This is a genomic window from Paenibacillus solani, assembly GCF_001277345.1.
Taxonomy (GTDB): domain Bacteria; phylum Bacillota; class Bacilli; order Paenibacillales; family Paenibacillaceae; genus Paenibacillus_AQ; species Paenibacillus_AQ solani.
This window is the reverse complement of sequence record NZ_LIUT01000001.1, coordinates 57,672-115,342: the sequence shown is the minus strand read 5'-3', so window position 1 is coordinate 115,342 and position 57,671 is coordinate 57,672. Positions and strand designations below refer to the sequence as shown.

Here is a 57,671-nt window from a genome sequence, read left to right as displayed (position 1 = left end):
CATCAAATCGTCGCCGTTCATATAAGCCCCAACAACGATCGGGTTGTTATCGTCCAGCACATGTGGATATTCAGGTACCTGTTCCCCTACAAACCCCTGAACGGTTTCCCGGTTCGTAAATATTTGCACCCGGCGTTTCTGGTGCGACGTGAAAAATCCGTCATAAGCTACAATGACCGGCAAGCGTACGTCTTCATGTTCAGCGATGCGCAGTGCCATGATATTCATGTCATAAACTGCCTGCGGTGAACGAGCGGTCAAAATCACCCAGCCGGTATTCAGACCGTAGTAAAGATCCGAATGGTCACCGCGAATATCCAGCGGTCCGCTGACTGCACGCGTCACCAGGTTCATGACCATCGGGAAACGTGTGCCCGCCTGCACAGGAAGCTGTTCGATCATATACAGGAAACCGTTCGCGCTGGTAGCGTTGAATACCCGTGCTCCGGCTGCGGCTGCACCGTAGCAGATCCCCGCCGATCCATGTTCGCCGTCAGCTGGAATCAGCTTGATGTCGTGTTCGCCGCGCGTACGCATCATGTCAAGATATTGGGCGATTTCCGTAGACGGTGTAATCGGAAAATAACCCATAATGTGATAGTTAATCTGGGTAGCTGCCATGGCAGCCATTTCGTTGCCCGATTCGAAGACTGCCGTTTGGGCGGCCGTCACCTTTTTCTCTGTTGTTTCTTGAATTTGCATACTCATGATCTGACTCCCTCCGCAGTTAAATAGGGAAATGGTTGTGGCACACGGTGCTGCTCCGCATAATGCGGCTCTTCTAACATGGCAGCCAAAGCGGTGGTCGGGCAAGCTTCGATACACTTCAGGCAGCCTTTGCAATACTGATAATCGATACCTTTCATAAACATCTGCATGTTGCCGCGCTTATCCGGTTTCTTCTCCCACACGATGCAGAAATCCGGGCATACCGTATCGCAGGCGGCACAGTTAATACAGTCCTCTATCTTGTACTCTGGCAAATATCCTTGACGGGAGCCGCTAAGATCCTTCAGGACACTGTTTGCCGTAACGTTCAGAATCCCGCCCAGCTCCTGCGTTTCATATCCAAGAATCGGCTGCGGTCTTGCGAAAGCAATCTTGTCTATAAGCTCTGAACCATTTCCTAAGGAAAGGAACTGAACTTCGTTATATCCTCTGTCAAAAGTCCGCAAATTCGCTTCCACGAGGTGGGGCAGCTTTTTCTCAAACGTTGTGCGAATTACCTGCCGCATGTCGTCCGGGTTTAGGAAGCTGCAAATCCGGAACAAAGCACCAAGCATCGCCGTATTCACTTTGGTTTTTTCCTCAACGGAAATTTTCAGCGCATCAACTACAGCCAGCGTTCCCTGTGTCATGCTCAGATCTGCTGCCACTTCTGAAAGGTCTCGCGCTGTATTAACAAGCGCCGTTCCATTAGGCTGTAATCCGCTTATGACATCTATTGTCTTGTACAATGCTTCATGAAATACGCCAACGACATGCGGCTGCTCAATGGGACTGTGATCGCGGATTTCCACCTCGGGATCGCAGAACCTTACGAAACTCTTCACCGGCGACCCTTTTTTCTCCGAACCATAACTGGAAAAATTCGAACCGTTAAGTCCCGAGCCGGTGACCCCGGCTTCGGCCAGCATTTTTCCGGCCAAATTGGCACCAAGCCCGCCGATGGATTCGAGACGGATCTCGAAAAATCCCAGTTCATTCTTTTGGGGTAAAATCGACATGTTCTCTCCTCATTTCTTCTTGGTTCAATAATCTCAGTTTAAAAGAAGAAACGAGACGGGTTTGTGATTAGTCTCACAGCTGTCAAAAATAGTGATTCCAATCACTATTCCGGCTGTAACACCGGAGTATACTGTCTTCAACAGTCCAATTGCGAGGCAATCTCATACAGACCTTACGACAAAAAATCACGAAATTGGAGGAGAAATAATGAATAACAACGCCCAAGAGACCTTAAAGCATCAGCCGTCCATGTTCTGTTTTCAATGCCAGGAAGCATCCAAAGGAACAGGTTGTACCATTGTCGGAGTATGCGGCAAACCGCATGACGTGGCAAACCTGCAGGATTTGCTGATTTATCTGCTGAAAGGTATCTCTTTTCTCAGTCTGGATGTCCAGCTGCCGGAGGTGCTTGAACAGCGCGTATCGCTGTTTATTATGGACTCCTTGTTTGCAACGATTACAAACGCCAACTTTGACCGCGAGGTTTTTGTGGGTAAAATCCGGGAAGCGATAGAGCTCCGCGACGAGGTGCGCGCCTATTATAACGAACAATATCCGGAGGGAACCGCCAATCTCCCTGATGCTGCCTTCTGGGAAGCGGATAACGAAGCTGCTTTTGATGAAAAAGCACGTACGGTTGGTGTCCTCTCGACCCGTAACGAAGATATTCGCTCGCTGCGCGAATTGATTACTTACGGCTTGAAGGGGATGGCTGCTTATACGTACCACGCGCTTCATCTGGAGAAGGATGATAATGAATTAAACCGTTTTATGCGCCGTGCACTTGCCGCCACATTTGATGACAGCCTTGAAGTGCAGGATCTGGTCGCTTTGACGATGGAAACCGGTAAATACGGCGTAAACGCCATGGCGATGCTTGATGAAGCGAACACCTCGGTTTACGGAAATCCGGAAATTACGAAGGTAAATATCGGGGTTAGAAACCGGCCCGGCATTCTTATCAGCGGCCATGATCTGAAGGATTTGGAGGAGCTGCTGAAGCAGACGGAAGGAACCGGCGTGGACGTGTACACGCACAGTGAAATGCTGCCTGCTCACTATTATCCGGCATTCAAGAAATATGAGCATTTTGTAGGCAATTACGGAAATGCCTGGTGGAAGCAGAATAGCGAATTTGCATCCTTTAACGGACCGATTCTGATGACGACCAATTGTATCGTTCCGCCGAAAGACAGTTATAAGGACCGTATTTATACAACAGGCAACACCGGCTTTCCGGGTGTCCGCCATATTCCAGAAGGAAAAGACGGTGCTCCCAAAGACTTCTCAGCACTGATCGAGCAAGCGAAAGAATGCCCAGCTCCAACGGAACTTGAAACGGGTGAGATCATTGGCGGCTTTGCTCATGCTGCTGTGATGAACGTGGCCGATCAAGTCGTCGATGCCGTGAAATCCGGCGCGATCCGCCGCTTCTTCGTCATGGCCGGCTGTGATGGACGGATGAAATCCCGCAACTACTACACCGATTTTGCGGCTGAACTTCCGAGGGATACGGTCATCCTGACTGCAGGCTGTGCCAAATACAAATACAATAAACTGGATCTAGGCGAAATCGGTGGTATTCCACGGGTTCTGGACGCTGGTCAATGCAATGATTCTTACTCCCTGGTCGTCATTGCATTGAAGCTGAAGGAAGTATTCGGCCTTAAGGATATTAATGATCTGCCGATTTCCTATAACATTGCCTGGTATGAGCAAAAAGCGGTGATCGTACTGCTTGCCCTACTCTATCTTGGCGTCAAAAATATTCATCTTGGCCCTACGCTCCCTGCATTCCTGTCGCCTAACGTTGCCAAAGTCCTCGTGGAAAACTTCGGGATCGGCGGCATTACCAATGTGGAAGATGACATGAAAATGTTCCTTGGTGCCTAAAAAAAAGAATGCCCCTCGCCGGGGCATTCTTTTTTTAAAAATCCAGTAATTTCATAGCATCCTGAGCCGTAGTTCATAAAAATACTGAACAATGGTATGCTATAACTTCATTTTCTCGCTCATATTTAAGATTCGCTTTTTGCCAACGCGTCTGTCCACCAAAGCACTTCATCCATAGGAAGGTCTCGCTTTTCCTTTAATAACTTCAACCTTTTTAGCCCCTGCGTCCTTCGCTATCTCTAACGTTGTTTTACCTTGAGCAGCAACTATCACGCCTGTAGCCAGCATAGAGACAACTAAAGCTGCGCTGAGGGCTGTGAAAATCTTCTTTCTGTAGCAATTGACCATGACCTTACCTCCAATATTTATTTTTGTGATAAGCGGTTGTTAATCAATTACTTAGATTTCACTAATTAATATGTTATATATCCCTCTAGTAGGCTTCTTTTAATTTTTTTTGTTGAGTAGTCTATTTGGTGATATTATAACGCACTGGCAATGATTGTAAAAGGTTTTTTTCCTTGAACGAGCGTTCCTCAATCATAAGACAATTAAAGCGATACGCACGCTACATCAGCGGTGTAGAGAGGGGAAATCAGACCAAACCAATAGCGCCACTCTCCCACATGTGTTGAGTCGAAAGTGACAATAAACACGCATGTTTTATTTTAGTCTATCATCGTACATCAATTGAATATGGATGCCGAACGGGTCTTCAATAATGCCGTATGCTTTGCTAAACACATTGCTGGATAATGGAACAATGATTCGCACTCTATCGTCTGTAGTCAAGCTCTTGTAAAAATGTTCAATTTCTTCTAAGTCTGCACTTTGAATACACAATGAGGTGTTGTTGCCGACTACATATTTTTCTGCGGCATCCATTGGATTTTCGGCCAGCATAACTTTTGTTTTTCCGATGGACAAGACGGAGTGAGTAATATATTGTTTGTTTTCATCCGTAAGCTGCACCGAGCTGTCGCGTTTTGCCATATCTTCATAGGTTACAAGCAATAATTCCTCTGCGTTAAAATGTTTTTTATAAAAATCGATCGCTTCCTTGGCTTTTCCGTTCATGGACAAGAAAATAGCTACTTCTAGCGTTGCACTCATAGCACCAGTCTCCTTTTGGATCATAACGTTAGGCAATTTGATGTATACCTTAAGCTTATTATAGAATATAAAGGTAGCAACTTTTGACACCATTATAAGGGGATTTACGGTGAAGAAATCAGAAAGATTAAATGACATGATCAGATATTTAAATGGCCGGGAGTTCTTTAATTTAAGTGACTTAATGAATCAATACCATATTTCAAAAAGCACAGCCTTGCGCGATATTAACTCATTAGAGCAATTGGGTATGCCCATTTTTTCGGAACAAGGCAGACATGGACGATATGGCATTTTAAAAAACAGATTATTATCTCCTATTATTTTTACGATGGATGAAGTATTCGCTCTGTATTTTGCCATGTTGACGTTAGAAGCTTATCAATCCACGCCATTTCATCTAAGTGTCAATCAACTAAATGAGAAATTTGAAAACTGTCTTTCTAAAGAACAAATCAAGCAAATTCACAACATGAGAAGAGTCCTGCAATTTGAAATGTATCAGCATCATCATGTGAGTCGTTTTTTAGATCAAATTCTAAAAAGCATTCTCAATGAGAGCACCTGTAGGATTCAATACGCAAAAAATAATCAGGAAAAAAGTTACCATGTTCAATTTTTCAAAATTTCCGCCAAGTTTGGTCAATGGTATGCAACTGGAATAGAGTTAAATTCCAATAAACATAGAGTTTTCAGATGCGACAGAATAATCTTTATGAAAGAAGAGAATATCGGTTCTCACTTTTCCTTAGATGAACTCGTGAGTCGCTCATTAGAAATGTACCGTTCTGAGATTAGTATTGACTTTGAAGTCGAGATTTTAGAACAGGCAAAGGATATTTTTTATAAAGAACATTATCCTTCGATGAGAATGGAAAGTGGCGATAAGACTGTTATTAAGGGGTTCTATAATCCAGGAGAAGCAGAATTTATAGCCGACTATTTTATGAGATATGGTCATTATGTTATGTCAGTGGAACCTGAATCATTAAAACAAATGATCCAAGATCGAATAGAGAATCTTTCAAATCACTATCGAAAGCTATAAAAACCGCCATGTTTGGGGTCTTATTGTGATGTGCAAGTTCACAAGATATGTGACTCAAAACGATAAGTGTATAATTTCCAAAACATCATTTCTTGGCGGGTTTGACTGTTTCCATAGTTTTGTGGTTACTATAATAAGGCTTTGTCCAATTTCTATTTTTGACAAATCTTCAATTCCATTACCCAGAACCAAAAGATCATTACTCTCCTGATCTTTTACTGTAAGAAGCAGGCTCTTCTTATTATTAAGTTCAGAACCCAAGACTACTACCCATTTACTTTCTATATCTTCTTTTTGGTAATTCGGATTTTCCTTAATGAAATTTTGAATCGAATTTCTTTTCAGATCTTCGATTTGGTCCTTACTATATATCTTTTTTACTTCCTCGTTGTCGCTTGCTTTACTAGTCTCTATCACTTCTTTGTTTATCTCAGAATCTTGCGATCCGCAGGCTGCAAATAATAGAACCATGAGTATAGAAATTAGGGTAATTGTTAATTTGTTCACCATTTAATCCCTCCTATTGTGTCTGACGAAGCTAGTATCAAGTTTGTTTCAGACTAGGGCTCTACTGTCTCCACCTTCACCCTCTTCTCCCTCTTCTCCCTCTTACGAGGCCTTTTTGACGACGCGGCAGGATTCACTTTATGTTAAGGCCTGGTATATGTCGCCCCCTGTCTCCGACAGATACTTCTGTCGATACGCTTTTATGCACAGAAACACCCCGAGCGATTTCGAATCGTTCGGGGTGAAGTGAATTTCAGCGAGCTTTCCTACGGTTATTAACGAAATCAAGAATCCACAAAATCACATAAATTAAAACACCAAGCATCAGGAAGGCAGAATATCCTACTTTCATTAGAACCTCTTTATCCAAATCGATCGGAGGCGATTGATAACTATCACTATACACCGGAATATCTTTAACAAATTGATTGCTCTCGGCATCTAAAAAAAACGTTTGATATTTCTTAGTACTGCATAAGTGATCTTCAAAATAGACTGAATCGGCAGTTATAATTCCTTCGACCACCTCGTCGATATCTCCCTTTATTCGGCCCTCCATTTTACCGTATCCAACATGAAATATCTACTCGGATACGACAGTTTACTGACTTCGACCGTTTTGTTGCAAGCAACTTGGATGTATTTCTCCAGTGAAGTTTGGATCTTTTTCGTCACATTACTCTTATAAGTATAGTAATCACAAGGAACCTTCAAGGTAACGATGAACAGGACAGAGAAAACAATTGCAAAAATAGTAGACCTTCTGAAGACCTTCATATCTGCCCCCCCTTAAGCTACTTACTTAAACCGAGAATGGCTTATATTATTTTATCGTCCATAAACCAGGACCCAAGAACTTACTATCGGGATACGGCATTGCTTCAACCTGGGCGAATGTACCTAGCTGCCTTGTACCCGAACCTTGTACTAATCCAAGCGACTCATCATTCGCTGTAGCGTTTATTGCAAAGTAGGCAGATGTAGCCCTCTTCACCAGACAATTCAACGCTTGCAGCAATCTCTTCACCTTCCATTGTAAGACGGTAAGCAGTATCTGATGCCGTCTCAGTTGTATCTATTAAATCGGACGGATTATACGCAGGCACAATGGCAAAAAAACTCTTGGCCGTTAACTATTGGTACATCGTAGTAGTGAATAAAGGCAGACCGTAAGTAGAACAATTGTTAAACGCTTCAACTTCTTAATCCTCCTTAACCTTACTATTTATTGATAACGCTATTAAACGATATCTTCATTTCATACATTTCGACGACACATCATTCGATAACATAAACGGTTTGACCGCTGATTATATCTGAGCTTTTCTTAATAGCAACAGACTCTTCCAGACAGAAAGCTGGGCGAACTCCAGTGTCGATATCCGCAGTCGCTGTTCCTAACGCCCTACCTATTGTGAACACAGTGTAAGTTTCCCAAGTACTAGGAGTGCGTGTCCAGTAGGGGCTTTCTTCCCCGTTAGGAAAATAAGCAATTCGGCGCTTATAATTGTCAGAAAAAAACTTTAGTGTATCCCCCTCAGGAACGCTTACATAAGATTTTGGACCATCCAACTCCTTCAATGACAACAAGAATACTTTACGTGAGATTTCTATTGTTTCTTCTCTAGCATCACCTAAACTATTTTTACTCGTAATTATAATTTTGCTGTTAACAATCGTATCTTGCACCGTCCGACTGAATCTGTTAATAAACTCGTCGTTCAAGTATTGATCTATGGAGCTATCTTCGTAATATCCTCCGTTTTCATAACTTGCCCACATATGTCTTTCGTTCTTCTTAAACGGCATCCTGTTTTCTAATAGTTCTTGCCTCAACAACAGTACTTTACCGCCATAATTGGAAGTAACAACGAGGTATGGCACATACATATTGTCTTCCTTGAGATACACCGTGTACCCTTTTTTAGGATTAACATCGTATGCCAAATCTCGCAGTTTCTCTTTCTTATCCGCTGAGAATAGAAATATGCCAGATTTCAAGACTGGAAAAGCGCCGAAAGCTCCAAAACCAATAATACAAAGGAAACAAAACGCTAAAATAAACCGAAAGTTCCTATTACATATCATGGTTAATACTCCTACTCCTATTTGAGAATCGCTTATAGCACCATATCAATAAAACGCCCCGAGCGATTTCAAATCGTTCGGGGTGAAGTAAATTTAGCGAGCATTCCTACGGTTATTAACGAAATTGGTCGGAGGCGATTGATATCTCCCTTTATTTCGTTTCTCCATTCCCCTTTGACCCACTTACTTAAACCGAGTACAGGCTATATTATTTTGTCGTCCACAAACTCGGCAATCTTTCGGGTTCCCATCCTGGCTGAGCAACATGGGGTTGGATGCAAACGTATTTAACCCCATTATAGAAAACAATATCATCCAACTTATAAGATATCCACGGTGTCCAAACCTTCGCTCCATCTGGCAAAGTTGGCGAGGATATTAATTGCCAGAGGGACCGAGTAAGCTCCGGATTCCAATCTTGTTGTGAAGTATGGGCTTGTATACACTGGTAATTCTGACCCATGTAGGATACTATATCTCCTTTTGAATATTTTATTTCTGACCAAAAGAAAAACCGCCCTATATTTAGGCGGTCAATTCTGAACTATCGTGTCCCGTCAGTTGAAGAAGAAAAGGGAAGCGTATTCCACAATCGCGCCCTTTTCTTGAAGATTAGTTTACTTTAGGATTCTAATAATTAGAGTATTATTGCCACTAAAGCAGAAAACACGACTACTGAAAACGGAATAATATATAAACATTGCTTTTTTCTTTTAGGAACAAGAAACAAAATAATAATTATCAATAAAGCATATAATATTTCAGTGCCAAGCATATAAAAATAGTTCCCCTTACTTATAAGAACATTTTCGTATTGCATGAATTTTTCATAATAGTTTACCGTAGAAAGATAGATTTTATATCCTTCAAATGCAATTACGGAAATTGGTAATGCTGTAATAATGCTGGAAATTAAGTGATTAGCATGAGAAAACCACATTATATAGGCTGGAATTGTTGATAGTAATGCAAGGATGCACCAAAAAATAATATATTTTATTGGTAAAAGTCCAAGAAAAAATATTGTGTATACGTAATACGAAAATAGCATTGAAATTAGGAAAATAAAAACACGTGTTGCGGCTAATTTAGGCGTGTATGAATATACAGCTATCAAAGTAGAAACGAAAATCCATATCCCCCAGTTACTTCCGATGACTCCCAAAATTGAAATTTCGTTAGGAATTATAGGTGAATCGAGTATCTTAGCAATCAAACCCAATGTAAATCCAAAAACGAATGAAAATAAAACCGAATATGCTATTTTCTTTTTTCCTACATTAATATTAGTACGTATTCTATTAGATTCTAAAAATACGCTCATAAATAACCATCCTCCTGGATTTAGAAACACATTCTTACATCTGACAAAGTTGATATTTCCACTTGATATTCTTCAACAATCCTTCGCCCGTTAGCTTAACGCGAATAATGAAAGGAATATTGTAACATATTTAATTGTATAATGAACGCAATTCTAAACGGGAGTAATTGTTGTTTCACTCAAACACAATCACTGAGCCGTATAATTAGCTAGTTGCTTAAGCAAAACAAAAAGAGGGGCAGGCGCCCCTCTTTTTAATTTCCGCCAATACATCTCCGATTTAATTGTCCTTCCGCACTAACAGGGAGCAACACTCCACATGTGTTGAGTGCTGACGGTAGAATAAATTAAGATGATGTGGCTGTATTCACCTAAGTACTTAACGAAACTTCATCTAAATTCTTTACATCACATAATTAAAATACCTATTACAAAGCATCATTCCAATCAAAGACATTCGGATGCTGCTTCTTCCCGCTTGGAATAACCTATTTAACCAGCTTAACCATATATAATGAATTGAGCTTATGTGGAATTGCCGAAGCTGCCGAAGTCCTCGGGTGGAACAAATCGACGTTGGTTCGTTTTCGAAAACCAGGAGGCTTACCAAAAACAATGCTTTCACTGCCTGAACCGATTCAAGAACTAAGTTGTGGACCGATTTGGCTTGAGAGCGACATTATCAACTATAAAAACTCTGTGGAGGCAATTTCGATGGAGAAATACCAACGGTGCGTTGATGCCGGTATTGAGGTCGATTACAAGATGGGATGGGACATGAACGGCTGTTTGGTCTGCTCACCATAAATTGCAAGTTAATGAATTGAAGGAACTGTTTCAAGCGAACGGTTGGGTCGATTATTACCGTGGTATTTGCCGCAATCCGATATTTTAATTTAATGCAGTATCAACTGGCGCCCCCATATATTGTGGGGGTTATCCCATTTTTACTAATTTTCAATTTAACTCTGCGCTTTACCACTATTTGTGATGCGGTTCCCCGTACATAACCTCGCGTCCTCAAACCATTGTCCATTTCGGAATATATAAAACGTCACTCACCATAACCATATACTAGCTCAGTTTTGTGCCGTTTGTGAGGAAAGCCAAATTTTCTTCTAATGCCTTTCAATCATATAGATATAGTAAATGGTAAATACAAAACCGAGCAAAAAGGGCTACCAAATGGCAGCCCCACTTATAATTCATCTCTTCTAATCCTAAACTCTACTAGCCATGTGATGAGTCCCGTCTCATTTGTCGTCATTGCCTCGAAGTGCTTGTTTACGAATTAGGTAACTCTTTTTCTTTCTCCCGTTACATTACCAGAGTCAATAATAAAAATAGTCCATTTGTTAAGCCATGTACCCATACTGCAGGCCAAACAGAATTTGTTCGTTCATACGCCCATGCAAATATGATCCCCCCAAGAAAATTCGCAGGCATCGCGTTATAGGTAGGAATATGGACTATCGTAAAGAGACTCGCACTCAAAAACATTGCCCAACCAATGCCTAATCGGGTTCGCAGCCAGCGATAGATAAAACCGCGATAGAATATCTCTTCGTATATAGGCGAGATGATCACTGCTGATGCAAACGCAATGAATACACTGAAGACCGTAACATTCTGCTGAATTGATTCCGTCTTAGAATTTTCAAATGTATTGCCGATATAGCTGGTAAGGATCATTACGATGGTGCTGCCTATAATCAGCAAGAACGTCCATAACAGAATTCGCCACCAATCCTTCGCAGGAAAGGATCTTAAACCCACTTCACTCCAAGAAAGCTTTTTAGGACGTAGCCCTATGAAATACACTCCCAGCATTAATACTATTGCTATTGTAAGCCCTGTCAATGTTCCTGAATACAGCTCATCTCCAAGCCATTGCGCATATACGGGTTTTACTACAAATTTAATAAATCCGATAACAAATACAAACTCTAGCAACAGCAAAGCTACAAACTCTTTCCATGTCCAATTATCCCTTTGTTTCCAATGCGTTAAGTGATCAGTCATTCCCTTACCCCTTTGTCTCTGTGATATAATTCAAATATAATGGGTGACGCTACGTCACCTGCAAGCATTTTTTTTGGAGGAATATCATGAGTCATTGGACAACAGGACAAGTATCCAAACAAAGCAATGTTTCTGTAAGAACACTTCGCTATTATGATCAAATTGGGCTCCTTACACCTAGCTTTAAGGACGAAAGCGGACGCCGTTGCTATTCCGAAGAAAACTTGTTTACTTTGGAAAAGATCACACTTCTAAAATCTCTCATGCTTCCACTCGAAGAGATTCAGAATTTATTGGATAAGCTATCCTACCGAGAAATACTAAAAGCTCACTATAATCATCTTCAAGAACAACTTTCTTCGCTCCAAACTAGCATCTCCAATACGACCTCGCTCATCAACATGTTTGATCTTGAGGGAGAATTATCGTGGAAACGAATTTCACATTTAGTACAGACAGCCAAACATAATTCGAAAAAATGGATTGAATATTTTGAAGATGACGAGAAGGATTTTTTAGAACAAGTGCTTCCTAGTCTTAGTAAAAGCGACCGAATCACCCAACAATATATTTCACTATTACGGAGAATTGAATGGTGTCAGCAGCATAGCATATTACCTGAATCTGAAGCTGGCTATCAGATTGGTTGTGAGTTGATTGCAGTTTCCAATGATACATTTGATGGAAATGAAGAGTTAATGAATAAGTTTTGGGAAGTAAGAAAAATGCCGTCAGAGACAACTGGACTGTATCCTGTAACAGATCAATCACTGGAATTTGCAGAACGTTGTATTATCTATGCAGAGCAATTGCTGAATAAAGAAAATGAATGATTGGTTTCTTAACACTATAGATCTGAGTGATTCCTTCATCCACCAATGATCATTGTTGCATATATCCTCAGCAAACTATGTGGATGTAACAGAAAATGCTGCCGATAATTGATATGCTCCCCTTACGGTAGACAGGTGGAATAATAAAAAATATGGTGCGTCAGAGAAACTCGTTATCTATGGTGAAGTCGAGAGTGGGAAAATTGGTGTTAAGACTGCAACCAAGAAATACGGTATCAGCAAACCGGCTTCTGCGAAATCCTGGAATGAAAAGAGCAAACAACAATGGCATTTCTAGTGCCTACAGTTTCAAGTATCTTCCATGAACTCGGGTACTTATAAAAAAAAGCCCAAGCAAGTGACTGCTTGAACTTTACAGAAAAACATTAGGTTAATGTGGCTCTAAATCACTATGTTCTCACGAGCGACACACAGCATTCAACATGCACCGTATGTGGAAACATATCCACCGGCGTTACTTCCACCGTGCGATACCCGCCATCCTCCAGCACCCGTAAATCTCTTGCCAGTGTTGACGGATTACAACTCACGTATACCACGCGCTCCGGCTTCATTTCAAGGATCGTTTCCAAGAGGCGCGGATCGCAGCCCTTGCGCGGCGGATCGACCACGATAACATCCGCCTCAATGCCCTGCTCTTTCCAGCGTGGAATAACATCTTCGGACGCGCCAACCTCGAACTCCACGTGGGTCATGCCATTCAGCTCTGCATTCGCGCGGGCATCTTCGATCGCTTCCTTCACGATCTCGACCCCATACACCTTCTTGGCATGTTGGGCCAAGAACAAGGATATCGTCCCGATGCCGCAATAGGCATCAATCACTGTCTCGTTACCAGTCAGTCCGGCATACTCCACCGTCTTCCCGTACAGCACTTCGGTCTGAGCTGGGTTGACTTGGTAGAAGGAACGAGCCGAAATTGCGAACTTCACTTCGCCGATATAGTCATGAATGACCTCACGCCCCCACAGGACGCGGGTTACATCCCCAAAGATCACATTGGTTTTACGTGTGTTCACGTTCTGACAGATGCTGACGACAGCCGGGAGTTCCTCACGGATAGCTGAGATCCATTCGTTCAGGCGTGGAATCCGTTCGCCGTTCGTTACGAGCACAATCATCATTTCCTTGGTCGCAAAACCAATCTTAACCACCACATGGCGGAGCAAGCCTTGACCTGTCTCTTCGTTGTAAGCGGTGATGCCCAGCTTACGTCCGATAGCTTTGACACGGCTGACAACTTCGTCATTCTGCTCGTGCTGAATGAGACAAGTCTCCATGTCCACGATCCGATGGCTGCCGCGGGCGTAGAAGCCGCCTACAAGGCCGCCTTCCGTCACGCCAATAGGCACCTGGGACTTGTTGCGGTAACGCCAAGGCTCGCTCATGCCGAGTGTTGGACGAACCAAAATTCCTTCTTTGTCTGAATGGCCAGCATCTTGTCCATCGCCCACACACGTCTCTCCAGCACTTGTATCCTCTCGCACCACCTGCAGCTTCCCGATTCGCTCCAGATTGTCCACGACCAGCTGGCGCTTCCACGCAAGCTGCCCGGCATAACTCATATGCTGCAGCTGGCAGCCGCCGCATTGATCATAGATTGGACAAGGCGCAGCCATCCGGTCTGAGCTGGCCTGAACAAGCTCCATCAGCTTGGCATAACCGTACTGCTTCTTGGTCTTAAGCACCCTCACCCGGACCTTCTCACCCGGCAGGGCTCCGGGAACGAACAAGGTGTAGCCTTCGGCCCGGCCTACTCCTTCCCCGTCATGGGTCATACCGATAATATCGATGACAACCTCGTCATTCTTCGCCACCGGCAGATCTAATAAGGCTGCCGAACTGGCCGGCTTGCTGCCGCGATGCGGGCCGCTTCCTTTGCGGTTCTTCTTCATGATGTGCTGTTCACTTCTTTCCGTTCAACTTGTCGCTTACTACTACTCTATATTCCCCATCGGAGCTCCATCCATAATCGAGCCGAATAGCGCTTCCGTTAGCTTTCTTCACTTGCCGCATTAATCTCAAACAACTTATAACCTAAACAACAAAAAGCTCCCTTCGGGGAGCTTATCGTACAAAGCTCACGTCCATCATTATACGGGAGCCCTGTATCTTATTCAATCCATCCAGCTTGTAAATCCATTCATTTCCTTACAATAGACAAGAGCCGAACCGGGGAATGTTGAATAATTCCACTTTTCTCCATAACTCATCACACGGTTCGCCTGCCTATCCGACCCATAGGGTCGGTCTGAGAAAGATATTTAGCACAAATCGACCGCCCACCACTGAATTTCGGGCACTGCCGCTGCTATCCATTACCCAAGGCCTTAACTCAGCCAAAAATCCGGATATGATGCGGAAGCACACTAAATGTACCCGGCAGGACGCCGCCGAACTCACCGTCCAGGTTCAGCTGAACCTGTCCCGGAGAGACAACCTCCATATAGTCGGTGCGGAAATGCACGATCTTCTTGTCATTGATATGCTCGCCTCGAAGAGCAAGCGTCGCAACGCGAACGAACTCCGCAAGATTGCATTTGCGCAAAGCAATGACATCGAACAAGCCGTCATCAATGCTCGCGCCCGGCGCGATTTTGTCGAAACCGCCGACCGAGTTGCTATTGGCAATGAGGAACACCATGAATTCATCATGAATTGCCTGATGACCGCTGGCGTTGATAATAAGCTCCTGCGGCGTGAGACTGACCATTTTCTCAATCCCCTTCAGGTAATACGCCAACTGCCCAATCATCGTCTTCAGCTTGCTGGGCACCTCATAAGTGAGCTCGGTCAGCGTGCCTCCGCCCGCAATATTAATGAAGTAACGGTCATTCGCTTTACCAACGTCAATCGGACGCGTCTCGCCTCGAATCACCTGATCGCAGTACTCCTCCCAATTTCTCGAGATGCCGAGTGCGCGCGCAAAATCATTCGTTGTTCCCAGCGGAAAAATACCCAGTGGCGGAAGATTATCCTTGCCAGCCATTCCGTTAATGACCTCATTGAGCGTACCGTCGCCACCGGCGGCGATGACAAGATCATACCCGCGTTCAACGGCATCTGCCGCTTCCCGGGTCGCATCCCCTTCTCCGGTTGTGGCATGACAGGAAGTCTCAATGCCAGCACTGTCCAGACGGTTCAATATATCAGCAAGCCGACGCTTCATTTCCTCCCGGCCGGAGGTCGGGTTATAGATTAACCTTGCATTTCTCATGAACGATACGCCACCTACTTATGTTTTCAAGGATTTAAGAAGAAGCTTCGCCTGTGACTCCATCCACTGCGGCAGCAGCGGATGTGGAAGCAGGGTTCGGCCTGAATAACGGCACTCCAGTCCCTCGAGTCGGTCAGGGATTACCTTCTCCGTAAAATATCCCTCACTCAAAAAAAGCGGAGCCACAATTACTTCGCAGCCGCGCTCCATCCATGCTGTTACTTTGTCCCGCACATCGCCGGGACTGAGTAAGGCATAATCCGCGCTTGTACCGCTTACCTCGCTAACTCTCCGTGCCAATGAGTTAATACCCTTTTCCCAGCGGCGGCGAAACAGATCATGTCTGCTGCCATGCCCAACGAGGAGAATAACTTCCTTCTCCGGGTTAACCGACAACTCTCTTACCTTATCCCACACCATACATGCAATCTCGGGGTCATCATCGATCGGTGTACCAAAATGAACCCGGGAACGGACCCTGAATGGTGCCAGGTCCGTATCCATGTCCGGCGCTGCCTTTGCTCCTATAGCATAAGCGATTTCATCGACATGCGTGCTGCCGGACGAAACAAATAACGGAATGACCACAATGTCGGTGACACCCTGGTCTTCCAAGGCCGATATGCCGTCCTGAATCAGACGGCCCTCTACCAATTCCAGGTATGAAGATACGACCGGTATATCTAAGTATGATGCCATCTGCTTTACAGCTTCGTCCACCAGCGATACCCATTTCCGTTCACGTGAACCATGGCTAATGACCAGCACACCTGGCTTCATCATAACCTAACGTCCCAGGCGCTCCAGCGTCATTTTATAACCGTCATTGCCGTAATTCAGGCAGCGCTTCACACGCGAGATGGTTGCCGTGCTTGCTCCCGTTTCGGCTTCAATCTGGTTGTATGTGCATCCCTTGCCAAGCATACGCGCTACTTCTAGCCGCTGCGACAAGGACTGGATTTCGTTCACGGTGCAGAGATCATCGAAGAATACATAGCATTCTTCCACGCTGCCCAGAGTAAGTATCGCTTCGAATAATTGATCGATGCTTTTATCATTTAGCTTCTTTAATTGCACTGGATGATCATCCCCTATTGTTACTGTGTATAACACTTGCACTCTCATTGTACCCGAGCGGATATAGTATTTTCAAGCATTAACGATTTCACGCGCTACAGGACGACCATTCCCCTAGGTCCTTCGTCACATTCCAGCTCATCTCGCACCGGCAAAAGACGCTTCAAGTCTTCTGGGCCATCGCCCGATTCCGCTCCTATCCCGAAAATCGGGGTATTCGCCTAAACCTATCGCCCGCCCGTATCATACAGTATAGTATCTTAACTCAAAAAGGAAAGTGATATTATGACTCGTCAATCGCACTACTATCATCGCCGACCCGTTTCCACTCGCTCACTTAGTGAATATGAATCACCGCCGCAGACGCCATCGCCATACCCTGGCATTGCTCCATACAGCGATTATCCCGAAGTTGGTGAAACCGCATTGTATCCTTATACCGACACTGCTCCCGAAATGGAGGCCTCGGCTTCAGCTCTAGCTCCATCCACAAATTCCGGCGGGGGCGGAGGCCTTGCAAGTCTCCTCGGAGGGGGCGGCGGCGGGGGCGGATTAAGCAAGCTTCTCGGCGGGCTTGGAGTCAGCAATATGAACGACATCAAGGGCCTCATCGACCGAATGGGAGGCATTGACGGTATCGTCAACAACATCGGCAAGGTGCAAAAAGTGGTGCAGGGCTTCCAGCAGCTTGCCCCCATGTTCTCCGTGCTGGCAGGTGCACTGGGCAAGAAGAAAGGCGGCAGCGGTTCCTCAGCCAACCATACTGACCTTGACGACGGCTACGAATATAAGCCGAGAAAGCGCCGCTCCTCTGGAAGCAGACGCCGGTCCGGCTCGCGCAGGACCTCTGGCTCCTCCAAGAATAGGCGCCGCCGCTAGACTATGATGAAATGCGCTCGAACTCACGAAAATTGCTGGCGACTCTGTCAGCCTGCCCTGATGCCTGAACGCAGCTGAGTTGATACACACCATATGCATTGGTGCAGGGCAACAACATACATCATGCAGCAGGCTCCAGTCTGTCTTTTTGGACTGGAGCCTGCTCTTCGTTCATATCAGATATCCATTCAACGTGTCCAGTCTCCCTCAGAATCGGTTTCAGCAGAATCGACATGCTTATGTGATTTGAACTGGAACCAATAAGAGCCACGCAAACCGGAACGCAGCAGCATTGTAATACTTCCCAACAAATACAGAACTGTCGGAATTCTCTTCATCTGGGGATAGAACATGAGAATGCTCCCAGCAATAAACAACAATCCCGTCAGGATCTCGCTGATGACCATGCCTACCTCGTAACGATTTGTCACAGCGAGTTTGCGGTTTTGATTTCGTTCTCTTATCCTTGCAAAGCGAAGCAGCCGGGAACGCAATGGCCCATCTGGTTGACGCGATGAACGCTTCTTGTGATGTGGTTTGAGCCCGAGTTTCATATGCTGTCCCTCCTCAGCAAGCCTTTACCCCTTAAGGAGGAACAAGAAACGATAGTTAATCGGCATGAAGCACAAGTCGAACGCTCATAGAGAGACAGGTTATGGGCAGTTTTCTTCTATACCATAAAGCTCAATTCTATACTCACCCATTTTCAGGATCCATATCAAAAATTACGTGTTACACTAATCCACTTGTTGAACATTCTTATTATATTCCACTTCCTTATAGGTTGGGGAAGAGGGGTTCATATCAATAATCACTGTCCTTAATTGCAATTTATATTTACCGTTCTTGAAATCAACATCATACGTTACAGGTGGGAGCTCACCAATTTCCGATTCTTCTACTTTCACAGAGACTTTAACACTTCTAGGATCAGTGTCATTCACTGAAATAATCTCAAAATCCTCTACATGATTGTGAGTGTTATTTAAGATTGTTCTTTCCAAAGTAGTTTTCTCATCTTTATACATGTGATTATCAGAGATACTTACTGCATCTTCAAAATTACCATTTTGTAAATCACTAAAATATCTTTCTACGACAGCAATTGCCTCGGTCCTTGGATCCTCGGGTAGTTTCGATGCATTATTTGCACTCGCATAACTTAAAGCAGATGCTATAATGCCTACAGCTATAAGACTAACTATAAATTTGGCCTTCATTTTTCCATCTCCTTAGCTTCTTCATGGTTCTCTTATAATTAACACCCATAAAGCGCTAGAAGTTGGTTATTTTAGTATTTACTCAACTGATCGGAACATCCGCATTCCCCTCTTATTTAAACCAGCCCCTGCGCACAAACCACACCACCATGCCCGCGCCAAGCACGAACATCAGGACCAGCACCAAATAATATCCATAATGCCAGTGCAGCTCCGGCATGTTCACAAAGTTCATCCCATAAATCCCGGCAATCAGAGTAAGCGGCATGAAGATGGTTGTGATGACCGTCAAGGTTTTCATGATCGTATTCATACGGTCAGAATTGACGGATATGTAACTGTCACGAAGATCGGCTGTCATCTCACGGTCGGCTTCAATCATATCCGACAGCTTCAGCAGATGATCATATATATCGGAAAAATAAGCATGGTGCTTATGATGCTCCAAATGCTGCGAATTCACGATCCGGTACATCAGATCCCGCATCGGCACAACCGTCCGCCGCAGGCGGAGCAGCCTTGCCCGCAAAGCAAACACCTGGTTCATCAGAATCTCTACCGAATCTTTCTCCCCTTGGCTTTCCAGATCCGCCAGCTCATCCTCGATAGCGAAGAGGCTTGGGAAATACTGATCAACCAGCTTATCCATAATGGTATACGCCGTGAAGCTCGGACCGTCCTTCGCCAGCGCCTTCTTGTTAGCAGCCGAAACGATACGCTCCCATGCCTCATCTATTTCGGTCAGCGGCTGCTGGTGAAAGGAGACTACAAACGCCTCGGACAGGAACAGATCCACCTCAACAGCCTGGAGCGTATCCGACTGAAGCGCATGAAGAACAAAAAACTGCATTCCTTCGTAATAATCCATCTTGGGCCGCTGCAGCGTATGCAGACAATCCTCCACCGCCAGCGGATGAAAGTGAAAATAACTCTCCAGCTTCTGTGCTTCTTCCGGAGTAGGATTGTTAAAATCTGCCCAGATCCAGGCATAATCGTCCATGCGGATATCCTCAAGCGATAGCCCGGTGACCACCTCATGGCTTGGTGTTATAGCCAGCGTCCGAATCATGATAGAATATCTCCTTTCTCATGAGCTATATCTTTTATTACACAAAAAAAGCCAATCGTTTCCTGATTGGCCCCACAACTATCCATTCTCTATGTGTAGTAATTCATGTTTAGAAGAATATTTTAAAGATGACTCCTGACAGTACAGCCGTAATTGGAATCGTAATAAACCAAGTCACAACAATGCGCCCTGCCAGAGACCATTTAACGGCGGAAAAGCGTTTAGCGGATCCTACGCCGAGAATCGCCGAAGTAATCGCATGTGTCGTACTGATCGGCAAATGCAGCAGCGTTGCCGAGAAGATAACAGAGGCAGCCGAGAAATCAGCGGCGAACCCGTTGATTGGCTCGATTTTAAAGATTTTGGTACCCATAGTCTTGATAATCTTCCAGCCGCCTACGGACGTTCCGAGGGCCATTGCGGTCGCTGCCGAAATTTTAACCCAGAGCGGTACTTCCATCTCGGTCAGTTGGCCAGAGGTTACCAGCGCGAACGTGATGATACCCATCGCCTTCTGTGCATCGTTGGTACCATGCGTGAAGGATTGCAGTGCTGCAGTGAAGATTTGCATGGTGCGGAAGCCTTTGTTCACCGTATGCGGACTCCGCTTGGCAAAAATAATCTTCAGCAGCTGCATCACCAGATAACCGATCACAAATGCAATAATCGGTGAAAGGACCAGCGCCAAGACGATATCCGTAAATCCGGCATAATTCAGCTTGTCACTTCCTGCTCCGACAAATACCGCCCCTGCCAAAGCCCCGATAAGAGCATGCGATGAGGAAGAGGGCAGTCCGAACCACCAGGTAACCAGGTTCCAAATGATGGCTGCAAGCAATGTTGCAATAACAATTTCGATCCCGTTATCCAGCTTGGTAGGGTCAGCAACGCTGCCTCCGATGGTCTTGGCAACTCCAGTGAACAGCATCGCACCGATAAAGTTCATGCTGGCTGCAAGAAGGATCGCTACTCGCGGTTTCAAAGCCCGGGTGGATACCGACGTCGCGATGGCATTCGCCGTGTCGTGAAACCCGTTAATGAAGTCAAATGCAAGCGCCAAAAAAACAACAATCACTAATACTAACATCGTTGTATCCATTGTTCAAAGACTCCCTTACGAGTTGCGCATAATGATGGATTCCAGCATATTTGCCACGTCTTCGCAGGTGTCCGTGGTCGTCTCAAGACGTTCGTAAATCTCTTTTTTCTTGATCAGCAGAATCGGGTCAGAGACGGTGGCGAACAGATCCTTGATGCAGATGCGCAGCAGCTCGTCGCCTTGGTTCTCCAGATCGTTCAAGCGGATCGTGTACTCACGAATAGCCAGAAGTTTCTTCTGCGAGAGCAGATGAATGGCCTTCTGAATTTCGTAAGCAGATTGACGCAGAATTTCGGCAAACTGTACCATGTACTCGTCAGGTTTCCCCAAATTGTACATATAGAAGCGAGATGCCGTTGCTTCCAATCCGTCCATCACATCGTCCATGCTGGTTGTCAGGTCCATGATATCGTCGCGTTCGATTGGCGTGATAAACGTTTTGTTGAGCTCAGTAATGATGGTATGCGTGTAGGTATCACACTGGGACTCGTATTTTTTCATTTCATTGGCAAATTCAAGCACATCTTGAAGATTGGAAACGTGCTGCGAAAAATAATCTGCGGCTTGTACCACCGTATCGGCCATATTCTCCAGCGTTTGGAAGAATATATCCTTTTTCTTCAACTTCATACTCTTAACCCCTTTTTTGGATAAATTGCCGCGAACGCTGTAATAAAGATAGACAACCTTGACTATCTTATCACATCACGGCAGGGTGTGTATAGAAAAGTAACATTCAAAAATGTAAGAAACTAACAAAAAAGAAGTTGCGTGGAAACCCTGACCATTCCTTGCCTATTAACATCTCCGGATGCGTACATATTATTCCAAAAAGTATCCAGATTTACCTTCCATTTATCAAGGATTCGAGATGGTCACATGACTATCAAACGAAGGATCATTAGGTACAATGTTAAAATATGTCGTTCCTGGAACCAGCGTGACTTCCTTACCGTCCTTCACGAAGCGGATCGCATCATCCGCCGCATGGACCCACTGTCCATGGATGACCTCTCCACGCTGAAACAGCATCGCTTCTCCGCCTGCTTCCACGTTCACGGCCAGCCGGCCTACATCATCAAGAACCTTATGATCCGCGCCGAGCACGATTACATTCGCTGCCTCAAGCTGTGTATTGTCATTCAGATCCACATGCGGCGATCCGTTGATCGACCGTTTGTACGTATTGGATGAGCCGTCATACTCATAACCCACGATATAATTGTTAAGTAAAAATTTGATTTCTACCTTATCTGCAGGCTCACCGGAAACAATCTCCACGGGTTCAGTGCCCTCTGCCCCATCGACGCTAGCCGCGCTTGTCTCCGAATAAAATGGATATTGCGGCACCTTTACATCGTTGCCATAATTGAGCTTCACCGCGCCTTCGCGGAGCTTCTCATCGCTCGAATACAAATTATGAGGTGCTTTGCGGTCCTTATCTCTCCAGAAATAGGCACCCGCGTTCCCAATCTCGTCCAGATCCTGCTTACCCTGCTTCTGAATGATGGAATATGCTTCAGGGCTGCCGCCTGCATGTACCAGCACACCGCCGTAGCTCTCGCCAAGACGAATCAAATACGGACGAATGCTGCGGATCGGTCCAATCTTCTCAATCCCGCTCTGACTCTGATAGATAGCTATCAGTCTCGTGATGCCTCCCTCCGCGAGAACTTCATACACCATATCGGCTTGTCCCAGACCCGACTGGGGCCTGGCGGCAGGTGCATTATTTATCATAACGGCCAGTGGCCTCTGTGACAGTGATTCTTCTAATGGCATGCCAGTTAAAGGTGCCTGATATAGAGAAGAAGTATTCTCTTCTGGCACTTCTACCGGCTCATCAATCGGTGCCTCCACCTCAGTTGGCGGAGCCGGCTCCACCTGCTGTTTCCCCCCGCCACATCCGGACAGCAGCAGAACCGTCGCTATGGACAACAAGCTTGTCCTCCATGCCATTTTCCTGAAAGACCCTTTGCTTTGCATCTGGTTTCCCCCTAATACTCTCAATACTTATTACCCTAATATTCCAGACCACTTACCCTATATTGCCAATCTTATTTCCAACTTTAAACTACATTTAATCACAAAATTCCTGCTTTGTCTTTACAAACAAAGGAGGCCACAGTGGAATGATTATCCTGCTTTTACTTGGTTTACGGCTCCGGATTCCTTGTCAGGCCAGGCGATTGCTTGCCAAACTCGAGGATAATGCTGGAATGTTCACAACTTTGTGATATTTTTCACGTGTAATGTGAAATTTTTCACTTATAATAAAGACATAGAGAAGGTGATCACTTCCCAAGACAACAAGAATCGACAACATCGACGGTTTTAAACAAGATTAGCAACATAGCTTTCAACCTATTCATCAAAATTACATCTATTAAGTCATCTAAGGAGTGGTTTATATGTTTAACAACTGGCTGAGAAATAACAAAATTGCAATGTGGCTTCTGACCTTCATCCGGGTTTATATCGGTTATGAATGGATGACAGCAGGCTGGGGTAAATTAACGGGTGGTGGCTTTGATGCTGGCGGCTTCCTGCAAGGCGCGATTGCCAATGCTGCAGGTGACCATCCCGCTGTACAAGGCTGGTGGGCAGCGTTCCTCGAACACGCAGCACTGCCCGGCGTGAAATTCTTCAACGTCCTCATCCCACTCGGTGAGTTTCTGGTAGGTGTCGGACTGATCCTGGGTACCTTCACTACCTTCGCTGCCCTTATGGGACTGGTCATGAACGCCGCGTTCCTCTTCTCGGGCACCGTGAGCACAAACGCTCAAATGCTGCTGCTTGAAGTACTGATCGTCGTCGCTGCTGCCAACGCTGGTAAAATCGGTCTGGACCACTGGGTACTCCCTTATCTTCGCTGTCTCTGGAACAAAATGACGCATAAAACCGATCATCGAGGTGGCACTACCCATACACCGCTTAAAAAGCGGATCGCGTAAGATACACCCCTGAATAAACTAATGGATGATGGAGAGCCTCCGGGTTTTCCATCATCTTTTTTTATGCCAGTAACCCATGCCACATTTCGAACATTGAGAATACTGTATGTAAATACAGATTTATGTAATTATGAATATTTTGTGAAGAAGCGACATCAAATAGATTGTTGCTATTTTTTTAAGCTTCATCGCTCTTGCAAATTTCAAATTTACAAAAATCTGAAAACAAAAAGAGAATGATTACTCATGGAGGAGTGGTGCGAGTGTTTATTCAATGGTTTCAGTCAAGCAGGATTGCCATGTGGCTCGTTACGGTCATTCGGGTGTATGTCGGGTATAAGTGGATGACCGCCGGCTGGGGCAAGTTAACGAAAGGTTTTGATGCAAGCGCATTTATGCAAGGTGCCATCTCCAAATCCACTGGAGATCACCCGGCCGTTCAAGGCTGGTGGGCCGCATTTCTGAAGCACGCCGCACTGCCGGCCGTCAAATGGTTCAACATCCTCATCCCGATAGGTGAGTTTCTCGTGGGACTTGGCCTTATCCTCGGCACATTCACCGTGTTCGCAGCGCTCATGGGGCTGGTCATGAATTCAGCCTTCCTCTTCTCCGGATCCATCAGCATCAACGGTCAGCTCCTGCTGCTGGAATTTCTGATCATTCTTGCAGCTGCCAACAGCGGCAGAATCGGATTTGACCGCTGGCTCATGCCTTACCTCCAGCACAAACTCACACGTAAAGCAAAAATCAGCAGTGAACCATCCTCTTTGCAGAATCAAGCCGTCTGAACAATGAACGGATGATCGAGACCTGCCATCCCGGTCATCCGAATTATTGTTTTTTATGACGTTATCCATAGGTATGTAAATTTTTTTATGAATTTAATCATAATTGTGATTTTAATCACATATATTGTGATTTATTTCACTTATAATAAAGACATAGAGAAGGTGATCACTTCCCCAGGCAACAAGAGTCGACAACATGAACATAAGAAACATCGTATTCGTAACTTCATTACAACATCTATTAAGTCATCTAAGGAGTGGTTTATATGTTTAACAACTGGCTGAGAAACAACAAAATTGCAATGTGGCTTCTGACCTTTATCCGGGTTTATCTCGGTTATGAATGGATGACGGCAGGCTGGGGTAAATTGACGGGTGGTGGCTTTGATGCCGGCGGCTTCCTGCAAGGCGCGATTGCCAATGCTACAGGTGACCATCCCGCTGTACAAGGCTGGTGGGCAGCGTTCCTCGAACATGCAGCACTGCCCGGCGTGAAATTCTTCAACGTCCTCATCCCGCTCGGTGAGTTCCTGGTCGGTGTCGGACTGATCCTGGGTACCTTCACTACCTTCGCTGCCCTCATGGGACTGGTCATGAACGCCGCGTTCCTCTTCTCGGGCACCGTGAGCACCAACGCTCAAATGCTGCTGCTTGAAGTGCTGATCGTCGTCGCTGCTGCCAATGCTGGTAAAATCGGGCTTGACCACTGGGTACTCCCTTATCTCCGCGGCCTCTGGAACAAAATGACGCATAAAACCGATCATAATGGCGGCACTACCCATACACCGCTTAAAAAGCAAACAGCTTGATCCGATAACGAACTGAGTTAGAATTCATACATTACACAACAAAAGCCGAGCTTGTAACACAAGCCCGGCTTCTTATTATTCGAATGACCAGCAATTCAAACTCAAACTGCCATATTGGTAAGATTGAAACAATCGCTTGGCCTTGCGGCCACGATCAGCAGCACCCATCGCATAGAACAAGGGAACAAAATGCTCCCGTCCGTAGGAAGGGACAGCATCACTGGCGTGTGGTGCTTTTTTGTCATACGCAAACAGTTGGTGAAGATTCCATTCCGACAGCTGCTCCGCGATCCATTCATCGAATGCAGCCGCCCACTCATCAGGCTCATCGCTCTTATGCACCATCCGCAGATTGTGCACCAAACCGCCGCTTCCAATGATCAGGATACCTTCTTGACGCAAATCGGACAGCATCGCACCGATGGAATATTGTTCGCTTGGCGAGCGCTTGGAGTCCACGGACAAGGCCACCACCGGTATATTCGCATCAGGGTACATTTTTCGCAGAATGACCCACACTCCATGGTCCAATCCGCGGCCAGTTACGGCTTTGGCATACAAATTTCCTGCCTCAAAGCGTTTACGAATCTGAGCTGCGAGCTCAGCGCTTCCAGGGGCCGGATACGTAATCTGGTACATTTCCTCCGGAAATCCGTAAAAATCATGCATCGTGCCATGCTTGGCGTCTTCGGTCAGCCGTTGATCCGGATCATCCCAATGGGCAGAAAATACCGCTATGCCTCTAGGTACAGGCAGCTCCCGTCCCAACTGCTCCAGGAAGCGGGTGTATTCGTTGTCCTCCAGGGCCATCATCGGCGAACCGTGGGCAATAAATAAAGCAGGTAACGTCATCGATGCCACCTCCAGCTTCAAAATCAAGGGACAACTCTATTGTACTGCTAAATCGCCCATTATGCCAAATCACTTGCTTAAATCATCCAGTGCTGCCACTCTTGTTGCTGGTTCTCCTGATCGTTCAGCCAATTCCGGGTCCGCTGAAGAAGCTGCTCGCGCTGCGGCCCCGCCGAATACGTGTGGTCAGCCTGAAATATGATCTCCTTATCGCAGCGCCCTTCCTGACGCATCCAGAACACCTTTTGGTACAAGAAAGCGTAGTCCACCGGAATGACTTCATCCGAGGTTCCATGGATCACAAGCACATCACCTGTAAACTTGATTGCTTCCTGAAAAGGCTGCCCTTGAGCCAACGAATCGAAGAAAACCGGCGTAAAACCGTATCCCAGATAATCGGCAGAACCCGCCTTCACCGAAGCATCGTATACATCGCGGCCTGTGATTTTGACGATATCATTGAACGGATAACCTACAGCCGACCACAGAATCAGATTCTTCACCCGCCGGTCACGGACCGCAGTCAGCAGAGCGACGGCGCCGCCCAGGCTATGTCCGATTAATGTAATGCGCGTAGGATCAACATCGGCGCAGCTAAGTCCATAATCGAGGACGGAACGGGTCTGGGCAATCATCGAATCCAGCCCCTCGCTTCCGTAATGGCCCGAGCTCTCTCCGCATCCGATATAATCAAAACGGATTACCATGTAGCCATCTCGGGCGAATTCACGCGCCGTTTTGACAAACAACCGATCCACGCCGATCCGGCTTCCGACGAACCCGTGGCAGATAATGACCAGGGGGACCCGATGGCATCGGTCACCTTGAGCCGTTTCTTGTAATGGGTAATGGATTGTCGCTGTAAGTTCCTCTTGATTATGTCGAATGGTGATTTGCCGTTCCATGCCAAATTCCTCCTTGCGATCATACGCCGCCATCATAATATATATAATTCCGATAAGTTTAATATGAATTAATTAAACTTATCTTAGCATCGCCATTATGGATTGTCAACGCAAATAGCAAGCAGGATGGCACTTAGAAACTTCCGATTTTACTCGTAGCTCTGTCGGAACATTGCGTGGGTCTCTTCACGCCCGCTCCAATCATTCATCCAGGTCTTTCCGACAGGATCGTTCTCCCATAACGATGATGCGGACAAATCGGATTCCTCACCTTCGGAGGTCAATCCTCCTTCAGACTGGGCAAATGCCCCGTTCTCTTCACGACTGCCAGTGACAACCTCTTGACCATTAGCTCGCGCAGTTTCTCCCCCATGCAATTCATCATCAAAATAATTAGCTTCCACCTGAGAAATCCTCCTTCTTTGCCCTGAATCATTCAAGGGGATCGTCTATCGACCCGGAATGCTTATTATTGTGAAATAGCAGACAAGAAATTATACCAGGTTCATAAATATGCCATAGACCTTTCAATCCAGCATGCTTTGCAAGGGTTCTCTGCCTATGATATATTGCATAACAAGATGGCAGACAGATGTCCCCCTTATTTCGATATAAGGGGGACATTCGCTTTCATCTCTTATGCATCACCTAATTAACCTTAAATACCTTGCTTAGTAGCTATAGCTTAGATATACAATTAACCCGCGGAGGACAGTCACAATGAATATCAGACAGATGATTAAGGAGAACAATCGGCTTCAGGATGCCATGACACCCGACAATCTTAGTTATTATCAGGACATGGTTGTCTATATACGCAGCAGCGCTGTACAGGAGCGGCAATGCGAGGAACTGCTGCTCGAAATGGCAAGGCGGCTGCTGGATGCTCAAGATAAGGGCAAGGACGCCAAGGATGTCTTCGGCAACGATCTCGAATCCTACTGCAAGGAGCAGATCGAACGGCTGCCGAAAAGAAAAGGCCTCAGTGCTCTGCAATACCATCTCATGATCCCCTGGATTGCCTTGACCTGGTTCTTCTTCGTACAGGCAATCGTTGGGTTCGTTACGATGTGGGCCGGCGGCCCGGTGGAACGAATGACGCAAGTTCGTATTTCTACACTAATCCTCATTGCCGGGGGCGCTTATGTGTTGATTCATGTCCTAATGAAATGGATGAAGAGTGACGCCTTTAAACCCGAAGCAGCCCAGCGCAAGATTAGTGCGCGCAACATCGGAGTTTATGTTGCAATTACAGTATTGATTCTCGTCGCGGGCGTATGGCTCGGACGCCATCTGCCCGTTCTGGTCATTGCACCATGGGTCAGTCTATTCATATTCCTAATTGGGCTTACTGGAACAAAACTGCTTTTTTCGACGAAATAATACAGTTTCGTCATGAAATTGTGATGAGTGGATAACAAAATCTTTAATATTTTTTAGTTGATTGTCATCTACAAATCTATCGAAAATGGTAGGATAAAGGTAATGTGTGGTAAGGGAGGAATATTAATGTCCAAATCCAGCAAAACTGCGATAACTGCTATCCTTGCGCTTGCTCTATCGGTCCAGACCGGCGTTATCGCCAGCGCTGCACCCGCTTCCGTTCCCCAAACGGGGACTGCCGCTCTTTCCAGCAAAGCTACGGCCTTCGGCAATGCCGTGTACGCCAAAGCAAATAAGCTGTTAAAAGAAGCAGACGTGGCGTATGCGAAGTCTTATATTACCAAACACATCCGCAGCGTCACCCCCTATCAGGCTACCATGCTGGTGCTCAGGCTGGAGAACGCAGCCAAAGATGCGCTGTCGGCAAAAACTGAGCATGTGTTTCAAATTGGCATTCAAGATAAACTGATGAAGCTGTACAAATATGGGGAGCCAATTCAGACCACCCTTAACAAAACCAAGGATGAAACGCTTCGAAAGGAGCTTATTAACCTGCGCGACAGCGGCTACAGACTCCATACGTCCGAGGGCGTAGTCTACCCGATTATCGACTATACGACCTTTAAATCCTACAAACCTTATATCCAGAAGGATGCTCAGGCTTATATCGATATCATGATCGTGGAATCCGAGAAGCCTGCGGTCAGTGATGCGGCCCTGGTAATCCCATGGTCCGAAGTCATTGAACGGGGAATTGCCCAAGAAGCCTTTATCAACACATATCCCAAATCAAACCGGGTGGCGGACGTGAAGCTGAAGCTGCATTTTACCGAGTCGAGCTTGTTTTACGGATACAACAATACGCCATTATTTAAATACGAAGACAATCTCCTGGATCCGGAAGCCCGCCAAGCCCTAGATCAAGCGCTTAAGAACAGTGAGGCCGTCTCTAACAGCTCGCTGCTGAAGAAGCTGAAATCCTGGTCCGATGTGCTTGAGAACAACAAGGACAAGCTGAACCAGGAAGTGGAGCAATATCGCGCCAAAGCGGTTCCACTCGATTAAAAAGAAGACAAGCATCCAGCCTCACTTTAACGACGGCATGATACTCCAGCTATGACACCCAAAGAAGAAGCCGGATTCCCATCGATGGGAATCCGGCTTCTTCTTACAGTCGTCCTGCTGCCTGAACTTAGATCAGCAGATTGAACAGGTTCATATTCTTGTTAAGCTCCGTATAATCCAATCCCTTGCGCTGCATCCGTTCAATCAATGGACCGTAATCCTCTGGCCGCAGCAGCTCAATACCTACAAGCGCAGGCCCGTCTTCCTTGTTGTGCTTCTTTGTGTATTCGAAGCGCGCGATATCGTCATCGGGACCCAGCACATCCTCCAGAAACTCGCGGAGTGCACCTGCGCGCTGCGGGAAGTTAATCATGAAGTAATGCTTCAGGCCTTCATAAATCAAGGAACGCTCCTTGATTTCCTGCATCCGGTCGATATCGTTATTGCCGCCGCTAATAATGCATACGACGGTTTTGCCGCGGATCTGATCCCGGTTCATATCAAGCGCAGCCACAGCTAGCGATCCCGCAGGCTCGACCACGATGGCATTCTCGTTATACAGCTCCAGGATGGTTGTACAAGCTTTGCCTTCCGGAACCATAACAATGTCATCCAGGAGGTCATTGCAAATATCATAAGTCAGCTCCCCGACCCGTTTAACGGCCGCACCATCAACGAACTTGTCGATTTCGTGCATGGTGACAACCTGGCCCTGTTTCTTCGATTCGATCATGGATGCCGCGCCGAGCGGTTCAACGCCGATGACTTGCGTCGTAGGGCTGACCGTTTTGACATAGGTGGCCACGCCTGCCGCCAGACCGCCGCCGCCAATCGTTACAAACATATAATCAGCCGGCGAATCCAGGTCCTCCATAACCTCCATCCCGATGGTACCGTTGCCTGCGATAATCTTCGCTTCATCGAACGGGTGAATAAAGGTCATGCCGTACTCATCGCAAGCCTTGATCGCTTCAGCATAAGCATCGTCGAAGGTGTCGCCTGTCAGAATGACTTCCACAAATCCCCCTCCAAAACGCTTCACCTGCTTGACCTTCTGATTCGGGGTCGTGCTTGGCATAAATATCTTGCCTTTAATATTCAGTGCATTACAGGAGAAAGCCACCCCTTGCGCATGGTTTCCCGCACTCGCGCACACAATTCCTTCGTTCCGCTGCTCTTCCGACAAGCTGCGGATCATATTGTAAGCCCCACGGATCTTGAAGGAGCGAACCACCTGCAAATCCTCGCGCTTCAGATATACTTCGCAGTCGTACTTCGCCGACAGCACCGCATCCCGCTGCAGCGGTGTCCGTACGATCACTTCGCGAAGCACATGGTGTGCACGTACAATGTCCTCCATGCTGACTGCCCGTTTTGTCGTATACGTATCTTCCATTCTCTTAGATCACACTCCCACTTCGCTGCCAGGTAAACGTTGATCTGAACGCCACCCTCATTCACGTATTTCTATCATTGTAACACTTTTCATGAAATTATCCCGCCCTTTTCTGACATCCTTTCGGAAAAAGAGCGCATTTTACAGCAAGTATAATCCGGACACTCAGCTGTCATTTCTCATAGTCAGGGAGGATCGAAGCTCCCTATAAAAAGTCTTGACTTCCCTCTAACACTTTATTAATTTAATTGTATAAAGCGTGAAAGTTAACCTATATTTTGGGAGGGATTTTTGGATGAAGAAGAAGGTATTGTACGGGTTATTGGCAGGTACGCTCACACTGGGGATTGGTACAGGCGCTATGGCATCGTCCGCTTTGGAGCCTATCACGGCCTATTTGAACAGCAAGATTTCCCTGAAGTTAAACGGTACCGTGGTAACACCGAAAGACGCAAACGGCAAAACCGTACTGCCGATCACCTATAACGGTACGACGTACTTGCCTGTACGAGCTGTAGGCGATCTGATGGATATTGACATTCGCTATGATACCGCAACTTCTTCCGTACTGATTGGCAGCAAGAACGGATCCTCCACCGAGACCGCTAGTCCCTTATCATTAAGCTCTCTCGGAGCCTCCGTGTTGGGGACATCAGCCTGGCATACCAAAGATTCCAGCGATACAGTTTATAAAGGCAAAGATTATAAAGACGTTTATTTACATACCGATTCGGCCAAACAAGGCAACAGCTTCCAGATCATGACGGGTAAAAAATATGCCAAACTGCATCTTGAGCTGGCCGTGGTTGGCGGTAAGCAAGAAATCGTAATCATGGACCACGACAACTCAACGCTCAAAAAAGTATCCCTGGCCGCTGAAGATGGTCTGGTCGGCGTAGACGTAGATGTATCGGCTGCCGATTTTATATTTGTGGAGATCGTTGATGAAGGTCCGGGCACTTCCCTGTTTGTTCCTCTGACCAGTTCCTATTTTACGAAATAATGCATTCATCTCTCGGTTGAAATGGGTAGATTTGGCAAGACATCGTATTCGAACTGCTCGCTTAGAGCGTGGGATAGTACATACAAAGCAACACAAAGAGCCGGGGCAGAGGAACCCCGGCTTTCGTCTGGAAACGTATCTGATCTCGTGCTATCCGATCTCCATGCTCCCCGTATTTCCATTACAGCTTGATCGTCGATTGCGCCATACCAAGACATGTCAGTGTGATGTATCTTCAGTCAATATTATTGAAACTTCTCCTTAAACCAGGCTGCAGCCATCTCAACCTCTGTACGGCTAAGCTGATGCCCTCCATTCTCCCAATGCAGCTTCACGTCCGCGCCTGCACCACTCAGCAGCTCGTTCAGATCCTCGCTCTCCTGTGGAGGACACATCGGATCACGTTTGCCGGCCGCGATAAAAACAGGTATACCCGCCAAATCCGGCAATGCCTTATCCCGCAGCGGAACCATCGGATGGTGGAGAATAGCTCCATGCAAGGCATCTCCTTCGTGAAACAGCAGGCTGGCAGCGATGTTAGCCCCGTTCGAATAACCAACCGCTACAATGCGACTCCGGTCAAAGCCGTACTCAGCAGCTGCCCAGTCCAAAAATTCATTCAGCTCCCGCGTGCGTTTCACGAGATCCTCTACATCAAATACACCTTCAGCCAGCCGGCGGAAAAATCTCGGCATGCCGTTCTCCAGGACGTTACCGCGAACCCCGAGCACATTCGACGCTGGTGATAAGATGTCGGCCAGCGGCAGCAGATCCTGCTCATTCCCTCCTGTACCGTGCAATAATAACAAAGTGGGTGCCTCAGGGGATGTTCCCTGGCGGTAAATATGCTTATGTTCCATAATGCTATCAATCTCCTTTCGCTGCTATCTTCTATCGACGTATCCTGCGTCGTACCAACCCTAGATTGCCCGAATCATTCCTAATCCATAGACTGAATAAGGATAAAAAATTATCTTAAATTTAAGATTCTTTAATCAAATAATACCACGGATTTCAAAAAAAGCAACAGTTGTCCGTCCTTCTCGAAAGACCGCCCGTCTAACCAACATAAAAGAGAGGAAGCCTCCAGTAATGGAAGACTTCCTCTCTTATTGTGTTCTCTATATGATTCCGTGCGTGTTCCCCCGTAACATCCTCCATTATATCAAAAGATGTTTGCAATGTCAGTGGATATTTTGGCATTTCTCACAATTTATTTGTGATTTCATTAGCTTTTATTCCAGTTGACTGGTTATAACTTCATATAATTAGAAAAACTGTAATCGTTTAGTGAGCGCTCCCCTTGGAACTGCAAAGGCCTGTGCCCGCTTGAAATTCACGGGAGCTCCTCTCACGATTGTGAGTGCCTTATAATATTCGATAAAAGGGAAGCCATACGTTTCCCCGCGTGCGTACGCATACACATTCATGGCCCGCACCCAGCTTTCATAAGCTTCGTCCGGAATATCGATAAATACCTCGGGATGAAAGTCATAGGGATCCTCCCAATTGTCCGCATAGTATAAATGCTGGGCATAGTGGGCCGGAAGCTCTCGCTCAATCGTCTTAAGTCCCGCGTAGAACCTTGCATCCTCCACGATATAATGCGTATTGGAATGATCCTTATGAATGCTTTCTTTCCAATGCGTGATGATGATATCCGGCTTCACTTCCCGTATAACGTCAGCTACCTGATACTTTACTTCCTCATCCAGCGGGAGCTCGGCATCCTTATACGCCAGGAATCGAACGTCTGCACCTACGATGTCGGCAAATTGATGCGCTTCATCAAACTTTTGCTTTGCGTACTCCTCCGGCGTCAGACGGGGATGTCCCTTCTCGCCTGGCGTTAAATGAAGAAACGTCGCTTTGTGGCCGGCCTGCGTATATTTTGCAATAACAGCTCCGGCCGTCAGATCCATATCGCCCGCATGACCGCCGATCGCCAAAATATGATGCTGCTGTGCTTCCGTCAATTCAATCTCTCCTTTTTGATCAGTCGTAGATTCTATCTATTGAATCGGCTTGCTCATAATATCGAATCGGCGTGTAATGTGAAAGCCTGCCTTTTGGTATAGATGTCCTGCAGCGTTATGCTCGCCGGTCCACAGGAACCAGGCATCGTGCAATCCCTGCGCCCGCATCAGGGCAAGGCAATCGTATAAGAGGATTTTACCCAGGCCCTTCCCTTGTATCAACGGATCTACACCAAACGGCCCGAAGCGTTCAGCCACACCCTCATATGCGTTATGCAGGCAGAAGCCTACCAGCTTCCCTTGATCCCGTGCAATCAGAATCTGATCAATTCCTAACCGCTGCAGCAATCCTTCGCGAATCGCCCGCCCCCAATCGGGATTAAATACGTCCGTCGCAAAAGCGATCAGCTCCACCAAATCGCTGTCCTGAGCTAGTTTAAAAGTATATCCTTCTTGCTCACGCTTTTGCTTCAGCTCCATCACTTCAGGCGGTGTATGAAAGTCGACCAGAGAACGATCCATAGCCACTGCCGTATAATTGCGCCCAAATCCGCTGCCCTTCAACCACGCCAAGCCCTCCGGATAACGCTCGCCATCAATTCCCGGAACGATATAGTTCGGAGCATACGATGAGAAAAAGACCTTGCTTCGTCCATGCTGGCGAAGAAATTCCTCGCCCTCCTGCAGCAGCCGCGACGCCACGCCCTGTCTTCGGACCGCCGGATCGGTATAAAAGAAAGGAATCCAGCCATGATCCTGCTCCAGCTCGGTTCCGATCATCGGCAATCTCCGGCGTACCGCATACAGAACGCCTATGATACGGTCTTCCTGCTCGGCGATCCGCAATCCTTGCGGGTCAAAGTTCGGGTCCAGCAGCACTAAATTGCGAAAACGCAGCCGCGTGATCAGATCCCATGACAGGCAGACATTCCACAGGTCGATGATGCCGTCCTCGTCTCCAGGCCGATATGGTCGGTAGGTTATGCTTGTCATCGTATATTCCTCCTTATACTGATAACTTAATGATCAGAGACTACCGATTGCTCCCTCTCGTTTTAACTTGATACCGCTCCTGTCAAAGCGTTATGGACCTGGGCGCGCAGCTGTGCAACACTGCTGCACCGTCCTCCGTACACACGGTTTGTCAACAGCACGACTGCAAGCTCATGCTCAGGATCAATCCACATGCTGGTTCCGGTAAACCCCGTATGTCCATAGCAGAGAGGACTCATCCAATCACCGGAAGCATCCATCTGATCCCCTTTCAGTACCCATCCCAAACCTCGGTTAGTGCCATGGACATGCCCGGTATGGGTTCGAATGGCAGCTGCAGCAGCTGCCCGAGAGAAGATCCGCGCTTCGCCTTCTTCCGCCTCCGTCTTCTGCATGAGGGGCACCGCCCCTGCCGTCTCCATCTTCAGCATGACGGGCACCGCCCCTTGTGCCAGCCACATTCGAGCGTACTTCAGCAGGTCGCCTGCGGTGGTAAATAATCCGGCATGGCCGCATACACCGCCCAAGGCCCGGGCCTTCTCATCATGCACAATTCCCCATAAATGCTCTTGCAACGCATCGTCATATTCTGTTGCGGCATAACGCCCTGTCAGCTCCAGCGAAGGGGTAAGTGTCGAATGATGCATGCCGAGCGGGTCCCATACCCGTTGTTTCACTGCCTCATCTAAAGACATATCGAGCATCTTCTCTATGATGCAGCCGAGTGTCAAATAGCCCAAATCACTATAAATCACCTCGGTATTCGGCGTCGCCGCAAGCGGCGCCGTAAGAACAGCCTCCCACATCTGCTCCCTGCTCCAGCCCGAGGAGTGCAGATTCAGATCCGCTTGGAGTCCAGACGTATGCGTCAGCAGCTGACCTACTGTAATCTCCATCTTGCCCTCCCCTTGAAAAGAGGGAAGAATATCGCTCACCTTGGTGCTCAAGGTCAAGCATGCCTCATCAAGTAGCTGCAGCATTAACGGCAGTGTCACTACCACCTTTGTTAGAGAGGCAGCATCATATAATGTATCCTCGCTGGCAAATACGGGCTCTCCCTGTGACGGCTTGGGATGAGCATAACCCGAGGCATACACCCATTCTCTGCCCTCATGCAGAACACCCAGTACCGCGCCTGGCATTGTACCTGCAGCGATCTCCCGTTCAATTGCAGCACAAGCTGCCCTCACTCCTCTGATTCCCATTCGAAGCTGATCTGCACCAGTATCCGGAAGACTCTCCAACGCTTTTCCCTCCTTTGCTATACATTCTTGAGTTGGATCTCTGAAAAACAGACGCAATACGCGCCATTCGCATCAATGATAACCTCTACATTGTAAACGCTTACCTTAACTATTATATGATTTGTAAAATTTAGTTTCAATAATTAATACGAACTATAAAATTAAATTTCAGTCCATTAAGCATAAGTTACCTTTTATTTATATTTCTGTATTGACATTTGAATTCGCTTCCATTTACAATAATGTTTAATTAATCCACTGTTTAATTTGAGGGCTATGCATTCCATAACCGTGCATAAGGTTTGGAACAACCCCGGTTTCTCTTTATGAGATTCCGGGGTTTTTTGTTGTCTGATTTCGTATAGGAGGTGATGCGTAAAACACCGGTTAAGGCTCATTGAGCCAGTCAATCAATATGTATTACATAGGAGGAAAACGATGAAAAAAATGTACAAATTATCAGCCGCTCTCGCCCTTAGCTTGTCCTTGGTCCTGGGCTCGCTGGGTCCAGCCCATGCAGCCCCGGACACCTCGGTATCCAACAAGCAGAATTTCAGCACGGACGTCATTTATCAAATTTTTACGGACCGTTTCTCTGATGGCAATCCTTCCAACAACCCGACCGGCTCTGCCTTTGACGGCACCTGCACCAACCTGAGACTGTACTGCGGCGGTGACTGGCAAGGAATCATTAACAAAATCAACGACGGCTATTTAACCGGCATGGGCATAACCGCCATCTGGATCTCACAGCCGGTGGAGAACATCTACAGCGTCATCAATTATTCCGGTGTAAACAACACCGCATATCACGGCTATTGGGCCAGAGACTTTAAGAAAACAAATCCGGCTTACGGTACGATTGCCGATTTCCAGAATCTTATCGCTGCTGCCCACGCTAAGAATATTAAAGTCATCATCGATTTCGCACCAAATCACACGTCTCCCGCTTCTTCGGATCAGCCGTCGTTTGCGGAGAACGGCAAGCTGTATAACAACGGCACCCTGCTGGGCGGATACACGAACGATACACAGAATTTGTTCCATCATAACGGGGGTACCGATTTTTCGACGACAGAGAACGGGATTTACAAAAATCTGTATGACCTCGCCGACCTGAACCACAACAACAGCACCGTGGACACCTATCTGAAGGATGCCATTAAAATGTGGCTCGATCTGGGCATTGACGGTATTCGGATGGACGCGGTCAAACATATGCCGTTCGGCTGGCAGAAGAGCTTCATGGCTACCGTCAACAATTACAAGCCGGTCTTCACCTTTGGTGAATGGTTCCTTGGCGTAAACGAGGTGAGTGCCGAGAATCATAAGTTCGCCAATGAATCCGGCATGAGCCTGCTGGATTTCCGTTTCGCTCAGAAGGTTCGCCAGGTATTCAGGGATAACACCGACAATATGTACGGACTAAAGTCCATGCTGGAAGGCTCTGCGGCCGATTACGCGCAGGTGGAGGACCAGGTTACGTTCATTGATAACCATGACATGGAACGTTTCCACAACAGCAGCGCGAACCAGCGGAAGCTGGAACAGGCGCTCGCCTTCACGCTCACTTCCCGTGGCGTGCCAGCCATCTATTACGGAACCGAACAGTATATGTCCGGCGGGAACGATCCCGACAACCGTGCCCGGATTCCTTCTTTCTCAACCACGACCACTGCATACCAGGTAATTCAAAAGCTGGCGCCGCTGCGCAAATCCAACCCGGCCATTGCGTATGGAACGACACAGGAGCGCTGGATCAACAACGATGTGTTGATCTATGAACGCAAATTCGGCAGCAACGTGGCCGTGATTGCCGTCAACCGCAACGTGAACACACCAGCAAATATCACGGGATTAGTAACATCATTGCCAACCGGCAGCTATACTGATGTGCTCGGCGGCCTGCTTAACGGCAACAGTCTGACGGTCGGCTCCGGCGGAGCCGCTTCCAACTTCACACTGGCAGCCGGCGGTACGGCCGTATGGCAATACACCACCGCCGTCACATCGCCAACCATCGGGCATGTAGGACCGATGATGGCCAAACCGGGCGCAACCATTACGATTGACGGCCGCGGCTTCGGCTCAAGCAAAGGAACAGTATACTTCGGTACGACAGCCGTAACAGGCGCCAACATTACGTCTTGGGAAGACACACAGATCAAAGTGAAAATCCCTGCCGTTGCCGGAGGCGTATACAACATTAAAATCACGAACAGTGCAGGTGCCTCAAGCAATGTACATGACAACTTCGAAGTGCTGACCGGGGATCAAGTCAGCGTGCGCTTTGTGGTGAACAATGCCGCCACTGCGCTCGGTCAGAACGTTTACTTGGCGGGCAGCGTCAGCGAGCTTGGCAACTGGGAACCGACCAAAGCGATTGGTCCAATGTACAACCAAGTCGTCTACCAATACCCAACCTGGTACTATGACGTCAGCGTTCCTGCAGGCAAAACCATTGAATTTAAATTCCTGAAAAAACAAGGCGCAACGGTCACGTGGGAAGGCGGATCAAACCACACCTTCACCGCACCAACGAGCGGCACAGCCACCATTAACGTGAACTGGCAGCCGTAGGCTGACACATAACGTATAATGGCAGCGGCAATCCGGAGGCAGCATGTTATCTCATTTAACCTAAGGCTAGCATCTATAATGCGACGCCTTCTACCTCATCGAACGTAAGATTAACAGCCATACGTAAGACGCATGCTACTTCATTGAGCGTGAGCCACCAGCTCCGGGACAATTCCCGGAGCTGGTTTTATTCGTGCGGTTTAGTGCCGTTAATGACTCAGTATAAGCAGCAGTCTTTTTTATACATCGGGTGTACAGCTCCCGATGCACACGCGATGCCTGGTTCGGGGCATGCTTGGATGGCTATGTGCCGCACGAGTACCCAACATTCCCTGCACTACATGAAGCGATTCCCAAAGGGAGAGCGATCCGGCAGGCAGCAACTCAATAAGCGCACTAGACAGCACAACAATTCCGTACTAAATCCTGCGCTCCCGAGCAGGCAGCAACTCAACAAGCGCACACGGCAGCTCACAGCCTCGCTCTAAATCCAGCGCTCCCAAGCAGCACTCCCACCAGCAAAAAAGCCGATGAAGATGTCAGCCTTCATCAGCTTTTCTCCATCCCCCCACACCCCAGCATAAATGGATGCGCGCTTTGCACTTCGCGAGTAGCGCTTAACGAATAGCACGCAGCAGCGAAAGAGGACGAATCGATTCCGGAAAAACGATAGTGGTCGCCTTTGCCCCCGATTTTCTACCGCAGATTAATAATCCCAAGAAAATCGGGGGCAACAGCGATTGGAAGAACGATACGTACTCGCAGCGTCTGGCTTCAACGAAGAATGCGGAGTGCTGCCTAACCATCACACCATGCACATACTCGCAGCGTCGCATTATACGAAAACAACTTCATTCNACAGGTATGTCCCCCCCCCCCCCGAGATAGCATGCAAACATGCAAAAAGACACAGCTAGCTGTTACCGGCTGTGCCTCTTCGCTGTTCTCTTTATCTATGTGTGTCATTGAATGAATCGTACATTTAGCTGCCCACCATTGATTACCCTTTGCTGGCACCTGCCGTCATGCCATCGACCAGCAAACGCTGCAAGAAGACAAACAACAGAGTGATCGGCAGTGCGATCAGCACGGATGCCGCCGCGAACAACGTAAAGTTGCTGTCCTGTGTGGAGTTGACGAGATCCCATAAGCCAACGGCGAGCGTCCAGTTTTCTTTTGTCCGCAGCACCAGTCTGGCAAAGATAAAGTCGACCCAAGGACCAACGAACAACGTCAAGCCCATATACGTGATCATTGGCTTCGACAACGGAAGAATGATTTTGCGGAAAATCTGGAAGTTCGTGGCTCCGTCAATCTTCGCCGCCTCATCAAGGCTTCGCGGTATCGTATCGAGAAATCCCTTCATGATCAAGGTTCCGCCGAGCGGCGCCCCTGCTGCATACACGATAATCATCGCTGCATGTGTGTTCAGCAGATCCAGGGAGTTCAGCAGGATATACAGGGCGATCATACTCATGAAGCCTGGGAACATTCCCAGTACGAGAATGACCGACAACGCATTCTGCCGACCTTTGAACCGGAACCGGGATACCGCATAACTTGTCAACAGGACAAGAATGGTCCCGATAATCATGGAGAATACGGCAATCTTTAACGTATTCATATACCATGTGCCAAACAAGAAGCTTTGGGATGTAAACAGCTCTTTATAGTGACTGAGCGTGAATGATTCTGGAATCAAGGTCTTGCTGTAGAGCGACTTTCCGGGACGGAAAGAGGCCAGAACAATCCAGAGCGCCGGGTAAATACAGCCGATCGCGATGATGACAAGCATGATGTAACTTGCCGTCAGGCGAATCGCATTTCTCATTTTAATTCCCATTATTGGATCATATCCTCCTCTTTAAAGGATCTGGTTCTGCGGTAATTGTAAATCGAGAAGGTTGCAATAATCATAAAGATGATAATACCGATGGCCGATGCCATGCTGTATCGCTGCTGATCAAGCGTCAGCTTATAGAGCCAGGTTACCAGCAGGTCCGTCGCTCCTGCATATTGATAATCACCCACAACCGGGTTACCGTTGGTCAGGAGGAAGATCAAGTTGAAGTTATTGATATTACCGGCAAATTGCGTGATCAGCACTGGTGCCGTTGAGAACATAATCATAGGCAGAGTAATAATCTTGAACTTCTGGAAGCCAGAAGCTCCATCCACATCCGCCGCTTCATAAAGGTCCTTCGGAATCGTCGTCAGGACGCTCATCACGAGGAGCATGGATACAGGGATACCCACCCACATATTAACGATGATAACCGTAACTTTAGCCCAGATTGGATCAGTCAGCCACGGGAGGCCTTCCAGTCCAAAATATCTTAAATATTGGTTGATCGGTCCGAATTGTCCGTTAAACATATTCCGCATAACGAGCAAGGATATGAGCTGCGGAATCGCATAGGGAACAATCAGAATGACACGCCATACGCCTTTGAAGCGGATCCCTTTTTGTTGAATAAGCAGTGCAACGAGCACCCCGCCAAAATATGTCGTAACCGTAGCGAGCACTGCCCAGATGATCGTCCAGGTCAGAACGCCAAAGAAGGTGTGGCTCCACGATTTCAATGCTACGAGATTGTTGAAGGTTTTGAAACCAACCCAGTCCACCAGGTTCGCCGGCGGCAAGTTGTTTGGAGCGGAATAGTTCGTGAACGCCAGCATGATCATGAAGATAATCGGCATGACGGTGAAGAACAGAATACCGATCGCCGGCAGCGTCAGGAAAGATTGCGCGAATTTCCATTCAAACATATAGTAAAGGGTCTGTCTAAAGTTGTTAGGCGTTAGGCCCTGTTCCCTTTGTTTTCCAGCGTTATAAGCGTTTTTGATATTGGCATAGTATCCGATAAGAAAAAGCGCCAGCATAATCAAGGTAATAAGCCCTTCAATCAGCAGATTGATGGAGTGGTCACCTGCAACCATTTGTGTTAATCCGTTGACTTTCTCTAAATGGCTTCCCTGTTCTCCCAGTGTTACCATACCCCAGATGGCATCACCCAGGTTATTAATGAAGTAATATAAACTGGATACACCTACGATAAGTAAAATAATGCCTTTGATCCATTGCCGATTGTAAAGCTGACCCAGACCCATACAGATGGCTGATAATACGGCCGCTGTCATTCGATGTTGGCGCATGCTCCCTCCATTCCCCTCTCCATATAATCGAGGAATCACCCGCCGATTGTTCGGCGGGTGAACTTCTTCATCTTTCTCGTATTATATAAGAACGTTATTACTCACTAGCTCCACCGCTGTTAAGATCTTGCACTTGGTTTACGGCTTTATCCAGCGTTTCTTTTACGTCTTTGTTGTTATCCCAGATTTCTGCCAGCGCAGCACCTACAGGAGACCATACGTTAGCCATTTCAGGAACGGATGGCATTGGTTGGGACGACTTAAACTGCTCCGTAAAGGCTGATACATACTCGTCGTTCTTGATTTGCGGGTCTTCTTGAGCCTCATTGTTGGTTGGAACCGATCCTACCAGTGCGCTCAATTGCAGCTGAGCTTCCTTGCTTGTTGCAAAGTCAGCGAACAAACGAGCAGCTTGCGGATATTTCGTGAATGAGCTTACATACCAAGCTTTGATACCCGAGAAGGATACAGCAGGCTGACCGCCGATGGATGGGATTGGGGCAACGCCAAGCTTGTCGCCAAGCGCTTCCTTGTATCCGCCCAGTTCCCAAGGTCCGTTAATATCCATTGCCAGGTCACCGGATGTGAACAATCCGCGTTTGATATCCGGTGTAATGTCTCCGGATTTAACCGGCAGGATTTCTTTCAGGCTTGCATATACTTCCATGCTCTTCACTGCACCATCATTGTTAAGGCCAATATCGTTAACATCTGCGCCATCGTTGCCGAAGATGTATCCGCCGTTAGAAGCAAGGAACGGATAAGCGAAGTACAGGTTGCCGGTTTCAAACATGAAGCCGTATTTATTCTTGGATTTGTCTGTGAAGGTCTTGCTGAATTCGATAACTTCTTCCATCGTGGTCGGAACTTCCTTCACCAGATCCTTGTTGTAGTACATCAGGTAAGTTTCCGCAGCGCGCGGGTATCCGTACAGAACACCGTCATAGCTTACGCCCTTGATGGCTGCTTCCGTATTGTTGCTCTTAGTTTTCTCTTCAAAAAAGTCGTTTGGCAGAACCAGGTTTGTCGCTACTGCTTTACCCAGGTTATCGTGAGGGAACAGTACAACATCAGCAGCCAATCCGGATGGTCCGTCTTGAGCGAGCTTGGTTACTTGATCCGTTGGGGACAATTCCTCGATGGTCACTTCAACACCATATTTTTCGGTGAATTCTTTCGCGACAGCATCGGTATAGGCTCTTTCGTCTCTGCTTTCCCATACGACCAATTTCGCGCCTTCTTCTGGTGTAAGCTCCTTCACTTCTGTATTCTCGGCTGGTGCTTCCTGTGCCGGAGGATTCTCAGCAGGTGCCTCTGTAGCGGGAGCCGCTGTTTTTCCTCCACACGCTGTAACGGAGAACGCCAACGTGAAGGTTGCAGCAAGCGTAAGTAGTTTCTTCATCTTCATTCCATGATTACCCCTCTCAAATAAATGATCAGAAATACCGGGAATCTGCGCAAACGATTTCAGAAAATTTTCAGCGTCTCTTTTTCTATGTAGCATCTAGGGAGATACTCAGGAAAAATCCTGGTGAGAAAGCGCTTCATCCATTGAAATCATAATACAACATATCATATTGAATGTAAAAACGTTTGCACAGATCATATCTACCTGTTTTTAGCATATAATCCCTTAATAGCTTCACTATTCACTGTATTTCATAAGATATCATAATTATATTCAGGTACAATCTGTGCAATACAGTCATTTTAGTCTCAAAATAGGGCTGGAATGGTATCAAAATGCTCTGTTGTTGCACAAACGTTTGCACTTAAACGGATACTGCTTAGTTACACTGATGAAAGTCCCTTTCGGTCATCATTGGATTTCCCCTTGAAATGGCCTAGGTCCGTCCCCCGTCAAAAATGAATATGGGCATTTACCCGCAATCAAGGATCCATGACATAACAAACGAACCCTGGTGACAAAGCACCAGGGTTAACGAAAACTGTTAGCCTGCTAAATTTTAATGTGGAGAGGCTACAACCAATCTCTTTTTTCAACAAATCTTTGTCCGAGCAACAAATCTTTGTCCGAGCAACAAATACAAGATACCTGTCAGCAGTACAATGGACCACAAGCTATACGGCTCAACTCTTGGCGCATAGATTGTTGCTTGCGGCATCATGACATAGTAGGGAATCGTGAATGGAAGCCAGGCTCCGATCGCAGAATGAAAACCTGTCAGCACAATATTCGGCACAACATATCCGAGGGACATCGCCAGGGAGGCTCCAAAGTTCCGTACTCTTATTGAAACGATAAGCTGTAATGCAGCGAGAGGCAGAACGCCGATCCATCCTCCGATAATTGAATAGAGTAATGTCTCCCATGGAATGTCACCAGGCGCTTCAACTAGATATCCCGTTGCCACATAACCGAGCAAAAAAACGACCTGTACAAGCCCCAAAATCCCAATTAGCATAATGTATTTCGCATAGAAGATCCTATTGCGGGAAACCGGCATACTCATGGCTATCTTCCAGCCCCCATCCCGATGCTCATATAAGCATAATAAGGAGGCTACAATCGCGCTGTACAAAGGATAGAAAAACATAGAGTGTAAATTAACGCTGTGGATATAGAGTGTCAACCAGCTCGGTGAAAAAAAATCCTTTAAGCTCTCAAGCTGCATCGCTCCCATCGCTGAGTTAATCAGCGTGTCCAATACGATGAGCACCGTGATTACACTCCATTGAAGCTTGATTCCTTCGGCACGTATCAGCATTCTCATAATGGCGGCACCCCCTATTCAAATTCTCTTCTGGCAAACAGGAGAGCTCCCAGCACCGACAGCATGATCCCTACTCCAAGGGAGATTCCGATCCACTGCATATGGCCAGGGATAAGCGGACTGGATAGTGCTGGATACGACCAGGGGAGGATTTGAATGATAAAAGAGTTGCTGCGCGCTAAAAACAAGCTGGTAATGGATCCGAATATCCCTAGAGCCAGTGGTAATGCCTGGTTGGAAAACACCGTGGACAACCAGAGCTGAATAGCCATCATCGGCAATGTCGATAAGCAGGCGAACAGAGGCTGCAGCACCATAATTCCCCAAGGTATCGGTTCATTTGAGTACAGAACCCAAATCAGGCACATCCCCATGATCGTAATCAGTGCGGCACATATCTGCAGTACAAGGATCCATAAAAGTTTAGCTAGATACACAGAGCCTTTGGGAACAGGCATTGCAAGCAGCTGTTTCCATGCCTTGGTTTCATGCTCGGTACCGGCCATAATGCTGGCAAGAAGCGTAATCCCCAGTAAAAAAACAAAAGACAAAAACATGTACATGACCGCAAAGCCAGCATAAATTCCCCCTGGACCTTGACGAAAATAAAGATACCACTCCAGTGCCGTCATGCTGATCAGGATTATGCCCTGGATCACAGGCATCCACCGGCATAATAGCTTAAGCTTTAATCCCTCTGCACGCATCAGTTCCAGCATCATAAGCTGTTCTCCTGACCGGTTAATTCCAGGAAAATATCCTCAAGGGTTTTCTTCTTCTCCGTTACACGGTAGATATCATATTGATGGTTGACAAGAAAGCGAATCATTTCCGCTGATTGCGGCCTGTCAATCATGGAGGTTCGGATCTGGCCTGTTGTTATTTCCGGCACCGCATCCCATCCATGGTCATTAAGAGCCTCCGCTGCTTCCTGAGGCTGATCCATCTCTACCCATACATAAGGCTTGCTGCGATCAGTTAATTCCTGCAGCGGTCCTTGGAAGATCAATTCCCCCTGATTAATTATCCCTACCCACGTTGCAACCTGCTCGATTTCGCTCAACAAATGGCTTGAAATCAGAACGGTGATATCAAAATCGCGGGGAAGTCGTGTAATCAACTCTCGAATTTCCTGAATTCCCGATGGGTCAAGTCCGTTTGTGGGCTCATCCAGAATCAATAATTTGGGGTTTGTAATAAGTGCCATCGCGATCCCAAGCCGCTGCTTCATGCCAAGAGAATAACTTTTGACCGGCCGATGAGCTGCCTGGCTCAGTCTCACCCATTCCAGTACCTCCTGAATCCTGGATTCTTGTATTCCATGGATCAACGCCATGATCTTCAGATTCTTATATCCTGATAGATGAGCATAGTATGAAGGGGATTCTACAAGAGAACCGACATCCTTTAAAATGTCCATTCGGTGCTTGTTCAGATCCTTCCCAAGGATACGAATCTCACCGGATGACGAACGGATTAGTCCCAGGAGCATCCGAATTGTTGTTGTTTTACCAGCCCCATTGGGCCCCAGAAATCCATAGATCTTCCGCTTGGGGACCTTCAAATTAATCTGCTTAACCGTTTCTCGCTTTCCGAACCGCCGGGTCAGCTCATGTGTATCGATTGCATAATCATCCATCTCTAATTCCTCCTGCTTGGCATTGCTAACACTTCAAGTTTAGCAATGGGAAATTAACAACAGGTAAACAAGAAATGAACGATAAGATAATTTATGGACGGATCGGTAATACGATTTTAACGCAGGTGCCCTTACCATCTGCGGGCAGAATGCTCATACAGCCTGCATGGGCTTCAACAAAAGCTGTAGCTATAGCAATTCCTTTACCGGATTGATCCATAGCCTGTGTTAGCTTTGTTTCGTTGATCCCGATTCCATTATCCTCAATCACGATGATGCAATGGTTTCCGTCTATAGAGATACTGCACTGAATCTCAATGCCGGGCGGATTATGTATAACCGCATTCATGAATACATTTTGAAAGACTCTGCCTAACAATCTGCTGTCAAAATCGATCATGCACACGCTTTCTGGATCAATAAAGGTAAACGACGCTTGCTCGGCTAACGGGTGGTTTGCGATATCGATCATCCGATCACGCAGAAAATTCACGATATCCTCTTCCCTCCTATTCATGGGGAACTGTTCGACAGACCATCGGCCCGTTCGACTCAAATCATGAATCAGATGTTTCATTTCCGCTGTCTTGTCACTGATCTGCCTGCTAAAATTCTGCCTTTCTTCATCGGTCCATTGATATTCGGCCGCCGCGAGCATATGAGCATAGCCTTCGACGTAGGACAGGGGCGTCTTGAGGTCATGGCTGATCGCAGCTATCCATTCCTGCTTCTTCGCCTCCGCATTTAATCGATCGATCTCGCTGCGCTGTAATTGATTCGATAATTGACTCATTCGATCAAACAATTCTTTGTATAACACATACGGGTACCGATAATGGTTATGTGAGCCATCGGAACTATCGTAGTCACTGGAGCCCTCGGTGCCACTGGAGTCACCGTTTTGCTTGCGAAAATGCTCCAGCGGCTGGCTGTAATTCCCCTTCGATAATCGGTTGATCCAACGGATTAAGTAAGTAAGCGGTTTGCCTACGCACCATCCAAATGTAATAAAAAATAGAATTGTTAGCACAAATCCGATAAAAGCCAAAAAAGTCTTCGTGGATATCATGTTCCGTGAATTCACCATATCCTGAAAATAGATGAATACAACCGTGCTTACGACAAAACAAAAGACAAACGCCATCACCAAAACAACGGTTAGCTTGATAAAGCGAAAGGCCATCCTGGTCATTGGATTCATTCCTGTTCCTTCCTAGGGGCCAGCATTTTGTAGCCAAGTCCTCTTACGTTAACAAGAAAACGGGGATTGCCTGGATCGGGCTCCAGCCTTTTTCGCAGTCTGAAGATATGGATGACAACCGTCTTCTCATCTCCAAGGTAGGACTCCTGCCAGACCGATTCGTATAATTGCCTTGTGCTAAAAATGCGGTTTGGATGTCGGCATAAGAATACAAGCAGCTCCCATTCACGTGCCGGGCACTCCACTTGCTTGCCATCCACGATCAGTTCTCCGGCTGCAAGATCCAGCCGAAAATAACCAAAATCAAGGCTAGCCAATCGTGGTTGAACCTCTTGTTTTCGCTGTATTTTATACTTCAGACGAGCTTTGGTGCGGGCAACGACCTCCAATGGATTGAATGGCTTCGTAATATAATCGTCCCCGCCAATGCCAAACCCCATCAGCTTGTCCAAGTCAGCGTCCCGGGCAGTAAGAAAGAGAATCGGCGTTTCGGTCAGCTTGCGAATTTTCCGGCACACCTCGAAGCCGTCCTCATCCGGGAGCATGACATCCAGTATGATCACGTCCGGATTAAACTCCGATAATATCCGCACCGCTTCCTGCCCCGTGCCCACGCTTCGAATATGCCGAAAGCCTTCCTTCTTCAGCACGCTAGTCAACATATCGCATAACCCTTGTTCATCATCCACAAGCAGTACAGACATATTATCCATAGCATTTTTCTCCATTATTATCATAATTCTACAAACTGTTAACTGTATTATATAACAGAGTCATCTTCCAAAGATTCAAAATATGTATTGTGAGGTGGTGAAATGACTCGGCACGATCCCTTCTTAATCATCCTATACGCACAAAATTAACAAGAGGTAAACAGGAACTGAACGAAGCATAAATTATTCAAAGCATCATCATAATTACAATAAAAAGGAGTCTTCGAAGATGAAGACTCCTTTCTTGATTCTGCTATATATTTTTCTCTAAGAAAATCACCATAAAAGAGAGCTACACCAGCGCCTTCAGCGCAATATCCGTCCGATTCTGCTTGCCTTCAAACGAAATCGCTTCTGCGCGCTCATACGCTTTCGCCCGTGCGGATGCGATATCAGCCCCTAGTCCGACAACACCCAGGACACGGCCCCCATTCGTTCTCCACGTTCCATCGGCATCGCGGGAAGTTCCCGCATGAAATACAATCGTGCCGTCCTGCTCGTTGTCCAGCCCACTGATTGCTATCCCTTTTGGATACGATGCAGGGTAACCACCGGAAGCCAGGATGACGCATACTGCCGCTTCGTCACTCCACTCCAGTTCTAAATCAGCTAAGTTTCCATTAACGGCAGCAAGGAAAACCTCAAGCAGATCGGTCTTCAGACGCGGCAATACGACCTGAGTTTCGGGATCTCCAAATCTGGCGTTGAATTCGATGGTCTTCGGTTTGCCATCCGGTGTGATCATCAAACCGGCGAACAGTACACCCCGGAACGGACGCCCTTCCGCTACCATCGCTTTCGCTGTAGGCTTGATAATCGTCTCAATGGCCTCTTCAATGACAGATGACTCAATATGAGGCAATGGAGAATAAGTTCCCATACCACCTGTGTTCGGTCCCAGATCTCCATCATAAACCGGCTTATGGTCCTGTGCCGCCGACATTGGCTTCACGGTTTCACCATCCACAAAGGCGAGGATCGACATTTCTTGGCCTTCCAGGAATTCCTCGATGACTACTCGGCTGCCCGCTTCGCCAAACACCTTCGATTGCATAATGTCGCTTAGTGCCTGCTCGGCTTCCTCGATCGTCCGGGCAACGGTAACCCCTTTGCCAGCAGCGAGCCCATCCGCTTTAATAACGATCGGTGCACCTTGCTCGCGCAAGTAAGTCAGCGCCGCATTATAATCGTCGAACTTCGCGTAAGCTGCTGTCGGAATGCTGTATTTATGGAGCAAGTCCTTCATGAAGGTTTTGCTGCCCTCAATTTCGGCTGCATTTTTACGTGGACCGAATACCGGGATGCTTGTAGCATCAAACGCATCTACAATCCCCTCTGCCAGCGGATCATCCGGACCAACGACAATGAGTCCCACCTGTTTCTCCACCGCGAATGCTGCCAGCTTATCAAACTCTGATACCGCAATCGGCACGCACTCGGCCAGCTGTCCGATGCCGGCATTGCCAGGTGCGCAGTAAATCTTATCCGCTTTCGGGCTCTTCGCCAGCGCCCATACGATGGCATGCTCTCTTCCGCCGCCTCCGATCACCAAAATATCCATGGAATTCCCTCCCGATTCATATCAAACTCACCGTGATCATTCATCGCATGAATGATTTACAGCGCAAAGCATAGACGCCCTCTTAACCCCTTAAACGCAAAGGCGGCGCGCGCTAAAGCGCGGCGTCGCCTCTATGGATGTAACTGGTGAAGGAATACTCTTCTGCGCAATTTAAAAGCTGCAGTAAATATTCCTTTGTTATTCTCATGAATTAATGTTTAAAATGTCTCACGCCAGTAAAGACCATGGCGATTCCATTTTCGTTGGCAGCCTTAATGGACTCCTCATCCTTAATAGAGCCGCCCGGCTGAATGATAGCGGTAATGCCTGCTTTTGCTGCAAGCTCCACGGTATCGCCCATCGGGAAGAACGCATCGGAAGCGAGAACAGCTCCCTTCGCTTTCTCTCCCGCCTGCTCTACTGCAATCCGTGCCGAGCCGACACGGTTCATCTGACCTGCGCCAACGCCGACAGTCATATCATCCGCAGCCAATACGATCGCATTGGACTTCACGTGCTTGACCACCTTCCAGCCGAAGAGAAGCTGCTTCAGTTCGGCTGCTGTAGGCTCGCGGTCCGTCACTACCTTCAGATCTGCGACATCCACGGAATGCACATCGCTTTCCTGCACGATCATGCCGCCTTCAATGGTTGTAACGGCAAGTGTGCTTTGGCGTTCCTTGGCAGAGCCGAACTCGCCCATCTTCAGCAGACGGATGTTTTTCTTCTTCGTCAGAATCTCCAGAGCCTCGGGCGTAAAGTCTGGTGCCAGAATAATTTCAAGGAAAATATCCTTCAGCAGATCTGCCGTTGGAGCGTCAATTGTACGGTTTGCAGCCACAATGCCGCCGAAGATGGAAGTTGGGTCTGCGTTGTAAGCCTTCTGATAAGCTTCCAACACGTTTGTCCCGATGCCAACACCGCAAGGATTCATATGCTTCACGGCCACCACGGTCGGCTCGTCAAACTCCTTCACGATCTGCAGAGCTGCGTTCGCGTCATTGATATTGTTATAGGACAACTCCTTGCCGTGCAGCTGCTCGGCTGTCGTCAAAGTACCCGCAGGTGCTAGCGGTTTGCGGTAAAATGCCGCTTTTTGATGCGGATTCTCACCATAACGCAGGTCCTGAATCTTCTCGTAAGTTACGCTGAAACGCTCAGGGAGCGGATCGCCGGTCACATTCGACAAATAGTCAGAAATCAACGTGTCATACGCGGCTGTATGACGGAACACTTTGGCTGCCAGGTGTTTACGTGTCTCCAGCATAGTGTCGCCGCCACTCTTAATTTCTTCGATCACGCTGCTATAATCTGCCGCATCAACAACCACACTCACAAAAGCATGGTTCTTCGCTGCCGAGCGCAGCATCGTCGGACCGCCGATATCAATATTCTCGATAGCATCTTCATACGCGACATCCGGCTTAGCGATCGTTTCTTGGAATGGATACAGATTCACCACAACCAGATCGATGTAATCGAGTTCCAACTCCTGCATCTGGCGTTGATGCTCTTCGTTGTCGCGAATGGCAAGCAAACCGCTGTGTACCGCAGGATGAAGGGTTTTAACGCGCCCATCCAGAATCTCAGGGAATCCGGTCACATCAGAAATACCAATGACAGGAACTCCTTCTTTCGCAAGGAGGTTCTTTGTTCCCCCAGTCGATATGATCTCTACACCCAATGAAGACAACTCGCGGCAAAATTCCACGACACCGGTTTTATCCGAAACGCTGACCAAAGCTCTTTTGATACCCACATACATACCCCCTATTATGAATGAAAATCACATAAGCCTGTCCTGATTCCTTATATGCTGTCGAAGATCCATAATTGCAAATTATTTCCCGAGAAATATCGAACATGTCGATTCAAAGGCAGTCCCTGTCCGCTTTTACTACAAAGCTTAATTCTTAATCGTCACAATCCGCCCGTTCAGCGCAACCCGTCCTTGAGCAAACCAGGATACGACTTCATAATACAGCTTCTGTTCCACCTGGTGAATACGTGCTGCCACCGTTTCTGCATTATCGTCTTCTTGAATCTCTATCGCCCGCTGAGCAATAACCGGTCCCGTATCCATGCCGCCATCAACGAAATGAACCGTTACGCCAGTCATCTTCACCCCATAAGCAAGCGCTTGGCCAATCGCATCCTTACCAGGAAAGGCAGGCAGGAGTGAAGGATGGATATTAATAATCCGGCCGCTATAGAACTCGACAAAGGACGAACTTAACAGCCGCATATATCCCGCAAGCACGATTAATTCGACACCACGCTGCTGAAGCTCTGCCGCAATCTCCCGTTCGTAATCTTCCTTCGAGGCATAATCCTTTGGCTGAAACGCGAATATATCCACATTCGCCGCATCAGCCAGCTCCACGACCGGAGCCTGCGGCTTGTCGCACACCAGCATGCTGATCTCGCCACCAAGGGCGCCAGATTGCTGTGCATCGACCAAAGCCTGAAAATTGCTGCCTCTTCCGGAAGCGAACACCGCAATCCGAAACGGTCTCATTTATACCTCAGCTCCCGTAAAGGTTACGATGCGCTCGCCTTCGGTCACGCGGCCGATTACATAAGCTTCTTCGCCTGCCGTGCGCAGGTATTGAAGCGCCGCGTCTGCATCCTGTTCCTTGACGACAAGCACCATGCCGATACCCATATTAAATGTCGTAAACATATCCTTGTTTGAGATATTGCCTTGCGCCTGCATGAGTTTAAAGATCGGCAGAATCGGCCATGCACCGTATTCGATGTCGATGTTGACGCCATCTGGCAGCATACGCGGAATATTTTCGATAAAGCCGCCGCCTGTAATATGCGCCATGCCTTTGACTTCGATCTCTTTCAACAGCCCGAGCAGCGGCTTTACATAAATCTTGGTTGGCGCGAGTAACACATCACCAAGACGGCCGCCCAGCTCTGGAAGCACTTGCTGCAGTGAATAGCCGGTATCTTCCAGAAGAAGCTTGCGGACGAGCGAAAAGCCGTTGCTGTGCACGCCGCTGGAAGCCAGACCGATCACCGTGTCTCCTGCCGCGATATTCGACCCGTTGATCATTTTGCTTTTGTCGACAATACCTACGGTAAATCCAGCTATGTCATACTCGCCTTCACTGTACATGCCCGGCATTTCCGCCGTCTCCCCACCAATCAGGGAACAGCCTGCCTGGTTGCATCCATCGGCAATGCCTTTGATAATGGATTCAATTTTGGACGGAATCACCTTGTCGCACGCTAAATAATCGAGAAAAAAGAGCGGTTCTGCGCCTTGCACCACAATATCGTTCACGCACATCGCTACGGCGTCAATTCCGATGGTGTCATGTTGGTCCATCGCAAATGCGAGCTTCAGCTTTGTACCGACGCCATCCGTGCCTGAGACGAGTACCGGCTCTTCATATTGGTCTTTATTCAGCTTAAACAGGGCGCCAAATCCCCCGAGGTCCGTCATGACTTCCGGTCTGAAAGTCGTTTTAACATGCTTTTTCATCCGCTCTACCGCTTCGTTGCCTGCAGCAATATCCACGCCTGCTTGTTTGTAAGTATCCGACACGAGCTCAACACTCCTTTTTCGTTATACGAAGGTACTCCGTTACACACATCAATTTATGGCCTTAATCAATAATCAGCTTAAAGAGAGGTTGTTCAAAAAGCTCCCGACCTTTTGGAACACGCACTTAAATTAAAAGATAGTACCTAGAAAAAATGGCTGTCCACTGCAGAATCAGCAGCTGCAGCCCATCTTCTCTTCCCCGTTAAAATCAATTTGCGTCGGGTAATCGTTATCAAAGCATGCCATGCACAGGCCGCCTTTCGGGCTGTGCTCATCATAACCGCCTATGGCGGATATAAGTCCCTCCGGGCTCAGGAACGACAGGGAATCCGCATTAATCTCCCGGCGAATTTCCTCGATGCTTTTCTCGGAGGCGATCAGTTCCCTTCTGTCCGGCGTGTCAATACCGTAGAAGCAGGGATTCTTGAATGGCGGCGATGTAATCCGCACATGCACTTCCGCCGCGCCTGCTTCACGAAGCAGGTTCACGATTCGGCGGGATGTGGTTCCCCGAACGATGGAATCATCGATCATGACCACACGTTTGCCTTCGACCACGCGCCGTACCGCACTCAGCTTCATTTTCACACCCTGCTCCCGCAGTTCCTGACTTGGCTGAATGAACGTCCGGCCCGTGTATTTATTCTTGATTAGTCCAAGCTCATAAGGAATGCCCGTTTGCTCGGCATAACCGATAGCTGCCGAAATGCTGGAATCTGGTACGCCCGTAACCACGTCGGCATCGATAAACGATTCCAGAGCCATCTTGCTGCCCATCCGTTTGCGGGCCGAATGCAGGTTGGAGCCGTTCAGATCGCTGTCCGGCCGGGAAAAATAAATATATTCCATCGCGCACAGCGCTTTGCGTCCCGGTTCCGTATACCGTTCTTCCCGCAAGCCGTTCCGATCGAGGATGAGAAGCTCTCCGGGAGCGACGTCGCGAATCGCTTCCGCCCCGATGACTTCAAGCGCACACGTCTCGGAAGTGAAGATGTAGGCATCACCAAGTCGTCCCAACGTTAGCGGACGGAGTCCATTCGGGTCCGAAGCGACAAGCAGCTTGTCATTGGTCATGAGCAGAAAGGCAAAGCCGCCCACCAGACGCTGCAGCGCATCCTTGGCCGCCTCAACAAAATCCTTCGGCGAACGGGCAATCAGATGTGCGATGACCTCGGTATCGCTGGTCGTCTGAAAGATAGAACCCTCCATCTCCAGCTCACGCCGCAGCTTTGGCTCGTTCACGATATTGCCGTTGGTGGCAATAGCCAGGTTGCCCTCACGGTATTTAAAGACGAGCGGTTGCGCATTCGTCAGTCCACTGTCCCCGCTTGTCGAATAGCGGACATGACCGATCGACATGCTGCCCTGCAGTGATTCCAGCCTATCTTTATCAAACACTTCCTTAACTAGCCCCATCCCGCGGTGGTAATTGAAGTGCTCTCCATCGGCTACGCAGATACCTGCGCTTTCTTCTCCCCGATGCTGGAGGGCGTGAAGCCCGTAATAGGAAAGGGAAGCGGCATCGGGATGCCCAAACACCCCGAATACGCCGCACTCTTCTTTTAATGTATCGAAAATATCGCTCTGACCTGTTCCCTCATTGTAGTAATCCCCTGTCCACAGTCCTTCGGGTATCAGTTCATGAGACATGGAATGGCATCCTCCCAGACGGATTTCAAAGCCTCCACGGATTCTTCCAGCGCAGAAGCACCGTTAATATTAATACTGAGCTTATTTCCGCCAACTACACCAAGCGCGGTAAAAGGAACGCCTGCTTCTTGCAGAAGCTTCTCCAGCGCGTTCTTATGATCCGGAGATACGGACAGCACGATCCGGGATTGACTCTCGCTAAAGAGTGCTACGTCGTTACGCAGATCGGTTGCCCATTCCACACTTGCACCGATGTTGCCGCTGATGCAGCTCTCCGCAAGCGCGGCTGCGAGTCCGCCTTCCGACACGTCATGCGCGGATTGGACCAGACCCGATTGGATGGCTTTCAATACGCCGCCAAGCAATTTTTTCTCGGTGTCCAAGCTCAGTTCAGGCGGTCTGCCTTCCGAAACTCCGTGCATCATCGCTTGGAACTCGCTGCCGCCCAGTTCTGCACGGGTATCACCCAGTACGTAGATGGCATCGCCTTCCGCTTTGAAGCTTTGTGTTGTAATATGATCCGTATCATGAATCAGACCGACCATGCCGACCACCGGCGTCGGGTAAATCGCGCCTTTGGCATTCTCGTTATAAAGACTGACATTCCCGCCGATAACTGGCGTATCCAGCTCACGGCAGGCTTCCGCCATACCGTCTACTGCTTTTTCCATCTGCCAGAAAATTTCCGGCTTCTCCGGGCTTCCGAAGTTCAGGTTATCTGTGATCGCCAGCGGCTCCGCGCCGGAGCATACGATATTACGCGCTGCTTCGCTGACCGCGATTTTACCGCCGAGCTCGGGATCAAGATACACATAACGTCCATTGCAATCTGTTGTCATCGCGAGAGCTTTACGGGTTCCTTGCACCGTTACGACGGCAGCATCCGATCCTGGACGAACGGCCGTGCTGGTGCGAACCATATAGTCGTACTGGTTGTAAACCCATGCTTTGCTTGCAAGGCTTGGCGAACCGAGCACCTTCTTGAGGGCACCGCCCAGATCCTTCACTTCTTCATAACGGAGCGTATCCACGGCAGCCTGCTCTTGGTAATAAGCCGGTTCCTGGGATGGTTTGTTATAGATCGGGCATTCGTCAACAAGTGCTTTCACCGGCATGTCGCCAACCACTTCATCGTGGTGGATCAGCTTCAGGCGGCCATCGTCCGTCACTTTGCCGACCTTGGCGCAGACGACTCCCCAACGCTCGAAGATTTCACGGGCTTGCGCTTCATGCTTCGGCTCAACCACAAACAGCATCCGTTCCTGGGATTCCGACAGCATCATTTCATAAGGTGTCATGCCTTCTTCACGCTGAGGCACTTGATCCAGGTACAGCTCAAGACCGTTTCCTGCTTTACTTGCCATTTCCGCGCTGGAGCAAGTCAGTCCAGCCGCACCCATATCCTGAATGCCCAACACGATGCCGGAATCAATCAGTTCCAGACAGGATTCCATTACGAGCTTCTCCATGAACGGATCGCCAACCTGAACGGCCGTGCGGTTCGCTTCGGATTCCTCTGTCAGCTCTACGGAAGCAAAGGTCGCGCCATGGATACCATCTCGGCCTGTAGGAGGTCCAACATAGAAGACCGGATTGCCTACGCCTCTTGCAACACCGCGCTGAATCTTGTCATGATCGATAATGCCGACACACATCGCATTAACCAGCGGATTGCCTTCATAACTTTCGTCAAATACAACCTCGCCGCCTACGGTTGGAATACCGATGCAGTTCCCGTAACCGGCAATGCCGGATACCACATGCTCGAACAAGTATTTCACGCGATCGCTCTCCAGCTTACCGAAGCGAAGCGAGTTGAGAATCGCTACCGGTCTTGCTCCCATGGAGAAAATATCACGGATAATGCCGCCTACACCCGTAGCTGCTCCCTGATATGGCTCTACTGCGGACGGGTGATTATGGCTCTCAATCTTGAACACAACCGCCTGGTTGTCACCGATATCGACGATTCCTGCGCCTTCGCCCGGTCCCATCAGGACGCGCGGGCCGCTAGTCGGGAAACGACGAAGCAATGGCTTGGAATTTTTGTACGCACAGTGCTCAGACCACATTACGCTGAACACACCGATTTCTGTATAATTCGGCTTGCGTCCCATGAAGGAACAGATCAGCTCATATTCGCTGTCCGAGACTCCCATCTGCTTGTAAATCTGATGCTCTGCAATTTGTTCTGCTGTCGGTTCCTTAACGGATGTTTGCTGCGCCATGAGTATCCCTCCATGCCTGTAATATGGATGTGAACATTGCTTTACCGTCGTCCGAACCGAGCAGGCTGCTCACCGCGCGCTCTGGATGCGGCATCATGCCGATCACGTTGCCGCGTTCATTACAGATACCTGCAATATCTGCT

The 57,671-nt window shown here is 47.6% G+C and carries 57 protein-coding genes and 1 pseudogene (2 of these 58 cut by a window edge); 11 read left to right on the top strand and 47 right to left on the bottom strand.

Annotation, left to right across the window (positions count from 1 at the left end):
• Positions 1–708, bottom strand: partial view of a thiamine pyrophosphate-dependent enzyme gene (locus tag AM231_RS00580; RefSeq protein ID WP_054400840.1) — the start only. The gene continues 1,590 nt to the left of window position 1, outside the view; only the first 708 of its 2,298 coding nucleotides appear in the window; its start codon is at positions 706–708; the stop codon falls past the left edge of the window.
• Entirely contained in the window at positions 705–1,727 is a 1,023-nt protein-coding gene (locus tag AM231_RS00575) for a 2-oxoacid:acceptor oxidoreductase family protein (protein WP_054400839.1), read from the bottom strand. Before AM231_RS00575 ends, AM231_RS00580 begins: the two co-directional genes overlap by 4 nt.
• 208 nt (positions 1,728–1,935) lie before the next feature.
• Between AM231_RS00575 and hcp the strand changes: the two genes are divergently transcribed.
• Positions 1,936–3,621 (top strand): hydroxylamine reductase, encoded by a 1,686-nt coding sequence (hcp, locus tag AM231_RS00570; protein ID WP_054400838.1) that lies wholly within the window; start codon positions 1,936–1,938, stop codon positions 3,619–3,621.
• Positions 3,622–3,720: 99 nt separating this feature from the next.
• Here hcp and AM231_RS30600 read toward each other — a convergent pair.
• The 3 genes and pseudogenes from AM231_RS30600 to AM231_RS00560 all read right to left on the bottom strand — a co-directional run.
• Positions 3,721–3,786, bottom strand: a pseudogene (locus AM231_RS30600) (SF0329 family protein); the annotation flags it as partial.
• A 3-nt stretch (positions 3,787–3,789) separates the two neighbouring features.
• Positions 3,790–3,969, bottom strand: coding sequence for a hypothetical protein (locus AM231_RS00565; RefSeq protein WP_054400837.1), 180 nt, complete (start codon positions 3,967–3,969; stop codon positions 3,790–3,792).
• A 315-nt stretch (positions 3,970–4,284) separates the two neighbouring features.
• The gene (locus AM231_RS00560; RefSeq protein ID WP_054400836.1) at positions 4,285–4,734 is read right to left on the bottom strand and encodes a VOC family protein; all 450 of its coding nucleotides are present in this window, start codon (positions 4,732–4,734) and stop codon (positions 4,285–4,287) included.
• Between the two features lie 109 nt (positions 4,735–4,843).
• Between AM231_RS00560 and AM231_RS00555 the strand changes: the two genes are divergently transcribed.
• Positions 4,844–5,782, top strand: a complete 939-nt coding sequence (locus AM231_RS00555) for a helix-turn-helix transcriptional regulator (protein ID WP_053489865.1) — start codon at positions 4,844–4,846, stop codon at positions 5,780–5,782.
• A gap of 54 nt (positions 5,783–5,836) precedes the next feature.
• Here the strand turns inward: AM231_RS00555 and AM231_RS00550 are convergent, their stop codons facing one another.
• From AM231_RS00550 to AM231_RS00510, 8 genes are all read right to left on the bottom strand, one after another.
• Positions 5,837–6,292, bottom strand: coding sequence for a hypothetical protein (locus AM231_RS00550; protein WP_053489866.1), 456 nt, complete (start codon positions 6,290–6,292; stop codon positions 5,837–5,839).
• A gap of 250 nt (positions 6,293–6,542) precedes the next feature.
• Complete coding sequence (locus AM231_RS00545; protein WP_131724702.1) at positions 6,543–6,815, bottom strand: hypothetical protein; 273 nt, start codon at positions 6,813–6,815, stop codon at positions 6,543–6,545.
• 17 nt (positions 6,816–6,832) lie between these two features.
• Positions 6,833–7,066, bottom strand: a complete 234-nt coding sequence (locus AM231_RS00540; RefSeq protein WP_054400835.1) for a hypothetical protein — start codon at positions 7,064–7,066, stop codon at positions 6,833–6,835.
• Positions 7,067–7,112: 46 nt separating this feature from the next.
• Positions 7,113–7,316 (bottom strand): hypothetical protein, encoded by a 204-nt coding sequence (locus AM231_RS29375; RefSeq protein WP_131724701.1) that lies wholly within the window; start codon positions 7,314–7,316, stop codon positions 7,113–7,115.
• 251 nt (positions 7,317–7,567) lie between these two features.
• Positions 7,568–8,377, bottom strand: coding sequence for a DUF6273 domain-containing protein (locus tag AM231_RS28930; protein WP_054400834.1), 810 nt, complete (start codon positions 8,375–8,377; stop codon positions 7,568–7,570).
• Positions 8,378–8,585: 208 nt separating this feature from the next.
• A complete protein-coding gene (locus AM231_RS30395; protein WP_423212912.1) occupies positions 8,586–8,873 on the bottom strand; it encodes a carbohydrate-binding protein in 288 nt (95 codons plus the stop codon).
• A 141-nt stretch (positions 8,874–9,014) separates the two neighbouring features.
• Positions 9,015–9,701, bottom strand: a complete 687-nt coding sequence (locus AM231_RS00520; RefSeq protein WP_053489872.1) for a hypothetical protein — start codon at positions 9,699–9,701, stop codon at positions 9,015–9,017.
• A 1,317-nt stretch (positions 9,702–11,018) separates the two neighbouring features.
• Positions 11,019–11,723, bottom strand: coding sequence for a CPBP family intramembrane glutamic endopeptidase (locus tag AM231_RS00510; RefSeq protein WP_053489874.1), 705 nt, complete (start codon positions 11,721–11,723; stop codon positions 11,019–11,021).
• A gap of 86 nt (positions 11,724–11,809) precedes the next feature.
• On the opposite strand from AM231_RS00510, the gene AM231_RS00505 reads away from it, so the two are divergent.
• The gene (locus AM231_RS00505) at positions 11,810–12,556 is read left to right on the top strand and encodes a MerR family transcriptional regulator (RefSeq protein ID WP_054400833.1); all 747 of its coding nucleotides are present in this window, start codon (positions 11,810–11,812) and stop codon (positions 12,554–12,556) included.
• Positions 12,557–12,966: 410 nt separating this feature from the next.
• On the opposite strand, the gene rlmD is transcribed toward AM231_RS00505, so the two are convergent.
• From rlmD to AM231_RS00485, 4 genes are all read right to left on the bottom strand, one after another.
• Complete coding sequence (gene rlmD, locus AM231_RS00500; RefSeq protein ID WP_054400832.1) at positions 12,967–14,472, bottom strand: 23S rRNA (uracil(1939)-C(5))-methyltransferase RlmD; 1,506 nt, start codon at positions 14,470–14,472, stop codon at positions 12,967–12,969.
• Between the two features lie 440 nt (positions 14,473–14,912).
• Entirely contained in the window at positions 14,913–15,794 is an 882-nt protein-coding gene (locus tag AM231_RS00495) for a diacylglycerol kinase (RefSeq protein ID WP_054400831.1), read from the bottom strand.
• 18 nt (positions 15,795–15,812) lie between these two features.
• Complete coding sequence (locus AM231_RS00490; RefSeq protein ID WP_054400830.1) at positions 15,813–16,577, bottom strand: sirohydrochlorin chelatase; 765 nt, start codon at positions 16,575–16,577, stop codon at positions 15,813–15,815.
• A gap of 3 nt (positions 16,578–16,580) precedes the next feature.
• Positions 16,581–16,871 carry a YerC/YecD family TrpR-related protein gene (locus tag AM231_RS00485; RefSeq protein WP_053489879.1) on the bottom strand — a complete coding sequence of 97 codons (291 nt, stop codon included), beginning with the start codon at positions 16,869–16,871 and terminating at the stop codon, positions 16,581–16,583.
• A gap of 285 nt (positions 16,872–17,156) precedes the next feature.
• Between AM231_RS00485 and AM231_RS00480 the strand changes: the two genes are divergently transcribed.
• Positions 17,157–17,750: a hypothetical protein gene (locus AM231_RS00480; protein ID WP_054400829.1), complete on the top strand. Its 594-nt coding sequence runs from the start codon at positions 17,157–17,159 to the stop codon at positions 17,748–17,750.
• Positions 17,751–17,938: 188 nt separating this feature from the next.
• Here the strand turns inward: AM231_RS00480 and AM231_RS00475 are convergent, their stop codons facing one another.
• From AM231_RS00475 to AM231_RS00450, 6 genes are all read right to left on the bottom strand, one after another.
• Positions 17,939–18,304, bottom strand: coding sequence for a YrhK family protein (locus tag AM231_RS00475; protein WP_053489881.1), 366 nt, complete (start codon positions 18,302–18,304; stop codon positions 17,939–17,941).
• Between the two features lie 183 nt (positions 18,305–18,487).
• Positions 18,488–18,970, bottom strand: a complete 483-nt coding sequence (locus AM231_RS00470) for a hypothetical protein (protein WP_054400828.1) — start codon at positions 18,968–18,970, stop codon at positions 18,488–18,490.
• Positions 18,971–19,082: 112 nt separating this feature from the next.
• On the bottom strand, positions 19,083–20,039 hold the full coding sequence (gene corA, locus AM231_RS00465; RefSeq protein WP_054400827.1) for a magnesium/cobalt transporter CorA: 957 nt from the start codon (positions 20,037–20,039) through the stop codon (positions 19,083–19,085).
• A 109-nt stretch (positions 20,040–20,148) separates the two neighbouring features.
• Positions 20,149–21,138 carry an inorganic phosphate transporter gene (locus AM231_RS00460; RefSeq protein WP_053489884.1) on the bottom strand — a complete coding sequence of 330 codons (990 nt, stop codon included), beginning with the start codon at positions 21,136–21,138 and terminating at the stop codon, positions 20,149–20,151.
• A gap of 15 nt (positions 21,139–21,153) precedes the next feature.
• Positions 21,154–21,768: a DUF47 domain-containing protein gene (locus AM231_RS00455; protein ID WP_053489885.1), complete on the bottom strand. Its 615-nt coding sequence runs from the start codon at positions 21,766–21,768 to the stop codon at positions 21,154–21,156.
• A 228-nt stretch (positions 21,769–21,996) separates the two neighbouring features.
• Positions 21,997–23,124, bottom strand: a complete 1,128-nt coding sequence (locus AM231_RS00450) for a DUF3048 domain-containing protein (RefSeq protein WP_054400826.1) — start codon at positions 23,122–23,124, stop codon at positions 21,997–21,999.
• 425 nt (positions 23,125–23,549) lie between these two features.
• On the opposite strand from AM231_RS00450, the gene AM231_RS00445 reads away from it, so the two are divergent.
• From AM231_RS00445 to AM231_RS00435, 3 genes are all read left to right on the top strand, one after another.
• Positions 23,550–24,092 carry a DoxX family protein gene (locus AM231_RS00445; RefSeq protein ID WP_054400825.1) on the top strand — a complete coding sequence of 181 codons (543 nt, stop codon included), beginning with the start codon at positions 23,550–23,552 and terminating at the stop codon, positions 24,090–24,092.
• A gap of 263 nt (positions 24,093–24,355) precedes the next feature.
• Entirely contained in the window at positions 24,356–24,880 is a 525-nt protein-coding gene (locus AM231_RS00440; RefSeq protein ID WP_053489888.1) for a DoxX family protein, read from the top strand.
• A gap of 266 nt (positions 24,881–25,146) precedes the next feature.
• Entirely contained in the window at positions 25,147–25,689 is a 543-nt protein-coding gene (locus AM231_RS00435) for a DoxX family protein (protein WP_053489889.1), read from the top strand.
• A 75-nt stretch (positions 25,690–25,764) separates the two neighbouring features.
• On the opposite strand, the gene AM231_RS00430 is transcribed toward AM231_RS00435, so the two are convergent.
• From AM231_RS00430 to AM231_RS00420, 3 genes are all read right to left on the bottom strand, one after another.
• Entirely contained in the window at positions 25,765–26,541 is a 777-nt protein-coding gene (locus AM231_RS00430) for a DODA-type extradiol aromatic ring-opening family dioxygenase (RefSeq protein ID WP_054400824.1), read from the bottom strand.
• A gap of 77 nt (positions 26,542–26,618) precedes the next feature.
• Positions 26,619–27,446: an alpha/beta hydrolase gene (locus AM231_RS00425; protein WP_053489891.1), complete on the bottom strand. Its 828-nt coding sequence runs from the start codon at positions 27,444–27,446 to the stop codon at positions 26,619–26,621.
• A gap of 149 nt (positions 27,447–27,595) precedes the next feature.
• Positions 27,596–27,850, bottom strand: coding sequence for a hypothetical protein (locus AM231_RS00420; protein WP_054400823.1), 255 nt, complete (start codon positions 27,848–27,850; stop codon positions 27,596–27,598).
• Positions 27,851–28,166: 316 nt separating this feature from the next.
• Here AM231_RS00420 and AM231_RS00415 point away from each other — a divergent pair, with 316 nt between their 5' ends.
• Positions 28,167–28,829, top strand: coding sequence for a DUF1129 family protein (locus AM231_RS00415; RefSeq protein ID WP_054400822.1), 663 nt, complete (start codon positions 28,167–28,169; stop codon positions 28,827–28,829).
• A gap of 126 nt (positions 28,830–28,955) precedes the next feature.
• Positions 28,956–29,894 (top strand): hypothetical protein, encoded by a 939-nt coding sequence (locus tag AM231_RS00410; RefSeq protein ID WP_054400821.1) that lies wholly within the window; start codon positions 28,956–28,958, stop codon positions 29,892–29,894.
• 127 nt (positions 29,895–30,021) lie between these two features.
• Here the strand turns inward: AM231_RS00410 and ilvA are convergent, their stop codons facing one another.
• Positions 30,022–31,290: a threonine ammonia-lyase IlvA gene (ilvA, locus tag AM231_RS00405; protein WP_054400820.1), complete on the bottom strand. Its 1,269-nt coding sequence runs from the start codon at positions 31,288–31,290 to the stop codon at positions 30,022–30,024.
• Between the two features lie 295 nt (positions 31,291–31,585).
• Between ilvA and AM231_RS00400 the strand changes: the two genes are divergently transcribed.
• Complete coding sequence (locus AM231_RS00400) at positions 31,586–32,293, top strand: hypothetical protein (RefSeq protein WP_054400819.1); 708 nt, start codon at positions 31,586–31,588, stop codon at positions 32,291–32,293.
• A 245-nt stretch (positions 32,294–32,538) separates the two neighbouring features.
• Here AM231_RS00400 and AM231_RS00395 read toward each other — a convergent pair whose 3' ends face one another.
• The 4 genes from AM231_RS00395 to AM231_RS00380 form a co-directional block, all read right to left on the bottom strand.
• Positions 32,539–33,153 (bottom strand): alpha/beta hydrolase, encoded by a 615-nt coding sequence (locus AM231_RS00395; RefSeq protein WP_054400818.1) that lies wholly within the window; start codon positions 33,151–33,153, stop codon positions 32,539–32,541.
• Between the two features lie 408 nt (positions 33,154–33,561).
• The gene (locus tag AM231_RS00390; protein WP_054400817.1) at positions 33,562–34,269 is read right to left on the bottom strand and encodes a PIG-L deacetylase family protein; all 708 of its coding nucleotides are present in this window, start codon (positions 34,267–34,269) and stop codon (positions 33,562–33,564) included.
• Positions 34,270–34,305: 36 nt separating this feature from the next.
• Positions 34,306–35,262, bottom strand: coding sequence for a GNAT family N-acetyltransferase (locus AM231_RS00385; protein ID WP_054400816.1), 957 nt, complete (start codon positions 35,260–35,262; stop codon positions 34,306–34,308).
• 62 nt (positions 35,263–35,324) lie between these two features.
• The gene (locus tag AM231_RS00380) at positions 35,325–36,467 is read right to left on the bottom strand and encodes a serine hydrolase domain-containing protein (RefSeq protein ID WP_054403498.1); all 1,143 of its coding nucleotides are present in this window, start codon (positions 36,465–36,467) and stop codon (positions 35,325–35,327) included.
• A 477-nt stretch (positions 36,468–36,944) separates the two neighbouring features.
• On the opposite strand from AM231_RS00380, the gene AM231_RS00375 reads away from it, so the two are divergent.
• Positions 36,945–39,086 (top strand): alpha-amylase family glycosyl hydrolase, encoded by a 2,142-nt coding sequence (locus tag AM231_RS00375; protein WP_054400815.1) that lies wholly within the window; start codon positions 36,945–36,947, stop codon positions 39,084–39,086.
• Between the two features lie 484 nt (positions 39,087–39,570).
• Here the strand turns inward: AM231_RS00375 and AM231_RS29370 are convergent, their stop codons facing one another.
• The 16 genes from AM231_RS29370 to purQ form a co-directional block, all read right to left on the bottom strand.
• Positions 39,571–39,717, bottom strand: coding sequence for a hypothetical protein (locus tag AM231_RS29370; RefSeq protein WP_207383516.1), 147 nt, complete (start codon positions 39,715–39,717; stop codon positions 39,571–39,573).
• Positions 39,718–40,086: 369 nt separating this feature from the next.
• Complete coding sequence (locus AM231_RS00370; RefSeq protein ID WP_053489902.1) at positions 40,087–40,929, bottom strand: sugar ABC transporter permease; 843 nt, start codon at positions 40,927–40,929, stop codon at positions 40,087–40,089.
• On the bottom strand, positions 40,929–42,242 hold the full coding sequence (locus tag AM231_RS00365; RefSeq protein WP_054400814.1) for a sugar ABC transporter permease: 1,314 nt from the start codon (positions 42,240–42,242) through the stop codon (positions 40,929–40,931). Before AM231_RS00365 ends, AM231_RS00370 begins: the two co-directional genes overlap by 1 nt.
• Before the next feature lie 97 nt (positions 42,243–42,339).
• Positions 42,340–43,650 (bottom strand): sugar ABC transporter substrate-binding protein, encoded by a 1,311-nt coding sequence (locus AM231_RS00360; protein ID WP_054400813.1) that lies wholly within the window; start codon positions 43,648–43,650, stop codon positions 42,340–42,342.
• Positions 43,651–44,242: 592 nt separating this feature from the next.
• The gene (locus AM231_RS00355) at positions 44,243–44,977 is read right to left on the bottom strand and encodes an ABC transporter permease (protein WP_054400812.1); all 735 of its coding nucleotides are present in this window, start codon (positions 44,975–44,977) and stop codon (positions 44,243–44,245) included.
• A gap of 14 nt (positions 44,978–44,991) precedes the next feature.
• Positions 44,992–45,699 carry an ABC transporter permease gene (locus tag AM231_RS00350; protein WP_054400811.1) on the bottom strand — a complete coding sequence of 236 codons (708 nt, stop codon included), beginning with the start codon at positions 45,697–45,699 and terminating at the stop codon, positions 44,992–44,994.
• Positions 45,696–46,616 (bottom strand): ABC transporter ATP-binding protein, encoded by a 921-nt coding sequence (locus AM231_RS00345; RefSeq protein WP_054400810.1) that lies wholly within the window; start codon positions 46,614–46,616, stop codon positions 45,696–45,698. The genes AM231_RS00350 and AM231_RS00345 overlap by 4 nt, the downstream gene beginning before the upstream one ends.
• Before the next feature lie 91 nt (positions 46,617–46,707).
• Positions 46,708–47,817, bottom strand: coding sequence for a sensor histidine kinase (locus AM231_RS00340; protein ID WP_054400809.1), 1,110 nt, complete (start codon positions 47,815–47,817; stop codon positions 46,708–46,710).
• Positions 47,814–48,530, bottom strand: a complete 717-nt coding sequence (locus AM231_RS00335) for a response regulator transcription factor (RefSeq protein WP_054400808.1) — start codon at positions 48,528–48,530, stop codon at positions 47,814–47,816. Before AM231_RS00335 ends, AM231_RS00340 begins: the two co-directional genes overlap by 4 nt.
• Positions 48,531–48,822: 292 nt before the next feature.
• Positions 48,823–50,091: a phosphoribosylamine--glycine ligase gene (gene purD / locus AM231_RS00330; RefSeq protein WP_054400807.1), complete on the bottom strand. Its 1,269-nt coding sequence runs from the start codon at positions 50,089–50,091 to the stop codon at positions 48,823–48,825.
• Between the two features lie 211 nt (positions 50,092–50,302).
• Positions 50,303–51,850, bottom strand: a complete 1,548-nt coding sequence (gene purH, locus AM231_RS00325; RefSeq protein WP_054400806.1) for a bifunctional phosphoribosylaminoimidazolecarboxamide formyltransferase/IMP cyclohydrolase — start codon at positions 51,848–51,850, stop codon at positions 50,303–50,305.
• A 147-nt stretch (positions 51,851–51,997) separates the two neighbouring features.
• Complete coding sequence (gene purN / locus AM231_RS00320; protein ID WP_054400805.1) at positions 51,998–52,609, bottom strand: phosphoribosylglycinamide formyltransferase; 612 nt, start codon at positions 52,607–52,609, stop codon at positions 51,998–52,000.
• A complete protein-coding gene (gene purM / locus AM231_RS00315; RefSeq protein WP_054400804.1) occupies positions 52,610–53,650 on the bottom strand; it encodes a phosphoribosylformylglycinamidine cyclo-ligase in 1,041 nt (346 codons plus the stop codon).
• Between the two features lie 171 nt (positions 53,651–53,821).
• Positions 53,822–55,300, bottom strand: a complete 1,479-nt coding sequence (gene purF, locus AM231_RS00310) for an amidophosphoribosyltransferase (protein WP_054400803.1) — start codon at positions 55,298–55,300, stop codon at positions 53,822–53,824.
• On the bottom strand, positions 55,285–57,528 hold the full coding sequence (purL, locus tag AM231_RS00305; protein ID WP_054400802.1) for a phosphoribosylformylglycinamidine synthase subunit PurL: 2,244 nt from the start codon (positions 57,526–57,528) through the stop codon (positions 55,285–55,287). Before purL ends, purF begins: the two co-directional genes overlap by 16 nt.
• Positions 57,506–57,671, bottom strand: the 3' end of a protein-coding gene (purQ, locus tag AM231_RS00300) for a phosphoribosylformylglycinamidine synthase subunit PurQ (protein WP_054400801.1). The gene runs 524 nt beyond the window's last position; 166 of the gene's 690 nt are visible here — the last part of the coding sequence; its start codon lies off the right edge, out of view; the stop codon is at positions 57,506–57,508. Before purQ ends, purL begins: the two co-directional genes overlap by 23 nt.

Excerpts from the sequence above, each read along its gene's own strand:
- AM231_RS00460 (WP_053489884.1), bottom strand. The coding sequence starts at position 21,138 with ATGGATACAACGATGTTAGTATTAGTGATTGTTGTTTTTTTGGCGCTT.
- AM231_RS00575 (WP_054400839.1), bottom strand. The coding sequence starts at position 1,727 with ATGTCGATTTTACCCCAAAAGAATGAACTGGGATTTTTCGAGATCCGT.
- AM231_RS00565 (WP_054400837.1), bottom strand. The coding sequence starts at position 3,969 with ATGGTCAATTGCTACAGAAAGAAGATTTTCACAGCCCTCAGCGCAGCT.
- AM231_RS00395 (WP_054400818.1), bottom strand. The coding sequence starts at position 33,153 with ATGGAACATAAGCATATTTACCGCCAGGGAACATCCCCTGAGGCACCC.
- purD (WP_054400807.1), bottom strand. The coding sequence starts at position 50,091 with ATGGATATTTTGGTGATCGGAGGCGGCGGAAGAGAGCATGCCATCGTA.
- AM231_RS00450 (WP_054400826.1), bottom strand. The coding sequence starts at position 23,124 with ATGCAAAGCAAAGGGTCTTTCAGGAAAATGGCATGGAGGACAAGCTTG.
- rlmD (WP_054400832.1), bottom strand. The coding sequence starts at position 14,472 with ATGAAGAAGAACCGCAAAGGAAGCGGCCCGCATCGCGGCAGCAAGCCG.
- AM231_RS00400 (WP_054400819.1), top strand. The coding sequence starts at position 31,586 with ATGAAGAAGAAGGTATTGTACGGGTTATTGGCAGGTACGCTCACACTG.
- AM231_RS00540 (WP_054400835.1), bottom strand. The coding sequence starts at position 7,066 with ATGAAGGTCTTCAGAAGGTCTACTATTTTTGCAATTGTTTTCTCTGTC.
- AM231_RS00380 (WP_054403498.1), bottom strand. The coding sequence starts at position 36,467 with ATGGGAATCAGAGGAGTGAGGGCAGCTTGTGCTGCAATTGAACGGGAG.
- AM231_RS00355 (WP_054400812.1), bottom strand. The coding sequence starts at position 44,977 with ATGAGAATGCTGATACGTGCCGAAGGAATCAAGCTTCAATGGAGTGTA.
- ilvA (WP_054400820.1), bottom strand. The coding sequence starts at position 31,290 with ATGGAAGATACGTATACGACAAAACGGGCAGTCAGCATGGAGGACATT.
- AM231_RS00410 (WP_054400821.1), top strand. The coding sequence starts at position 28,956 with ATGTCCAAATCCAGCAAAACTGCGATAACTGCTATCCTTGCGCTTGCT.
- AM231_RS00480 (WP_054400829.1), top strand. The coding sequence starts at position 17,157 with ATGACTCGTCAATCGCACTACTATCATCGCCGACCCGTTTCCACTCGC.
- AM231_RS00505 (WP_054400833.1), top strand. The coding sequence starts at position 11,810 with ATGAGTCATTGGACAACAGGACAAGTATCCAAACAAAGCAATGTTTCT.
- AM231_RS00415 (WP_054400822.1), top strand. The coding sequence starts at position 28,167 with ATGAATATCAGACAGATGATTAAGGAGAACAATCGGCTTCAGGATGCC.
- AM231_RS00425 (WP_053489891.1), bottom strand. The coding sequence starts at position 27,446 with ATGGAACGGCAAATCACCATTCGACATAATCAAGAGGAACTTACAGCG.
- purF (WP_054400803.1), bottom strand. The coding sequence starts at position 55,300 with ATGTCTCATGAACTGATACCCGAAGGACTGTGGACAGGGGATTACTAC.
- AM231_RS00435 (WP_053489889.1), top strand. The coding sequence starts at position 25,147 with ATGTTTAACAACTGGCTGAGAAACAACAAAATTGCAATGTGGCTTCTG.
- hcp (WP_054400838.1), top strand. The coding sequence starts at position 1,936 with ATGAATAACAACGCCCAAGAGACCTTAAAGCATCAGCCGTCCATGTTC.
- AM231_RS00445 (WP_054400825.1), top strand. The coding sequence starts at position 23,550 with ATGTTTAACAACTGGCTGAGAAATAACAAAATTGCAATGTGGCTTCTG.
- corA (WP_054400827.1), bottom strand. The coding sequence starts at position 20,039 with ATGATTCGGACGCTGGCTATAACACCAAGCCATGAGGTGGTCACCGGG.
- AM231_RS00360 (WP_054400813.1), bottom strand. The coding sequence starts at position 43,650 with ATGAAGATGAAGAAACTACTTACGCTTGCTGCAACCTTCACGTTGGCG.
- AM231_RS00385 (WP_054400816.1), bottom strand. The coding sequence starts at position 35,262 with ATGACAAGCATAACCTACCGACCATATCGGCCTGGAGACGAGGACGGC.
- purN (WP_054400805.1), bottom strand. The coding sequence starts at position 52,609 with ATGAGACCGTTTCGGATTGCGGTGTTCGCTTCCGGAAGAGGCAGCAAT.
- AM231_RS00335 (WP_054400808.1), bottom strand. The coding sequence starts at position 48,530 with ATGGATAATATGTCTGTACTGCTTGTGGATGATGAACAAGGGTTATGC.
- AM231_RS00455 (WP_053489885.1), bottom strand. The coding sequence starts at position 21,768 with ATGAAGTTGAAGAAAAAGGATATATTCTTCCAAACGCTGGAGAATATG.
- AM231_RS00520 (WP_053489872.1), bottom strand. The coding sequence starts at position 9,701 with ATGAGCGTATTTTTAGAATCTAATAGAATACGTACTAATATTAATGTA.
- AM231_RS00350 (WP_054400811.1), bottom strand. The coding sequence starts at position 45,699 with ATGATGCTGGAACTGATGCGTGCAGAGGGATTAAAGCTTAAGCTATTA.
- AM231_RS00345 (WP_054400810.1), bottom strand. The coding sequence starts at position 46,616 with ATGGATGATTATGCAATCGATACACATGAGCTGACCCGGCGGTTCGGA.
- AM231_RS00495 (WP_054400831.1), bottom strand. The coding sequence starts at position 15,794 with ATGAGAAATGCAAGGTTAATCTATAACCCGACCTCCGGCCGGGAGGAA.
- purL (WP_054400802.1), bottom strand. The coding sequence starts at position 57,528 with ATGGCGCAGCAAACATCCGTTAAGGAACCGACAGCAGAACAAATTGCA.
- AM231_RS00340 (WP_054400809.1), bottom strand. The coding sequence starts at position 47,817 with ATGAATCCAATGACCAGGATGGCCTTTCGCTTTATCAAGCTAACCGTT.
- AM231_RS00475 (WP_053489881.1), bottom strand. The coding sequence starts at position 18,304 with ATGAAACTCGGGCTCAAACCACATCACAAGAAGCGTTCATCGCGTCAA.
- AM231_RS00365 (WP_054400814.1), bottom strand. The coding sequence starts at position 42,242 with ATGCGCCAACATCGAATGACAGCGGCCGTATTATCAGCCATCTGTATG.
- AM231_RS00470 (WP_054400828.1), bottom strand. The coding sequence starts at position 18,970 with ATGAAGGCCAAATTTATAGTTAGTCTTATAGCTGTAGGCATTATAGCA.
- AM231_RS28930 (WP_054400834.1), bottom strand. The coding sequence starts at position 8,377 with ATGATATGTAATAGGAACTTTCGGTTTATTTTAGCGTTTTGTTTCCTT.
- AM231_RS00560 (WP_054400836.1), bottom strand. The coding sequence starts at position 4,734 with ATGAGTGCAACGCTAGAAGTAGCTATTTTCTTGTCCATGAACGGAAAA.
- AM231_RS00375 (WP_054400815.1), top strand. The coding sequence starts at position 36,945 with ATGAAAAAAATGTACAAATTATCAGCCGCTCTCGCCCTTAGCTTGTCC.
- AM231_RS00430 (WP_054400824.1), bottom strand. The coding sequence starts at position 26,541 with ATGACGTTACCTGCTTTATTTATTGCCCACGGTTCGCCGATGATGGCC.
- AM231_RS00510 (WP_053489874.1), bottom strand. The coding sequence starts at position 11,723 with ATGACTGATCACTTAACGCATTGGAAACAAAGGGATAATTGGACATGG.
- AM231_RS00370 (WP_053489902.1), bottom strand. The coding sequence starts at position 40,929 with ATGGGAATTAAAATGAGAAATGCGATTCGCCTGACGGCAAGTTACATC.
- AM231_RS00490 (WP_054400830.1), bottom strand. The coding sequence starts at position 16,577 with ATGATGAAGCCAGGTGTGCTGGTCATTAGCCATGGTTCACGTGAACGG.
- AM231_RS00550 (WP_053489866.1), bottom strand. The coding sequence starts at position 6,292 with ATGGTGAACAAATTAACAATTACCCTAATTTCTATACTCATGGTTCTA.